Annotated in this window: 45 protein-coding genes, 2 tRNA genes and 2 pseudogenes; 37 read left to right on the forward strand and 12 right to left on the reverse strand. The window is 65.0% G+C overall.

Features of this window, described 5'->3' with window-relative positions; translation table 11 throughout:
* The coding region (locus tag GGR61_RS15945) for a DUF6538 domain-containing protein (protein ID WP_326520637.1) at window positions 1-1043 on the reverse strand (1043 nt) is incomplete at its 3' end.
* Window positions 1044-1129: 86 nt separating this feature from the next.
* Window positions 1130-1222: transfer RNA gene (locus GGR61_RS15950), tRNA-Ser, on the reverse strand.
* A 233-nt stretch (window positions 1223-1455) separates the two neighbouring features.
* Here GGR61_RS15950 and dnaX point away from each other — a divergent pair.
* From dnaX to GGR61_RS15970, 4 genes are all read left to right on the forward strand, one after another.
* Window positions 1456-3471, forward strand: a complete 2016-nt coding sequence (gene dnaX, locus GGR61_RS15955; RefSeq protein WP_184622606.1) for a DNA polymerase III subunit gamma/tau — start codon at window positions 1456-1458, stop codon at window positions 3469-3471.
* Between the two features lie 6 nt (window positions 3472-3477).
* Window positions 3478-3798 carry a YbaB/EbfC family nucleoid-associated protein gene (locus tag GGR61_RS15960; RefSeq protein WP_005913896.1) on the forward strand — a complete coding sequence of 107 codons (321 nt, stop codon included), beginning with the start codon at window positions 3478-3480 and terminating at the stop codon, window positions 3796-3798.
* Window positions 3799-3898: 100 nt separating this feature from the next.
* Window positions 3899-4492 (forward strand): recombination mediator RecR, encoded by a 594-nt coding sequence (recR, locus tag GGR61_RS15965; RefSeq protein ID WP_184622608.1) that lies wholly within the window; start codon window positions 3899-3901, stop codon window positions 4490-4492.
* Window positions 4493-4597: 105 nt separating this feature from the next.
* Window positions 4598-4948 carry a histidine triad nucleotide-binding protein gene (locus tag GGR61_RS15970; RefSeq protein WP_006448425.1) on the forward strand — a complete coding sequence of 117 codons (351 nt, stop codon included), beginning with the start codon at window positions 4598-4600 and terminating at the stop codon, window positions 4946-4948.
* Between the two features lie 119 nt (window positions 4949-5067).
* Here GGR61_RS15970 and GGR61_RS15975 read toward each other — a convergent pair whose 3' ends face one another.
* The 4 genes from GGR61_RS15975 to GGR61_RS15990 are packed head-to-tail and all read right to left on the reverse strand — an operon-like array spanning window position 5068 to window position 9460.
* Complete coding sequence (locus GGR61_RS15975) at window positions 5068-5604, reverse strand: Slp family lipoprotein (RefSeq protein WP_184406937.1); 537 nt, start codon at window positions 5602-5604, stop codon at window positions 5068-5070.
* A 13-nt stretch (window positions 5605-5617) separates the two neighbouring features.
* On the reverse strand, window positions 5618-7552 hold the full coding sequence (locus GGR61_RS15980; protein ID WP_184622610.1) for a DUF3488 and transglutaminase-like domain-containing protein: 1935 nt from the start codon (window positions 7550-7552) through the stop codon (window positions 5618-5620).
* Window positions 7545-8501 (reverse strand): DUF58 domain-containing protein, encoded by a 957-nt coding sequence (locus GGR61_RS15985; RefSeq protein ID WP_184406939.1) that lies wholly within the window; start codon window positions 8499-8501, stop codon window positions 7545-7547. The genes GGR61_RS15980 and GGR61_RS15985 overlap by 8 nt, the downstream gene beginning before the upstream one ends.
* A gap of 5 nt (window positions 8502-8506) precedes the next feature.
* Window positions 8507-9460, reverse strand: a complete 954-nt coding sequence (locus GGR61_RS15990; RefSeq protein WP_184406940.1) for a MoxR family ATPase — start codon at window positions 9458-9460, stop codon at window positions 8507-8509.
* A 37-nt stretch (window positions 9461-9497) separates the two neighbouring features.
* On the opposite strand from GGR61_RS15990, the gene GGR61_RS15995 reads away from it, so the two are divergent.
* From GGR61_RS15995 to GGR61_RS16005, 3 genes and pseudogenes are all read left to right on the forward strand, one after another.
* A complete protein-coding gene (locus GGR61_RS15995; RefSeq protein WP_184622612.1) occupies window positions 9498-11333 on the forward strand; it encodes a glycosyltransferase family 39 protein in 1836 nt (611 codons plus the stop codon).
* 61 nt (window positions 11334-11394) lie between these two features.
* A pseudogene (locus GGR61_RS16000) lies at window positions 11395-11523 on the forward strand (glycosyltransferase); the annotation flags it as partial.
* A gap of 92 nt (window positions 11524-11615) precedes the next feature.
* Window positions 11616-13358, forward strand: coding sequence for a hypothetical protein (locus GGR61_RS16005; RefSeq protein ID WP_260288107.1), 1743 nt, complete (start codon window positions 11616-11618; stop codon window positions 13356-13358).
* A gap of 103 nt (window positions 13359-13461) precedes the next feature.
* Here GGR61_RS16005 and GGR61_RS16010 read toward each other — a convergent pair whose 3' ends face one another.
* The gene (locus GGR61_RS16010; protein ID WP_184622615.1) at window positions 13462-14037 is read right to left on the reverse strand and encodes a nucleoside triphosphate pyrophosphatase; all 576 of its coding nucleotides are present in this window, start codon (window positions 14035-14037) and stop codon (window positions 13462-13464) included.
* Between the two features lie 109 nt (window positions 14038-14146).
* On the opposite strand from GGR61_RS16010, the gene GGR61_RS16015 reads away from it, so the two are divergent.
* From GGR61_RS16015 to GGR61_RS16085, 15 genes are all read left to right on the forward strand, one after another.
* Complete coding sequence (locus tag GGR61_RS16015; protein ID WP_184407032.1) at window positions 14147-14656, forward strand: YceD family protein; 510 nt, start codon at window positions 14147-14149, stop codon at window positions 14654-14656.
* Window positions 14657-14743: 87 nt separating this feature from the next.
* Entirely contained in the window at window positions 14744-14938 is a 195-nt protein-coding gene (gene rpmF / locus GGR61_RS16020) for a 50S ribosomal protein L32 (protein ID WP_003483870.1), read from the forward strand.
* A gap of 90 nt (window positions 14939-15028) precedes the next feature.
* On the forward strand, window positions 15029-16006 hold the full coding sequence (locus GGR61_RS16025; RefSeq protein WP_005995227.1) for a beta-ketoacyl-ACP synthase III: 978 nt from the start codon (window positions 15029-15031) through the stop codon (window positions 16004-16006).
* Between the two features lie 256 nt (window positions 16007-16262).
* Entirely contained in the window at window positions 16263-16721 is a 459-nt protein-coding gene (locus tag GGR61_RS16030) for an MEKHLA domain-containing protein (protein ID WP_184622617.1), read from the forward strand.
* Window positions 16722-16980: 259 nt separating this feature from the next.
* Entirely contained in the window at window positions 16981-17925 is a 945-nt protein-coding gene (gene fabD / locus GGR61_RS16035; protein WP_184406945.1) for an ACP S-malonyltransferase, read from the forward strand.
* Between the two features lie 80 nt (window positions 17926-18005).
* A complete protein-coding gene (fabG, locus tag GGR61_RS16040; RefSeq protein WP_184406946.1) occupies window positions 18006-18749 on the forward strand; it encodes a 3-oxoacyl-ACP reductase FabG in 744 nt (247 codons plus the stop codon).
* Between the two features lie 155 nt (window positions 18750-18904).
* Window positions 18905-19144, forward strand: coding sequence for an acyl carrier protein (gene acpP, locus GGR61_RS16045; RefSeq protein ID WP_010368407.1), 240 nt, complete (start codon window positions 18905-18907; stop codon window positions 19142-19144).
* A 139-nt stretch (window positions 19145-19283) separates the two neighbouring features.
* Window positions 19284-20519 carry a beta-ketoacyl-ACP synthase II gene (gene fabF / locus GGR61_RS16050; RefSeq protein ID WP_184406947.1) on the forward strand — a complete coding sequence of 412 codons (1236 nt, stop codon included), beginning with the start codon at window positions 19284-19286 and terminating at the stop codon, window positions 20517-20519.
* A 191-nt stretch (window positions 20520-20710) separates the two neighbouring features.
* Window positions 20711-22066, forward strand: a complete 1356-nt coding sequence (locus GGR61_RS16055) for an aminodeoxychorismate synthase component I (RefSeq protein WP_184622619.1) — start codon at window positions 20711-20713, stop codon at window positions 22064-22066.
* Window positions 22067-22126: 60 nt separating this feature from the next.
* The gene (mltG, locus tag GGR61_RS16060; RefSeq protein WP_184622621.1) at window positions 22127-23191 is read left to right on the forward strand and encodes an endolytic transglycosylase MltG; all 1065 of its coding nucleotides are present in this window, start codon (window positions 22127-22129) and stop codon (window positions 23189-23191) included.
* Window positions 23188-24147 (forward strand): DNA polymerase III subunit delta', encoded by a 960-nt coding sequence (locus GGR61_RS16065; protein WP_184406950.1) that lies wholly within the window; start codon window positions 23188-23190, stop codon window positions 24145-24147. The genes mltG and GGR61_RS16065 overlap by 4 nt, the downstream gene beginning before the upstream one ends.
* Entirely contained in the window at window positions 24144-24497 is a 354-nt protein-coding gene (locus tag GGR61_RS16070) for a PilZ domain-containing protein (RefSeq protein WP_039523910.1), read from the forward strand. Before GGR61_RS16065 ends, GGR61_RS16070 begins: the two co-directional genes overlap by 4 nt.
* Window positions 24498-24732: 235 nt before the next feature.
* Window positions 24733-24807 (forward strand) — tRNA-Val (locus GGR61_RS16075).
* A gap of 98 nt (window positions 24808-24905) precedes the next feature.
* A complete protein-coding gene (locus tag GGR61_RS16080) occupies window positions 24906-25118 on the forward strand; it encodes a DUF4224 domain-containing protein (protein ID WP_184622623.1) in 213 nt (70 codons plus the stop codon).
* Between the two features lie 586 nt (window positions 25119-25704).
* On the forward strand, window positions 25705-25917 hold the full coding sequence (locus tag GGR61_RS16085) for a hypothetical protein (RefSeq protein ID WP_184622625.1): 213 nt from the start codon (window positions 25705-25707) through the stop codon (window positions 25915-25917).
* Between the two features lie 491 nt (window positions 25918-26408).
* Here GGR61_RS16085 and GGR61_RS16095 read toward each other — a convergent pair whose 3' ends face one another.
* The gene (locus tag GGR61_RS16095) at window positions 26409-26948 is read right to left on the reverse strand and encodes a Rha family transcriptional regulator (RefSeq protein ID WP_184622628.1); all 540 of its coding nucleotides are present in this window, start codon (window positions 26946-26948) and stop codon (window positions 26409-26411) included.
* Window positions 26945-27314, reverse strand: a pseudogene (locus tag GGR61_RS16100) (hypothetical protein). Before GGR61_RS16100 ends, GGR61_RS16095 begins: the two are co-directional and overlap by 4 nt.
* Before the next feature lie 77 nt (window positions 27315-27391).
* Here GGR61_RS16100 and GGR61_RS16105 point away from each other — a divergent pair.
* Together GGR61_RS16105 and GGR61_RS16110 are read left to right on the forward strand one after the other, a co-directional pair.
* On the forward strand, window positions 27392-27802 hold the full coding sequence (locus tag GGR61_RS16105) for a hypothetical protein (RefSeq protein WP_184622629.1): 411 nt from the start codon (window positions 27392-27394) through the stop codon (window positions 27800-27802).
* 507 nt (window positions 27803-28309) lie between these two features.
* Entirely contained in the window at window positions 28310-28636 is a 327-nt protein-coding gene (locus GGR61_RS16110; RefSeq protein WP_184622631.1) for a hypothetical protein, read from the forward strand.
* Window positions 28637-28766: 130 nt separating this feature from the next.
* On the opposite strand, the gene prpR is transcribed toward GGR61_RS16110, so the two are convergent.
* Window positions 28767-30401 (reverse strand): propionate catabolism operon regulatory protein PrpR, encoded by a 1635-nt coding sequence (gene prpR / locus GGR61_RS16115; protein WP_184622633.1) that lies wholly within the window; start codon window positions 30399-30401, stop codon window positions 28767-28769.
* Window positions 30402-30529: 128 nt separating this feature from the next.
* Between prpR and prpB the strand changes: the two genes are divergently transcribed.
* The 11 genes from prpB (at window position 30530) to pbpC (ending at window position 53790) form a co-directional block, all read left to right on the forward strand.
* The gene (prpB, locus tag GGR61_RS16120; RefSeq protein WP_184622635.1) at window positions 30530-31426 is read left to right on the forward strand and encodes a methylisocitrate lyase; all 897 of its coding nucleotides are present in this window, start codon (window positions 30530-30532) and stop codon (window positions 31424-31426) included.
* A 72-nt stretch (window positions 31427-31498) separates the two neighbouring features.
* Window positions 31499-32653: a 2-methylcitrate synthase gene (gene prpC, locus GGR61_RS16125; protein ID WP_184406956.1), complete on the forward strand. Its 1155-nt coding sequence runs from the start codon at window positions 31499-31501 to the stop codon at window positions 32651-32653.
* Between the two features lie 180 nt (window positions 32654-32833).
* Window positions 32834-35476, forward strand: coding sequence for a Fe/S-dependent 2-methylisocitrate dehydratase AcnD (gene acnD / locus GGR61_RS16130; RefSeq protein WP_184622636.1), 2643 nt, complete (start codon window positions 32834-32836; stop codon window positions 35474-35476).
* Window positions 35477-35541: 65 nt separating this feature from the next.
* Complete coding sequence (gene prpF, locus GGR61_RS16135; RefSeq protein WP_184622638.1) at window positions 35542-36741, forward strand: 2-methylaconitate cis-trans isomerase PrpF; 1200 nt, start codon at window positions 35542-35544, stop codon at window positions 36739-36741.
* A gap of 416 nt (window positions 36742-37157) precedes the next feature.
* The gene (locus tag GGR61_RS16140) at window positions 37158-39374 is read left to right on the forward strand and encodes a TonB-dependent receptor (RefSeq protein WP_184406959.1); all 2217 of its coding nucleotides are present in this window, start codon (window positions 37158-37160) and stop codon (window positions 39372-39374) included.
* A gap of 76 nt (window positions 39375-39450) precedes the next feature.
* Window positions 39451-40443, forward strand: a complete 993-nt coding sequence (locus tag GGR61_RS16145; protein WP_184622640.1) for a nucleoside hydrolase — start codon at window positions 39451-39453, stop codon at window positions 40441-40443.
* A gap of 586 nt (window positions 40444-41029) precedes the next feature.
* The gene (locus GGR61_RS16150; RefSeq protein ID WP_184622642.1) at window positions 41030-45931 is read left to right on the forward strand and encodes an alpha-2-macroglobulin; all 4902 of its coding nucleotides are present in this window, start codon (window positions 41030-41032) and stop codon (window positions 45929-45931) included.
* A 397-nt stretch (window positions 45932-46328) separates the two neighbouring features.
* Complete coding sequence (locus GGR61_RS16155) at window positions 46329-49250, forward strand: TonB-dependent receptor (RefSeq protein WP_184622644.1); 2922 nt, start codon at window positions 46329-46331, stop codon at window positions 49248-49250.
* 150 nt (window positions 49251-49400) lie between these two features.
* Window positions 49401-50348 (forward strand): glycerophosphodiester phosphodiesterase family protein, encoded by a 948-nt coding sequence (locus GGR61_RS16160; RefSeq protein WP_184622646.1) that lies wholly within the window; start codon window positions 49401-49403, stop codon window positions 50346-50348.
* 134 nt (window positions 50349-50482) lie between these two features.
* The gene (locus GGR61_RS16165; RefSeq protein ID WP_184622648.1) at window positions 50483-51259 is read left to right on the forward strand and encodes a CPBP family glutamic-type intramembrane protease; all 777 of its coding nucleotides are present in this window, start codon (window positions 50483-50485) and stop codon (window positions 51257-51259) included.
* Between the two features lie 152 nt (window positions 51260-51411).
* On the forward strand, window positions 51412-53790 hold the full coding sequence (gene pbpC, locus GGR61_RS16170; protein WP_184622650.1) for a penicillin-binding protein 1C: 2379 nt from the start codon (window positions 51412-51414) through the stop codon (window positions 53788-53790).
* Between the two features lie 587 nt (window positions 53791-54377).
* Here pbpC and GGR61_RS16175 read toward each other — a convergent pair.
* Together GGR61_RS16175 and GGR61_RS16180 are read right to left on the reverse strand one after the other, a co-directional pair.
* A complete protein-coding gene (locus tag GGR61_RS16175) occupies window positions 54378-54938 on the reverse strand; it encodes a ferritin-like domain-containing protein (protein WP_184622652.1) in 561 nt (186 codons plus the stop codon).
* A 43-nt stretch (window positions 54939-54981) separates the two neighbouring features.
* The gene (locus GGR61_RS16180; RefSeq protein ID WP_184622654.1) at window positions 54982-55464 is read right to left on the reverse strand and encodes a peroxiredoxin; all 483 of its coding nucleotides are present in this window, start codon (window positions 55462-55464) and stop codon (window positions 54982-54984) included.
* A 163-nt stretch (window positions 55465-55627) separates the two neighbouring features.
* On the opposite strand from GGR61_RS16180, the gene GGR61_RS16185 reads away from it, so the two are divergent.
* Together GGR61_RS16185 and GGR61_RS16190 are read left to right on the forward strand one after the other, a co-directional pair.
* The gene (locus tag GGR61_RS16185; RefSeq protein ID WP_184622656.1) at window positions 55628-56104 is read left to right on the forward strand and encodes an Hsp20/alpha crystallin family protein; all 477 of its coding nucleotides are present in this window, start codon (window positions 55628-55630) and stop codon (window positions 56102-56104) included.
* Window positions 56105-56520: 416 nt separating this feature from the next.
* Entirely contained in the window at window positions 56521-57423 is a 903-nt protein-coding gene (locus GGR61_RS16190) for a DnaJ C-terminal domain-containing protein (RefSeq protein ID WP_184406969.1), read from the forward strand.
* Window positions 57424-57671 lie beyond the last annotated feature (248 nt).

Raw genomic sequence — 57671 nt, forward strand, 5'->3', positions numbered from 1 at the left:
CCGAACATGGCGCTCGGCGGCATTACCCCAATGCAAAAGTTGGCACTTGCGGCATAACTCCACTTTTGGCGACTGCTACAAATGGGGGGATTACCGCCGACCTCCGAAGCACGGGCGCCGGTATACAGACCAATGAGGGAGGCCCATCGCGCGGCCAGGGGCAGGGACTCAAAGGCCGCAGGCGCAAACAAGGCCTGGACCTGGTGGGCGTCGTAAGCCTTGAAGCCAAACTTCCGCCTGGCTCGCTTCTCCCTGGTGGAGTAGCTCACGTGCCCGGACGCAGGATTGTCGCCCCGAGGGTAGTGGCCGGAGGCTTGGGCCCATTCGAAGAACCCGCCCTTGCCGCCGATGTAGGACTGCTTGTTGGTGAGCGTGGGTGTAGAGGCTCCCTTCTCGCGCATGTCCTGATACCAACGCGCCAGGTCCGAGCGGGTGACCGTCTGCAGCTTGGTCTTTTCGCCCAGGAAGCTGGTCAGCAGTTCAATGGCAGTGCGCTTGATGGTCCAGGTCTTGGGCAAGGTGCTGCTCTTGAGGCTGTTCAGCCAAGCGTCTCGGGCCTTGCCGAGCGTGATCGTTTCGATGGCGGATTTGGTCGTCCGCCGTGGCGTTGGGAGGGGCGGCACGTGCTGATGAATCAGCTCTCCCAGCGCGCTGGGCTGTGGGGCCGTGAGCGCCATGAGTTGCTGGTAAAGCGTGACGTCCTCTGGGCTGTCGATCTGCCATTGCTCGATGATCGACCCATCCGCCGAGCGCGTCCGATTCAGCGTCAACTCCTGCGGACGTTCGGTGCCGGTCAGGCGCGCCAGGAGCGCGTCCAAGTCGTCGTCCCGGGTTTGCATGCGTCGTTCCTTCAACACGGTGAAGACCTGAGCATAGCGGGCGGCCATCGTCAGCGCGCGCAACCTTGCCTCGCGCATGTCGTAGGTGTGCAGGGTGCGTTTGAAGGTCTGCCGACCCACGATGGGCTGCAAATCGACCGGGACACGCTGGCGATAGGACCAAAGTCCGGAGGGGGCTCGAACGAGATGATGAGGAATGCGCATGGGCGTCGTGTGTTCCGACTTGCGCAGCTGCAGCCAGTTTTTTACGCTAACAAAAAACCCCTGATTTCTCAGGGGTTTGCGTATTCTGGCGGAGAGAGGGGGATTCGAACCCCCGAAGCGCGGTTTAGACGCTTACACACTTTCCAGGCGTGCTCCTTCAACCACTCGGACACCTCTCCGTGCCTGCCGTCCGACTGGGTCGGCGGCAGGAGCGGGATTCTAGCCGCCGCGGGCGCGGTTAACAAGGCGAACGATCTCTGCGGTCGGGAGCCTGCCGCCGATGCAGGTCCTCAGGTTAAGCAAATGCGCTTGCCGGACGACCTCGGTCAGCGGGGACGGCCGGGCACCACTGCTGAACGATCAAGCTGGCGCGCCATGGCACAATATCGGTTCAGAGGAAGCTGGTTGCCCGATGTCTTATCTTGTTCTCGCCCGCAAGTGGCGCCCGAAGCGTTTTGCCGAACTCGTGGGCCAGGAACACGTGGTCCGCGCGCTCAGTAATGCGCTCGACAGTGGGCGCGTGCATCACGCGTTTCTGTTCACCGGCACCCGCGGCGTGGGCAAGACCACCATTGCGCGCATCTTCGCCAAGTCGCTGAACTGCGAGACCGGCACCAGTGCCGATCCGTGCGGCACCTGTCCGGCCTGTCTGGACATCGATGCCGGCCGCTATATCGACCTGCTGGAGATCGACGCCGCGTCCAATACCGGCGTGGACGACGTGCGCGAGGTGATCGAAAACGCGCAGTACATGCCCTCGCGCGGCAAGTTCAAGGTGTACCTGATCGACGAAGTGCACATGCTGTCCAAGGCCGCGTTCAATGCGCTGCTGAAGACGCTGGAAGAACCGCCCGAGCACGTGAAGTTCCTGCTGGCCACCACCGACCCGCAGAAGTTGCCGGTGACGGTGCTGTCGCGCTGCCTGCAGTTCAACCTCAAGCGACTGGACGAGGACCAGATCCAGGGCCAGATGACCCGGATCCTGGCCGCCGAGCAGATCGAATCGGATCCATCGGCGATCGTGCAGCTGTCCAAGGCCGCCGACGGCTCGCTGCGCGATGGCCTGTCGCTGCTCGACCAGGCCATTGCCTATGCCGGCGGCGCGCTGCGCGAGGACGTGGTGCGCACCATGCTCGGCACGGTCGATCGCACGCAGGTCGGGGCGATGCTGCAGTCATTGGCCGATGGCGATGGCGCGCGCCTGATGCAGGTGGTCGCTGCCCTGGCCGAATTTTCGCCCGACTGGAGCGGCGTGCTGGAGGCCCTGGCCGAGGCCTTGCACCGCATCCAGGTACAGCAGTTGGTGCCGTCGGTGGCGTTTGTCGGCGATGGCATCGACCCGACCGCCTATGCCGCGCAGCTGCGGCCGGAAGTGGTGCAACTGTGGTACCAGATGGCGCTCAACGGGCGTCGTGATCTGTATCTGGCGCCCAGCCCGCGCGCCGGTTTCGAGATGGCGGTGCTGCGCATGCTGGCCTTCCGTCCTGCGGCGACGGTGCCTGCCGGCGGTAGTGACGATGGACGCGGCGCCAGCACCGGCGGCGGTGCGCGATCTGCGGCAGCTGGCATGCAGGCGGCTGCGTCGGTGACCGCCGCGCCTGCGCCCACAGCGGTGGCGAAGCCGGCCGAGGTCATGGAAGCGACGCCTGCTGCCGGTGCGGCAGTCCCGGTGCCGGCGCCATCGCCTGTCGTTGTGCTTCCCAGCTCGGACGCAGCGTCAGATCGCCGCGCGTCGTCAGCATCTGCGCGCAACGACGAGACGCCGCCGTGGGCAATGGATGACGCGCCGGTGCGTGCGCAAGCTGCGCCCATCTCCGAACAGGCCGCTGTTCTCGCGCCGGAGGCGGCAATGGCACCGCCCGCCGCCGCAAGCGACTCTGCAGCCCTGGTCGAGGCTGCACCCGACGCAGCGCTGGCCCCTCCCGCAGCTGTCATGGCTCCCGCACCTGCGGAACCGGCAGTGGAGCCCCCCGCTGCGGCCGTGCCGTCCACATCTGCATCGACAACCGATTCGTCGGTTGCGCGCGATGACGGCCATATCGCCGATGCCGAGCACTGGTTGGATCTGGTCACGCGTAGCGGCTTGAACGGCCCGTCGCGACAGCTCGCTGCCAATGCCGCCTTTATCGGCCATCGCGACGGCGTGCTGCGCCTGGCGCTGGCGCCAGGCTTCGAATATCTGAATTCCGAGCGCTCCATCGCCAATCTCGCGCAGGCGCTCGCGCCGGTGTTGGGTGAAACGCCGCGCATCGTCATCGAAACCGGCAGTGCCGATGTCGAAACCTTGCACGAGCGGGCCAACCGGCAGAAAGGTGAGCGCCAGAGCGCGGCCGAAACCGCATTTATGAACGACCCGAATGTGCAGCAGCTGATTCAGCAGCAGGGCGCGCGGGTCGTCCCCGATTCCATCCGCCCTTACGACGAGTAACGACACATGCGTGGGAACATTGCCCAATTGATGCAGCAGGCGCAGAAGATGCAGGAAAACCTGCAGCGCGCCCAGGAAGAACTGGCCAAGCTGGAAGTCACCGGCACCGCCGGCGGCGGCATGGTCAGCGTGACGCTGACTGGCGCCAAGGAGTGCCGCAAGGTGCGGATCGACCCAAGCATCCTCTCCGACCAGGAGATGGCCGAGGACCTGATCGCCGCCGCCTTCAACGATGCGTCCAACAAGATCGACGCCGAATCCAAGGACCGCATGGGCTCGGCCACCGCCGGCATGCAGTTGCCGCCGGGCATGAAGCTGCCGTTCTGAGCGAGGGGATTCGGGAGTCGGGATTGGAGATTCGCTAGAAGCGAAATTTGCTTCTGCATTTGCGAATCCCGAATCTCCAATTCCGAATCCCGGCCACCCAATGTCCTCTCTTCTCGAACAACTGATCGAGGCCTTCCGGGTATTGCCGGGCGTGGGCCAGAAATCGGCGCAGCGCATGGCCTACCACGTGCTCGAACGCGAGCGCGAGGGTGGGCGTCGCCTGGCCGCGACGTTGGCCGATGCAGTGGAGAAGGTTGGCCATTGCGCGCAATGCCGCGACTTCACCGAGTCGGACATCTGTGCGATCTGCGCCAACGCCAGTCGCGACCGGCAGCAGCTGTGCGTGGTGGAATCGCCGGCCGACCGTCTGGCGATCGAACACGCCACCGGGTATCGCGGGCTGTATTTCATTCTGCAGGGACGGCTGTCGCCGCTGGACGGCATCGGTCCGCGCGAGCTGGGGTTGGACCGGCTCAGCGAGCGTCTGGCCGCCGGTGAAGTCACCGAAATGATCATCGCCACCAATGCCACCGTGGAGGGCGAGGCGACCGCGCATTATCTGGCACAGCTTGCCCGCCAGCACGCGGTACGCCCGAGCCGGCTCGCGCAAGGCATGCCGCTGGGCGGCGAGCTGGAGTACGTGGATCGCGGCACCTTGTCGCATGCCTTTGGCACCCGCAGCGAGCTGCTTTAGAGCGGGGATTGGGGCGTCGGGATTTGGGATTCGTAGAAGCGAAAAGCGGAGGCATGCGCGGTAAGCTCTTGCCAATCCCTAATGACCAATCCCTAATCCCCAGCCATGACCGACACCATCTTCGGCAAGATCATTCGTCGCGAAATCCCGGCCAACATCGTCTACGAAGACGACGAGGTACTGGGTTTTCAGGACATCGCACCGCAGGCGCCGGTGCATGTGCTGTTTATTCCCAAGCAGCACGCCATTCCCACCTTGGACGATGTGCCGCCGGAGCAGGCGCTGCTGGTCGGCAAACTTGCACTGGCCGCAGCGTCTTATGCACGCGAGCAGGGCCTGGCCCAGGACGGCTATCGCATCGTGATGAATTGCCGCGAGCATGCGGGCCAGACGGTGTTTCATATCCATCTGCACCTGCTGGCCGGCGCGCCGCTGGGACGTTTCGGGACGCCGTGAGCGTTGCTCGGCCAGGTGCCTGAGTGCATGACGCGGCTGACCCAGTCGTCGAATCGCAGATACAAAAACGCCGCTCTCTGCGAGCGGCGTTTTTGCGTGTCACTGACGCAGGTGCCGAGTTACCACCAGCCGCCGCGACCCCAGCCCCAGCCGCCGCCCCAGCGCGGACCCCACGGGTCGCCCCACGGACCGTACGGGTAGGCCGGTACCACATCCACTTCGCGCACGACCGGCCACAGGTAGACCACGTCGGCCGCCACCTTGGGCAGCTTGTAGTCGTACTCGCCGATCTTGGTGGTTTCATAGCCTTCGATCTTGCCGATGAAGGTTACTTCGCGGCCCGGCTCGAACACCGCCGGATCGTAAAAGCCCGAACGGCAGGCCAGGAAGCGGCCATCGCTGGCATCGACAGCACTGCGGTCGGGGCGGCCACTGGCATTGAGCGGGCGCGAGATCAATTCAAAGCAGGTCTGGCCCTGGCCGGGTTTGGTCTGAATGATCTTGCCGCCCCAGCGCACGGATGTGCCGATCTGGGCGCTGGCGGTGGAATCGCTCGGACTGACCGTAGGGAACTGGCCCTGCAGCGGCTTGGGCGCCGTGGCGCAGGCTGCGAGCCCGAGCACGGCAACGATGGGAACAAGAAAACGGGTACTCATAAGAAGCTCCGGTTCACGGGCGATGCTGCAGCAAGTCTTTCAAGAGAGGGGCGCTGTCCGAATCCGCGCCAGCGTAGCGCGCGTCAGCGAAACGTTGGCTGAGTGCCAACAATGCCGTATTGGGGTGTGAACGGGCGACACGTTGCGCCCAGGCAATGGCAGGTTCGTGCGGCTCGCGAGCGAGGCCAAGCTTGCCGTAGCGACGGCCGAGCCGATGCCAGGCACGCAGCAGCGGATCGCGCTCGCGTTCGCCGCGCGCCAGCAGCCAGCCCATCCATGCCAGGGCGCTGACCGCGAAAATGCCGAAGATGGCGGCCAGTTGCGAGGTGTCCAGGCGATCGATGCCGAACGGTTGCAACAGCCGTTGCTGGCGCTCGGCATCGAAGGACAGCACCAGATCGTTCCAGCCGCGTCGCAGCAGGTCGCTGACCTGGCCCAGGCTGGCCCACATGCCGAGTTGGGCGAAGTTGGTGCCGCCACCGGTCTGCAGCCGATCTTCCAGGGTGTCGTAGATGCGTTCCGGTGCCACGGCGGCGGTGGGGTCCACGCGTACCCAGCCGCGCCCGGCTAGCCAGACTTCGGTCCAGGCGTGCGCGTCCATGCGCCGCACCACCCAGTAATTGCCCAGCCCGTTGTAGGTGCCGCCGGCATAGCCGGTGACCACGCGTGCCGGGATGCCGGCCGCGCGCATCAGCACCACGAACGAAGAGCTGAAATGCTCACAGAAACCGGCCTTCTGCTGGAACAGGAATTCGTCGACGCTGTTGCGGCCGAGCAGTGGCGTATCCAGGGTGTAGGCGAATTCGCGGGTGATCCACTGCAGCGCGCGCTGCACCACGGCGTCGTCGTTGCTGCCGGCCTCGCTGCGCCATTGCCGTGCCAGCGTGAGCGTGCGTGGATTGAAGCCCGGCGGCAGGGCGAGGGCGCGCTTGCGCAGCTGGTCGGGGAGGTCGGTGTCGAAGCGTGCCGGCGGTGCCGATTGCAGCTCCCAGCGGGTCAGCGCACTCAACGGCCGCTGCGCGAACAGTTCGTAGTCGGGCGATAGCTCTGCGTTTGCCACGGCTTGCGTGGGGAGATCCAGCGACACCAGTAGGCGACGATCGGTGGGCTCGTAATCCAGGCGGTAGCGATAGCTCTGCGGCCCGGCAGTGACCGATGCGGGTTGGCCGCGACCGGTCCAGCGCGCGCGCTGCCAGGTGCGGCCGTCGAAGTCCCACATCACCGGCCCGCGCCAGTAGCGTTGCTGCGGCGGTGGCGCCTTGCCGGTGAACTGCACGCGCAGGGCCGGGCTGTCGTCGGCCATCAGGTCGATCCATTCGCCCGGCGCCATGTTGTCCGACAAGCCAGGCCGCGACAGCGCGCGTTCGGGCACGCCCCATAGCGGAGCGCTCAGGCGCGGCAGTAACCAGAACGTGGCCAGGGCCAACGGCACGCCGATGGCGACCAGCTTGCCGATGCCGCGTAATTGCAGGCGCAGTGCCGGCGTGGCGGTGCGATGCTCCTCGTCGGCCAGCCGCTGCATGGCAAGCAAGGCGCTGAGTACGGCCAGCAGCGCCAGGCCCATCGTTGCCGGACCTTGATCGAGCAGAAACGCGGCAAACGGGGCGAACAACGCGAAACCCAGCAGGCTGCGCGCATCGCGCAAGGTGCGCAGTTCAGAGGCCTTGATCGCCAGCATTGCCGCCAGCACCGCGCAGCCGGTGTCGCGGCCGAAGCGCATGCCGATCTGCCAGTACACCGCCGCCAGCATCGCCACCACCAGCAATAGCCGCACCGGCACCATCAGTGTGCCGCGCCAGCTCAGCACGACCACCAGCACCGCAGCGAAGGCGACAGTTGCGGCAAGCAGGCCCGGCAGTTGCAGCAGCAACGGCGCCAGCGCCAGCCAGCTGGTGGCCAGCACCCAGCCGCGGCTGGCCTGGCTGATCGGGAGGGACGGCTCAGTCATGGGCAAGCAGGGCCAGGGCGCGCAGACACAGGTGATGGTGCGAGGGGCCTTGTGCTGGTCCCAACGGTGGCTGGCCCGGCAGCAGTAGCCGGTAGCGGCGCCCCTCGCGCTCGGCCAACGCGACCCAGCGCGCCAGCCGCGCGATGCGGCGTTCGTAGGGCAGCGCGTTGAGCGCGCGCCAGTCCAGCGTGACGTCGACGCCCAGCGGCTGCTCGTATTCGCGTACCAGCAAGCTGTCGCGGCGGGCGGAGTGTTTCCAGGAAATGGTGCGTGGCGCATCGCCGGCGCGATATGGACGCAGCTGATGCAGCTCTTCGCCTTGCGCGTGCAGACGGGTCTGGTTGGGTGAGCCGGCGCCTTCCGGCAGCGGTGGGCCGTGTTCTTCGGGCTTGGGATAGGCCAGCAGCGGTGTCTCCGGCCACACCCAGGACCAGGCGCGGACCAGGCCGAGCGGCTGGGTGCTGGACAGGCGGATGCGCTCGATGTCCTGCCAGCCGCGCTGTTGGGTGGGTACCCATAGATCGACGTCGGCATTGTCGTGCGCGATCAACGAGCAGAAGCTGCGGCTGTCCAGGTGATCCAGGCGCAACCCGCGCCGCAGGCGGGCATCGCGACGTGCCAACGACACCCGCATGCGCAGGGGCTCGCCGGCGACCACCGGCTCGGCCGACACCGCCTCGATGCGCAGCGCCGACAACTGCAGGTGCGCCACGATGCTGCTGGCAATTGCGGCGGTGGCCAGCAGCAGCGCCAGCAGGAGCGCCGGATTATTGTTGTAGTTCAGCGCGCCCAGCAGCATCGCCAGCAGCAAGGCGGCGACGAATAGCCCGAAACGGGTTGGCAGCACGTAGATGCGGCGGCGGTCCAGCACGATCGGCAAAGCCTCCGGCCCACGCGGACGCGCCAGCAGGCTGAGCCGGTGACCGATGCTGCGCAACGGCGCCCGCATCGGCCTCAGTCCACCGGCACGCTGTGCAAAAGCGCCTTGGCCAGCGCCGGCCCGGACGAGGATTCGGCTTCCGGCACCAGGCGATGACCAGCCACCGCCACGAACAGTGCCTGCACGTCTTCGGGTAGCACGTGCTCGCGCCCAAGCAGCAGCGCGTAGGCCTTGGCGGCGCGCAGCAACGCGATGCCGGCGCGCGGCGACAGGCCGACGCGCACCCCGGCATGTTGGCGGCTGCGCAGCAGCAAGGCCTGCACATAGCCGATCAATGCGTCGCTGGTATGGATCTGGCTGACCCCTGCGCGCAACGCGACCACATCGGCATCGCTGAGTTGCGGTGCGGCCTGGGCGATCAATTCGCGGCGGTCCACGCCGGAGAGCAACGCGCGCTCGGCATCGGCGCTGGGATAGCCCAGGCTGAGCCTTAGCAGGAAGCGGTCCAGTTGCGAATCCGGCAACGGAAAGGTGCCGGACAGATCGACCGGATTCTGCGTGGCGATCACGAAGAACGGCTCCGGCAACGCATGGGTGACGCCATCGAGCGTGACCTGCTGTTCGGCCATGGCTTCGAGCAGCGAGCTTTGGGTCCGTGGCGGCGCGCGATTGATTTCGTCGGCCAGCAGTACGTTGGTGAAGACCGGGCCGGGATGGAACTGAAATTGACGCGAGGCGGCGTCGTACACCGACACGCCCAACACATCGGCCGGCAGCAGGTCGGACGTGAACTGCACGCGTTGAAAGCCAAGCCCCAGGCTGGACGCCATCGCGTGGGCGAGGGTGGTCTTGCCCAGGCCCGGCAGATCCTCGATCAACAAATGTCCGCCGGACAGCAGGGCCACGAACGCCAGCCGCACCTCCTGCGCCTTGCCCAGCAGCAGCGAGTTGACCTGGTCTTGTGCGCGCCGCAGCGATTGGCGCAGCGCATCGGTTAGCATTTCCGTGGAACGCAGCGGTGTCGACATCACAATTCCGTAGGTGAAGAGAAAAGTGCACAGGGCAATGCAAGCGGACCAACGGGCACATCGCACCTTCGTGATCCTGTGGACACTGGCGACGGCCGTCAAGCTGTTGATTGCGGCGCGGCTGCCGCTGTTCGTGGACGAGGCGTTTTATTGGCAGGAAGGTCAGCACCTGGCTGCGGCGTACTCGGATCTGCCGGGCATGACTGCCTGGCTGGCGCGGCTGGGCGTGGAAGCCGGCGGGCATCATCTGCTGGCCTTGCGCCTGCCGTTCTTGGCCATTTCTGCGCTGATTCCGTGGTTGATCGCGCATATCGCCACGCGCTGGTTCGGCTCCACGCTGGGCTGGCAGGCGGGCAGTCTGACGCTGTTGATGCCGTTGTCGGCCACGCTCGGCATCCTGGCGGTGCCGGATGTGCCGATGGCACTGGCGGCGGTGTTGTGCATGGATGCCGGCGCGCGGCTGCTGCGCGAGGTCGATGCCACCAGCGCGCTTGAGCTCGCCATCGGGTTGGTGATCGGTGCGCTCAGCCACTACCGCTTCGTCGGGGTGATCGGCATGGGCTGCATTGCGCTGCTGTGCATCCCGCAAGGGCGCGCGGTGCTGCGCGACCCGAGGATCTGGATGGCGCTGACGGTGGGCGCGGTGAGCTGGCTACCGCTGCTGTTCTGGAATACCGACCATGATGATGCGGGGCTGCGCTTCCAGTTGGTGGATCGGCACCCGTGGCGCTTTCAGGTCACAGGGCTGTGGTTCCTGCTGATCCAGACGGTGCTGGTGACGCCTTTACTGGCCTGGGCGATGGTCAAGGTCGGTCTGGCCGGCATGCGTGCCGGCGGCGGATCGCGTGTGCAATGGCGATATTTCGGATTGCTGGGTGGCATTTCGACCGTGGTGATCTTCGTGCTCGGCTTCTACAGCGACGCCGAGCGGATCAGCTTCCACTGGCCGTTGCCCGGCTATCTGGCCTTGCTGGTCGCGGTGCCGGTGATCCTGATGCGTTGGCCGCATGGCCTGCGTCGTGCCGCCTGGGTGATGGCGTTGCTCGGCACGTTGGGCGCATACGGCTATTACCTGGCGGTGTCGGCGCCGTCGATTCGCGCGCATGCGGCCGGCGAAAAATACTATCCGCGCAACTTCGCCGGTTGGAACGATCTGGCGCGCGCGGTCAAGATCAAGCTGGCGCAAATGCCGCCGGGCACGCGCGTGCTGGCAGAAAATTTCAAGGTCGGCGCAGAGCTCGGCTTCCAGTTGCGCGACGCCAATATCCAGGTGCTGCGGGCCGACTTGAACGACAAGCACGGGCGTAGCGCGCAGCTGCTGCAGTGGGGGTTGCTCAGTGATGGCACGCGTACCGGTCCGCAGTTGTTGGTGCTCTCGCCCAGCGATCAGCGCTATCGCGATCTATTGAAGCGTTACCACGAAATCTGCGACATCGTCGGGCCGCTGCCGCCACCGACCGTGGTCTCGACCGATCATGGCTCTCAGCGCTTCCTGTTGTTTGCGTTGCCTGCGCAGCGCCAGCCTGGCCCGTGCGTCGCGCCGGCGATGGCGTGGATCGATACACCGCTGCCGAAAGTAAGCGTGTCCGGACAGGTGCAGTTACGCGGCTGGGCGTTCAAGGACGGGGTCGGCTTGTCGAACGTAGAACTGCTGCTAGACGGTCGTCCGGTCGCGCAGGCCGATTACGGCACGCCGCTCGATGTGCGTCCCTACTGGAAAATATCCACCGATCCGCAGCATCCGCGCGTCGGCTTCACCGCCACCCTCGACACCCACGCATTGCCACCGGGCACGCATTGGTTGGGGCTACGCCTGCACGGCCACGACGGCAGCGTCGAAGATTGGTCGGAGCAGCCGCTTACTGTCCAATGATGTCGGGCAGTGGCGTTCGAGTGCCGAGTGGAGTGGTTTGTTCGGGTCATTGCATCGATCAGCCGGCTGGCCAACGATGATGGTGGTGATCCTGTTTTTGGGTGGAATTCAGCTGACCGCGTTAGGCATGATTGGAGAGTATCTCGGTCGTCTGTATGACGAAGCCAAGCAAAGGCCGTTGTATCTGGTCCAGGACGTCCTTGACCAGCGACGCGATCAGTGGATTGAGAGGCAATGATCGGACCATGTCTGCCTGCTTCCGCCGCCGTGGCGCGACCGGTCATGCTCGACAGAAAAAAGGACAAGCAATTGCAACAGACGCATAAGCATTTAGCGCGCGATACCTGTAACGGCCCTCGGGAAAGCCAAGCCCGGTATACGCTGCCGGCGGTGCTGCTGGTCGGTGCCAAGTGGATCTACCTTGTCATCGGCGTGTTGGCGATGGTGGTGCTGTCGCCGAAGGTGCTTTATGCCGATCCATGGCGCTATGCGAAAAACCTCCTGAGCCAGCCTTGGCCCTGGAATGTATTGACGGTGGATAACGGACATCGCGAGGTCCTGCCAAACCTGCTGCGTCTGGCCGAACTCAGATGGTTCGATGGCAATCAATGGTTGCAGATATCGGCAGGTGTGGCGCTGGCGTTGCTGACCGTGTGGATGTTGCATCGTCTCGTGCGTGCAGAGCGGTTGAGTGTCTCGGCGCAGGCTGCCGCTGGCCTGGTTTGTACGATGGGCATTTTCTGGCTGGGAAGCGAGCGGGCATTGGCACATGCGAATGAGTCGGTGCACGTCTATCTGATCACCATGTTTCTGGTCGCCGGTTGTTGGTTGCTCGGTCATGGCAGCAGTGTGTGGCGTGCCGTGCTGGCAACACTCTGTGGGTTTGCGGCCACCTTCTGTTTCGGTGCCGGTATTGCCACTTTCGTCGCGTTGCTGGCGATGTTGCTGCTACGCAGGGCGTCGTGGGCCTGGTGGTGCATTGTGCTATCGGGCTTTGCGGTGTCGTTGCTGCTGGTCATTGGTTTTGGCGATACGCACATACAGGGGGCGCGCATCATCGCGCCCGTTGCGCAGCTGGATCTTGTGTTGCGTTGGCTGTCTGCGCCGTTTATCTATGCCTGTCTGCCGCTGGTCGACGTGCATGTCGCAGCGCAATTGCCAATCGAATCGTTGAGGACGGTTGCGGTTGCGATTTCCGGTGCCTACACATCGGTGTTCGGCCCGGTCATGGTCTCGGCTTGGCCGCACAGGCTGATAGGGTTCCTGGGGGTGGGGTGTCTGATGGGCATCACCTACGCATCCTGGCGTCGGCGCGCGGAATCGGTGGCGGAGCGGGTCGCGATCTCGATTGCCTGGTTCGCCCTTGCTGTCGGAGGGGTGATCGCCTTGGCGCGCCTTGTCTATTTCCAGTCTTTTCCCGAGCAATTGTTTGCCGGGCGCTATCAGCCGTGGCCGGTCCTGTTCTGGAGTGGTCTGTTGTTGTGGGTGTTCGTTCGGTACGGCAGGCTGCGCCCGCGTCGCGTCGCAGTGGCTGGTATGGCGCTGGCGTGTTGCCTGTTGCCAAGTACGGTCTGGATGGCATTGCTTGCCCAGCGCATGCAGACCGCTGCCAACATGACGGCAACCGCCGCAGCGGCAGGAGTGATCGATGCCGACGCCGTGCATGGAGAAACCGTTCTTGCGGAAGTCGCGGACGCACTGCCTGTGTTGAAAACCGCACAGACGTCCATCTTTACGTGGCCGGAAACGCGTTATCTGGAGGGCGCGCGGATGGCTGCCGACCCCGTTGCGATCGCCAATGTCGCTGCAACACCGGTGCGGAATCTGTTGCATGATGGCTCGGCGATGCGATTCGATTTCAACGCACAGACACCGGCGTCGCGCATGGTGCTGATGTGCGATAACGCCCCTGTGGGAGTGGCGACTCGTCTGGGATGGGGGGCGCAGTGGGTGGGGTGGTCGCCACGAACTGTTGCGTCGTCCTGTTTGCGCGCTTTCAGGGTAAGCGGCAGTGCCCGGTTTTAGCTTGGTCGTCGTGCTCGGCGTGGCTGGTAACCGGCGCGCGTCTCGGCACCTGGCTGCATCGCGGATGAGGTCTTGCTGGCTCCTCGATCACTGGCAATCGCGCTCAAGGCAGTTCAAACCCCGCCTGCCGCAATAGCCGCGCGAGCGCGATCAGTGGCAGGCCGACCAGTGCGGTGGGATCTTCCGAGCGAATGCTATCGAACAAGGCGATCCCCAGGCCTTCGCACTTGAAGCTGCCGGCGCAGTCCAGCGCTGGCTCGGCGGCCAGATAACGCTCGATGTCGGTCGGCGTCAGCGCTCGCAACTGCACTTCGGTCAGGTCCAGCGCATGCAGTGAATGCCCCGGGCCGACCAGGGTCACCGCCGTATGGAAACGCACCCTGCGGCCGGACATCGCGGTCAGCTGCGCATGCGCGTGCTCCAGCGTTCCGGGCTTGCCCAAGGCCTGTCCGTCCAGGTCGGCCACCTGGTCCGAGCCGATCACCCAGGTGTCCGGCATCCGAGCGGCCACCGCCGCTGCTTTTTCGGCGGCAAGTCGGCTGGCCAAGGCTGCTGGCATCTCGCCAGGGTGGGCTTGCTCATCGACCTGTGGCCGGGCGGTGGTGAAGTCCAATTGCAGGCGGCCGAGCAGCTCGCGTCGGTAGCCGGAGGTGGAGGCAAGAATCAGGCGTGGCATCATGGGCGCTGCGTAAGGCGGGCAGGGGAGTCTGCCAGCCTTGCCGCGGCGCGGGGTATGTGAATGCGGGGATTTGACAGGGCGTCGGCGGGTCTTTAACATTCTGCGGCTTATGTCCGCGAACGTACCCGAAATGCTGGATGCTTGGCGGATGGTCGCAGCGCGCAGGCGCTTCGATGGCCGCATCCCGCTATCTGCGATGACCCGTCTGCAAGGGAGCTTGGTCGATACCGAGGGCGAGTGTGTCTATTCGCTCCAATTCGATCAGGACGATCTGCTGAAGGTCGCTTATGTCGAACTCAGTATCGATGTGGAGCTTCCGCTGGCCTGCCAGCGCAGCCTGCAACGTTTCCTGTATCCGGTGCAAATCAGACAGCGTCTTGGTTTGATCCGTGACGAAGCCGACGAAGCTGCATTGCCAGCCGAGTACGAAGCGTTGTTGGTGCCGGAAGATGGCATGCTGCGGGCCGTGGATATGGTCGAGGACGAACTGGTGTTGTCGGTACCGGTGGTGCCGATGGCCCCGGGCAGCGAGGCCGTCGAGGCCGAGTGGGTTCCGACCCAGGAAGAGCAAGACAAGGCCAGTCCGTTCGCGGCGCTGGCAGCGTTGAAGAAACAGTAACCGCCGCTGTTAAGGGCGGAAAGACAGGTCGACGCGGGCGTAGAGCGTGCTGTTCGACTCAACAGACAATAAAGTTGGAGCAATCCCATGGCTGTGCAGAAATCCCGAGTCACCCCGTCCCGTCGCGGCCAGCGTCGTTCGCACGATGCCCTCACCGCCAAGCAGCTGTCGACCGACCCGACCAGCGGCGAGATCCATCTGCGCCACCACATCACCGCTGACGGTTACTACCGCGGCAAGAAGGTGATTGCGACCAAGTCGTCGGCCGTCCAAGAAGATTGATTCGCGGTGCCCGCCGCGCGTCGCGCGGCCGGGTGACCCTCGCTTCTTCCGGAGCCGCCGGTCACTGCGGCTCTTGCAACAGGAAACAGTATGAGCAAGCGGATCTATTCCAGAATCGCGGGCACGGGTAGCTATTTGCCCGAAAAGGTGTTGACCAATGACGATATGTCCAAGATCGTCGACACCAGCGATGAATGGATCTTCTCGCGCACTGGCATCCGTGAGCGTCACATCGTCGCCGACGACCAGACCACCAGCGATCTGGCGTATTTCGCCTCGCTGAAGGCGATGGAAGCGGCCGGTGTCACCGCCGACGAGATCGACCTGATCGTCATCGGCACCACCACCCCCGACCTGATCTTCCCGTCCACGGCCTGCCTGCTGCAGGCGAGGCTGGGCAATGTCGGTTGCGGTGCGATGGACGTCAACGCCGCCTGCTCGGGTTTTGTCTACGCGCTGAGCGTGGCCGACAAGTTCGTGCGCAGCGGCGATGCCAAGACCGTGCTGGTGGTAGGGGCGGAAACGCTGACCCGTATCGTCGACTGGACCGATCGCACCACCTGCGTGCTGTTCGGCGACGGTGCCGGCGCGGTGATCCTCAAGGCCGACGAAGAGACCGGCATCCTCAGCACCCATCTGCATGCCGACGGCAGCAAGAAAGAGCTGCTGTGGGACCCGGTGGGCGTGTCGGTCGGCTTCGGCGAAGGCAAGAATGGCGGCGGTGCGTTGCTGATGAAGGGCAACGACGTCTTCAAATATGCAGTCAAGGCGCTGGATTCGGTAGTCGATGAGACCCTGGCGGCCAACGGCTATGACAAGCACGATCTGGATTGGCTGATCCCGCATCAGGCAAATCTGCGCATCATCGAAGCCACCGCCAAGCGGCTGGATTTGCCGATGGAGCAGGTGGTGGTCACCGTGGATCGCCACGGCAACACCTCCTCGGCCTCGGTGCCGCTCGCGCTGGACGAAGCGGTCCGCTCGGGGCGCGTGCAGCGCGGCCAGTTGCTGCTGCTGGAAGCGTTCGGCGGTGGATTTACCTGGGGCTCGGCGCTGCTGCGTTACTGACGTTTGCCTGCCTCGCACTGCAGTCCGTGCGCAGACGTTTGCGTACAAGGCCGGTGCGTGCAAGCCAGGGTCGCATCGTTGCTCGGTGCGCATGGTGCAGGGATGCGGCACCCTGTTATTTGCCGCAGCATCGCCATTGATGCCCTTCAGCGCGCGGTGATGTCGCCGGCGGTCGAATGATCGCCTGGTTCGTTTGCTGCGCCCGGCCTACGCACTGATTCGCGACGCCATGCCGCCGGGCAGATAAGGTCACCGCATGCGCTACAAGGATGATCCAGCATTCTTCGCCTTGCTGACCGGAAGTTTCTTTCGTGTGGTCGGCCGCCCGCTCGTTGCCGACCCCGGTATTGGAGCGGATTGGCTCTATACGCAGGCGCCGTTTGCGCTGCTCGCCCACGATACGCGCCCGGATCCGGTGTTCGTCTACGCCAATCGGGCGGCCCAGCGGGCTTTCGGTTACGGCTGGGAGGAGTTCATCGGCATGCCCTCGCGTCTGTCGGCGGAATTGCTCGATCGACCGGAGCGTCAGCGACTGCTCGATGCGGTTGCCCGCAACGGTTTCGTGACGGACTACGCAGGCATCCGTATCGCCAAGGATGGGGCGCGTTTCCCGATCGCCGACGGGGTGGTCTGGCAACTCATCGACGCCGCCGGGGAGCTGCGCGGGCAGGCGGCCGCCTTCCCGCTGTCCGCTGATGGCACTTATGCCGTTTGAGGCCCGGATCAGCACCTCATCGATGCGCGGCAGTCGCACCCTGGCCGCGACTGCCGCAGCTGTCAGGCCATTCGGGGCGACTGTCTCCGGAGTCCAGACGCGGCCCGTCGCTGCGGCTGACATGCCGGCATTGCGAATGCTTCCGTAGGGTGCGCTGGAAATCCGGGCGTTGTCAGGCAGTCCTTGCATACGCGGCAGTACAGACGGCAGGGCGATTTCGCACGTATCATCCCGGCTCGATTTTTGCTGGCAGCAACGCGTGACCGAATCCACTCTCGCCTTCGTCTTCCCCGGCCAGGGCTCGCAGTCCCTGGGCATGCTGGCTGAACTGGCCGAGCTGCATCCGCAGATCCGCGACACATTCGCCGAAGCCTCCGAAGGCGCGGGCGTCGACCTGTGGGCGCTGTCCCAGGGCGGCCCGGAGGAGATGCTCAACCGCACCGAGTACACCCAGCCGGCCTTGCTGGCTGCGGGCGTGGCGGTGTGGCGGCTGTGGACTGCGCAGCGCGGGCAGCGTCCGGCCCTGCTGGCCGGGCACAGCCTGGGCGAATACACCGCGCTGGTCGCTGCCGGCGCCTTGTCGCTGCACGACGGTGCGCACCTGGTGCGGCTGCGCGGCCAGTTCATGCAGGCCGCTGCGCCGGCCGGAGTCGGGGCGATGGCGGCGGTGCTGGGCGCCGAAGATGCGTTGGTGCTGGAGGTCTGCGCCGAGGCGGCAGGCAGCCAGGTGGTGGTGCCGGCCAATTTCAATTCGCCCGGCCAGATCGTGATTGGCGGCGACGCGGCCGCCGTGGATCGTGCGCTGGCCTTGCTGGCCGAGCGCGGCGTGCGCAAGGCGGTCAAGCTGGCGGTGAGCGTGCCTTCGCACACCCCGCTGATGCGCGATGCGGCCAACCAGCTCGCCGAAGCGATGGCAGGGCTGAGCTGGCAGACCCCGCAGATCCCGGTGGTGCAGAACGTCGATGCGTCCGTGCACACCGGCAGCGAAGCGATTCGTCAGGCGCTGGCCGAGCAGCTGTACCTGCCGGTGCAGTGGACCGGTTGCGTGCAGGCGCTGGCCGCCCAGGGCATTACCCGGATCGCCGAGTGCGGCCCCGGCAAGGTGCTCAGTGGGCTGGCCAAGCGCATCGACAAGCGTCTGGACGCGCGTCCGCTGGCCACGCCTGCCGATTACGCTGGCGCGCTCGAGGCCTGGACGCACTGATTCCGACGCACCCCGGTCATCCCGATTCCCTCACTGTCCGCGGCTGCGGTCACGACGTCCCCCTTCGAGGAACAGCATCCATGAGCAAATCTTTGCAGGGCGAGATCGCCCTCGTCACCGGTGCCAGCCGCGGGATCGGCGCGTCCATTGCCGACACGCTGGCCGCCCAGGGCGCCACCGTGATCGGTACCGCCACGTCGGCGTCCGGCGCTGCAGCGATCGGCGAGCGTCTGGCCGCCCACGGCGGTCACGGCCGTGAGCTCAACGTCACCGACGCTGCGGCGGTCGAGGGCCTGATCGATGCGATCGGCAAGGAGTTCGGCGCGATCTCGATCCTGGTCAACAATGCCGGCATCACCCGCGACAACCTGTTGATGCGGATGAAGGAAGAGGACTGGCAGGCGATCATCGACACCAATCTGACCAGTGTGTTCCGCACCTCCAAGGCGGTGATGCGCGGCATGATGAAGGCGCGCAAGGGCCGCATCATCAACATCGCCTCGGTGGTGGGCGTGACCGGCAACCCCGGCCAGACCAACTACGCTGCGGCCAAGGCCGGCATCATCGCGTTCTCCAAGTCGCTGGCCAAGGAAATCGGCTCGCGCGGGGTCACCGTGAATGTGGTGGCGCCCGGTTTCATCGATACCGACATGACCAAGGCGCTGCCGGACGAGGCCAGGACCGGCTTGTTGCAGCAGATCGCGCTGGGCCACCTGGGCCAGCCGGAAGACATCGCCAACGCGGTGGCGTTCCTGGCCGGCCCGACCGCCCGTTACATCACCGGTGAGACCCTGCACGTCAACGGCGGCATGTACATGCCGTGAGCGTGCGGCGCCGGGAGGCGCTAAGTGGCTGATCGGCGGGGAGTTGTGATGCAATGCAACGCCCGGTCGCTTCCACTACACTATCCAACGCGGCCATCGCATCCTGATGGCGTTTTTTTCGTACCACCACTACTCCATCTGGAGCGATATCCCAAATGAGCACCATCGAAGAACGCGTCAAGAAAATCGTCGTCGAACAACTCGGCGTCAAGGAAGAGGAAGTCACCACCAGCGCATCGTTTGTCGATGACCTGGGTGCCGACTCGCTGGACACCGTCGAGCTGGTGATGGCGCTGGAAGAAGAGTTCGAGTGCGAGATCCCGGACGAAGAGGCCGAGAAGATCACCTCGGTCCAGCAGGCGATCGATTACGTCAAGTCTCACGTCAAGAGCTGATGCGTTTTCCTGACGGCGGCGGCGTGACTTAAGCCTCTGCTGTGTCAGACATTCCATGGGGCCGCTGATGCGGCCCTGTGTTTTTCAGCGTCAATCGCAAACCGCAAGCACCGTCCGTCGCGCGGTGAGGAGATCTGCAATGAGTCGTCGTGTTGTCGTTACCGGCATGGGCATGGTGTCGCCGCTGGGCAATGATCTGGCTACCAGCTGGGATGGAATCATCCACGGGCGCTCAGGCATCGGCCCGATCACGCAGATCGATTCCTCGCAGTTCACCACCAAGATCGCCGGTGAGATCAAGAATTTCGACCCCACGCTTTTTGTGTCCGCCAAGGACGTCAAGAAGATGGATTCGTTCATCCACTACGGTGTCGGCGCCTCGTTCATGGCGCTGGACGATTCCGGGCTGGAGATCGACGACAGCAATGCCGAACGCGTGGGCGCCATTCTCGGCTCCGGCATCGGCGGGCTGCTCGGTATCGAAGAGCAGACCATCAAATTCCATGAGGGCGGCGCGCGCAAGATTTCGCCGTTCTATGTGCCCAGCACCATCATCAACATGTTGCCGGGCCAGGTAAGCCTGATCAAAGGCCTCAAAGGCCCGACCTTCTCTGCGGTGTCGGCCTGCGCCACCTCCAACCATTCGATCGGCACCGCGATGCGCATGATCCAGCACGGCGACGCCGACGTGATGCTGGCTGGCGGCGCCGAGCGCGGCTCCTCGCCGAGTTCGGTGGGCGGCTTCTGCGCGATGAAGGCGATGTCCACCCGCAACGACGACCCGACCGGCGCTTCGCGTCCGTGGGACAAGCAGCGCGACGGCTTCGTGCTGGGCGACGGTGCCGGCGTGCTGGTGCTGGAAGAATACGAACACGCCAAGGCGCGTGGCGCGCGCATCTATGCGGAATTGGTCGGCTTCGGCGCCAGCTCCGATGCCTTCCACATGACCGCCCCCAGCGAAGACGGCGAAGGCGCGGCGCGCAGCATGGCCGCGGCGATGCGCGATGCCAAGCTCAATCCCGAGCAGATCGGCTACCTCAACGCGCACGGCACCTCCACGCCGCTGGGCGATCTGGCCGAGACGATGGCGATGAAGCGTGCGCTGGGCGACCACGCCTACAAGACCATGGTCAGCTCGACCAAGTCGATGACCGGTCACCTGCTCGGCGCGGCCGGCGGCGTGGAAGCGATCTTCTCGGTGATGGCGCTGCACACCGGCATCATTCCGCCGACCATCAATCTGGAAGAGCCCAGCGATGGCTGCGACCTGGATTACGTGCCCAACGTGGCGCGCGAAGTGCAGGTGGACGCGGTGATGTCCAACGGCTTCGGCTTCGGTGGCACCAACGGCACGCTGGTGTTCAAGCGCATCTGAGGTCGATGCGCGGGTATTGCCGGTGGCCGCGAAGAATGTCTCGCGATCATCACTGCGCGCCAGTCGCTGGCCGCCGCGCGGGACACGTGCGCACGGCCACACCTCAAGCCGCGCCCTGATCCACCTCATCACGCGTGCCCTGCATCCACCGCAGGGCGACGCGCTTCAGCACCCCACGCCAAACCGGGCCGATGACGCTTACCAGACCCCTGCACGCGAACATCGACCTGCTGGCGCTGCATCGGCTGGCGCCGCAGCGCTATCCGGCACTGCTCGAATCCACTGCCTCGGGCACCGAGCACGGACGCTGGGACGTGCTGTTGCTGGCCGAAGGCGCCAGCCTGCGGCTTGATCCGGATGGGCGCACACGCGACGGCAATGGATGCCTGCTGGACGGCGGATTTCTGCAGGCACTGGATGCCGCCTGGCGGGCCGCGCGCGTGCCGCACGATGCGACCAGTCCGTGGCCGTTTCGCGGTGGCTGGGCAGTGTTGCTGGATTACGAACTGGCCGCGCAGGTCGAACCGATTCTGCAGCTCCCCACGCGTACCGATGGCTTGCCGAGCGCGCTGGCCTTGCGCGCACCCGCCGCCGTGCTGCGCGATCGGGTGCAAGGCCGCTGCCTCGCGCTGGCCGAGCCGGGCCGCGAGGATTTGCTGGCCCGCATCGTCGAGGACATCGCCGCCTGCGGCGCATTGCCGCCGTTGCCTGAGTGGGTTGCGCCGGTAGCCATCGACGAAGACGCACCGGAGCGCTTCACCGATGCGGTCGAGCGCGTGCTCGATTATCTGCGCGCCGGCGATGTGTTCCAGGCCAATATCTCGCGCGCCTGGCAGGCCGCGTTTGCCGCTGCGGTCGATCCGGCTGCGCTGCATGCGCGCCTGCGCGCGGCCAATCCTGCCCCGTTTGCCGGCCTGTTCGTCGCGGCCGGGCGCGCGGTGGTGAGTTCCTCGCCGGAGCGGCTGGTATCGGTGCAGGGCGAGGTGGTGCAGACGCGCCCGATCGCCGGCACCCGCGCGCGCTTTGCCGGCGACGACGATGCCGCACGTATCCGCGAGCTGGTCGGGCATCCGAAGGAGCGCGCCGAGCACGTGATGCTGATCGACCTGGAACGCAACGACCTGGGCCGGATCTGCGCGCCTGGGACGGTGGAGGTGGACGAACTGATGGGCGTGGAAAGCTACGCGCACGTGCATCACATCGTCAGCAATGTGCGTGGTCGCCTGCGCGAAGGCGTCACCCCGGGCGAGGTGATCGCGGCGGTGTTTCCCGGCGGCACCATCACCGGCTGCCCGAAGGTGCGTTGCATGCAGATCATCGCCGAACTCGAGCGCACCGCGCGTGGCGCCTACACCGGGGCCTTCGGCTGGCTCAATCGCGACGGCGACATGGATCTGAACATCCTGATTCGCACCGCCGAGGTGGCGGGCGAGCAGGTGCGCTTCCGCACCGGCGCCGGCATCGTGGTGGATTCGGACCCGCAGTGCGAACTGGACGAAACCCGCGCCAAGGCGCGCGGCGTGCTGCGCGCTTTCGACCGGACATGAGCGCTTCAACGGGACATCACCGGCGCGCGGTATCCTGCGCGGCGCTGGGGCAATGACGAGGTGCGTGTGGCGGTGACTGGCAAACGTGGATGTCTGGCCGTGCTGGGCACGGCGCTGTTGCTCGTAGCGCTATTGGCGATTACGGGGCTGGTGGCGTGGCGGCATTACTTGCACTTCGCCGATACGCCGGTGACTGCGAGCGCGCCCAGCGTGGTCATCGCGCCCGGCGATTCGCTCAGGGCCACGCTGCGCAAATTGCGCGCCGCCGGCGTGGCGCAGGGCACCGATCTGGAATGGCAGCTGCTCGCGCGCCAGGTCGGTGCGGCCGGCAAACTCAAGGTGGGCGAATATGCGTTGGCGCCGGCCCTTTCGCCGCGCGAACTGCTCGCGCGCATGCGTCAGGGTCGGGTGATCCAGTACCGCTTCACCATCGTGGAGGGCTGGAACTTCCGCCAGCTACGCGCCGCGATCGCCACTGCCACGCCGCTGCAGCATTCCATCAGCGTCCTGGACGATGCGGCATTGATGGCGCGGCTGGGATTCGCCAACCAGCACCCGGAAGGGCGCTTCCTGCCGGAAACCTATGTCTATCAACGCGGCGACAGCGATCTGGATGTGCTCAAGCGCGCGCACGTCGCCATGGACAAAGCGTTGGCGCAGGCCTGGGAGCAGCGCGCCCCCGATCTGCCGCTCGGCTCGCCGGAGCAGGCATTGATCCTGGCCTCGATCATCGAGAAGGAAACTGCGCTGGGGTCCGAGCGCCCGCTGATTGCCGGCGTGTTCCTGCGCCGTCTGCAGCTGGGGATGAAGCTGCAGACCGACCCCACCGTGATCTACGGCATCGGCAGCAGCTACGACGGCAACATCCGCCGCCGCGACCTGACCACCGACACGCCCTACAACACCTACACGCGCACCGGCCTGACCCCGACCCCGATCGCCATGCCGGGCCGTGAGGCCTTGCTGGCGGCGGTACGTCCCGCGCCGGGGGATGCCTTGTACTTCGTCGCGGTGGGTGATGGCACCGGCGCGCATGTGTTCTCGGCCACGCTGGCCGAGCACAATGCGGCGGTGGCGCGTTATCTGCAGCGTCGCCGCCAGTCGCAATCGGAACCTGCCCCATGACCCCTGCATTTTCGCCCTGGCAGCAGCGCGGCTACGACCAGACCCTGGCCGCACTGGATGCCGGCCGGCTCGGGCATGGCTTGCTGATCTGCGGGCCGGATGGCCTGGGCAAGCGTGCGGTGGCGTTGGCGCTGGCCGAGCACGTGCTGGCCAGCTCGCCAGACCCGGCACTGGCGCAGCGCAGCCGGCAACTGATCGCGGCCGGGACCCACCCGGATCTGCAGCTGATCTCGTTTATTCCCAATCGCACAGGCGACAAGTTGCGCACCGAGATCGTGATCGAGCAGGTGCGCGAGATTTCGCAAAAGCTCTCGTTGACCCCGCAATACGGCATCGCCCAGGTGGTGATCGTCGACCCGGCCGATGCGATCAATCGCGCTGCCTGCAACGCCTTGCTCAAGACCCTGGAAGAACCCTCGCCAGGCCGCTATCTGTGGCTGATCAGCGCGCAGCCGGCACGCCTGCCGGCAACCATCCGCAGCCGCTGCCAGCGCCTGGAATTCAAGCTGCCGCCCGCGCACGAAGCGCTGGCCTGGCTGCTGTCGCAAGGTGTCAACGAGCGGGCTGCGCAGGAAGCGCTGGACGCCGCACGCGGCCATCCCGGGCTCGCCGCGCAGTGGCTGCGCGAAGATGGCCTGGCGGTGCGTCGCGCGGTGGCGCAGGACCTGGAACAGATCGCCAGCGGACGTGCCGGTGCGGTGGAGGTCGCGCAGCGCTGGACCAACGATGGCCAGGCCGACCAACGGCTGCGCCACGCCGCCGACCTGGCGTTGGCGCAGGCCTCGGCCGGCTTGACCGATCCCTCGCGGTTGCACAAGCTGGCGACCTGGTTCGACGCCGCCAATCGCACCCGCGATCTGCTGCGCACCACCGTCCGCGCCGATCTGGCGGTGACGGAATTGTTGCTGTCCTGGCGCGAGGGAGAGCGTCCGGCACGTTCTAGGGGAACTCGATGAGTGCAATGAATGCACGCCAAGGCATTTTGTCGCTGGCGTTGAAGGACAAGCCGGCGCTCTACAGCGCGTACATGCCGTTCGTGAAAGGTGGCGGCATCTTCGTGCCCACGCCCAAACGCTACATGCTGGGCGACGAAGTGTTCCTGCTGCTGACCCTGCCGGACTCCAGCGAGCGCCTGCCGGTGGCCGGCAAGGTCGTCTGGACCACCCCGGCCGGCGCGCAGGGCAACCGCGCCGCCGGCATCGGCGTGCAGTTCCCCGATGGCCCGGAGGGCGAGGGCGTGCGCAACAAGATCGAGACGCTGCTGGCGGGCTTGACCACGTCGGATAAGCCGACGCATACGATGTGAAGCGCTCCAGTGCGCTGCGGTCGCGCGTCTGATTGCAGTCGTGTTGAAAGCGGCTGATCGAGGCGCGAATCGGATATTTGAACGGTGCGGGATTGATCGCCACGCCCTGGGTGCCAGGGCGGCAACGCCCCGTCCAGGCGCCGGAACGGGGGCGCTTTCGTCCGCGTCGTCGCCGTGCTGGATGAACCTGTTGACGATCGCCACAGCTGCCCTATAATGTGCGGCTCGCGTCATCGGGCGGTTAGCTCAGCGGTAGAGCATTGCCTTCACACGGCAAGGGTCACAAGTTCGAACCTTGTACCGCCCACCATCGAAACCCAGCAGCATCGAGGGTTCAGCGCGAGAAGAAAAGCCGGCCATGCGCCGGCTTTTTTGTTGTCCTGCAGTCGTCCTGCAAGAGGATCGAGAATGTCAGCTGGACTTTGCCTATTCCGAGATGAAGTGACAGAGCTGTGTCGCACGCCGCAGCGCGCGCGCCAAGTGGCATTCCTGCGGTCGAACGGCATCAGGCATTACCTGGATAATTACGGCCGGCCCGTGATCCTGCGCTCTGCAGTAGAGGGCGCTGCTGCGCCACGTCCTGCCGCAACCGTTGAGTGGCGTTCCAACAAAGTCGTTTGATGAGTGCTTAACACGCCGGTGTATTTAGCCGCGCTGAATTCAGCGGGTGGTGACAGATCCAGCGGCTGTCTTGACCGTCATGGGACGTGTAGCTCGCCAGCAAGCTGCGTGGCTCTGCCGGGTCGGAGAGGTTGACTATTGACGGCGCCGGCGCGGCCACATGGCGTTCCAGCTCCTGCCAATGATCGACCAGGTGCCCCGCCGGCGACCACCAGTGGCGCAAGCCCAAGCCCATGGTCTCCAAGAAGCACCCGATCACCATCATCGGCCGAGTCCACTGGGTGGGCGGCTGGCGCGATTAGCTAGCGGCAGGCTGAACTGGGCGCTTACCACAGCAGCTAGCGGTTGCTAAAGCTGGGAGGAACTTTGCCGATGATGGATGGGTCTGACCGCAGACGACCCGACGTTCGAGACTAATTTGCTGCACTACTCCGTGCTAACGGTGAAGTCAACAGAATGTAGTCAATTGACTAGACAGATCTGTATACTCCGCGGCTACACGCAGTAGCGTTTCGATGCATTCATTAGCATTCACCGACGTTCAGTGTGCCCCACCAAGGAGACCAGCGAAGTTGCTGGAAAGCCCATGAACAAAATAAATGCTACGTTAAACGCGTTTTTAGCCGGCATAGGTGGCGCTTTTTCACTCTTCCCGTCAGGCCAAGTCGAGTCGTTCATGAAGCGACCCACGGTTGAAGCCCGGATGCAGGCGAGCTTTGCACGAGTAGGCCGCAATATGGACACTGCGATGAAGAGGGCCAAGGATGAGCAGAAGAAAGCCGCAGAAAAAGCCTACTGAGTCAAGGCCTAACAGCTTAGCAAGCTCAGCCAAGCCCGCAACGGTTCGTACGGCTGAGCTTCGTGTTGGGCAGCAACAAACAACGCAGCAGATAACTCAGCAGTACGCCATGAGATCAAGCTGGGAGGGCCCCATACCTCCGCCTAAGCTCCTCGCAGACTTTAACGAGATACAGCCTGGGCTGGCAGGGCGAATTGTTCAGTGGGCCGAAGAGGAAGGCGCACACAACCGGACAATTGAGACCAAGGCTCTCAACTGGTCGATTGCCACAAGAATCATCGGGCAGATCTTTGCTGCGGTGCTTGCAGTCGGATGCTTGTATGCAAGCTATCACTTGGCAATGGCCGGTCATGACGTTGTCGCGACCACATTGGGGGGTGGCACCCTGACTACGATCGTCTTTGCATTTCTTTCAAGTAAAAGAGCGGCAAACTCTACCAACTGACCCCGCTCCGGCGGGGTTTTTGCTTTGTGGGGGCTGGTGCTGGCGGCTACAGCATCGGCTCGATCGTGGACTCACCCTCGGTCCTGGTGTGGATTCGGTAGGAGCGCACCTGGCCCGGCTCGACGAAGATCTCCGCGCTGTGGCTGCGCGCTACGTGCCGCTCCTCACTGTTGGCCCCGCAAAGACCTCTGCCGCCGACGTACCGCGAGGTGATGACGTGCCGGCCGCCGCGCAGCGCGGTCGGATCCGAGAGCAGCACAAGCTGATCGGCCGGCGCGGCGATGCGGCGCTCAAGCTCCTGCCAGCGGTCAACCAGGCGCGCGGTGAACTCCGGCGACAGCTGCGCCACCACCACAATGCTGTCGCGCTTGCCCTGCTCGCCAGCAAACACGAACACGCGGGTGGCCTGGCTTAGACCTAAGCCATTGATTTTTTCAGTATCCTCAATTTGAGGAAGCTGGATGACACGCTCCTGTGCAAGCGCTTCGATTGTTCGCTTGACGTTGTCGTGGCGCTTTTCGACCAGCTCCGAGATATCACGGCTAGTGATTGCCGGCGCGCCGCCCGCAATGGTGAGTTGGCTCATGGATGCACGTTCTGGCTCGCGCCGGTGATGATGAAAACCACTTGCCCGCCCTTGCGCGGCTCAGCGCGCACCAGCGGGTGGGAGATGAATCGCTGATCGTCGATCCCCAACCTGGGCCAGGCCGTCGCGGTATGCCTTGCAGCGGCCGAGCATGTTGTCGTCGTCCGGCATCTGCTTCGTCGGTGGGTAGAAGTCGATCCACAGGTGTAGCAGGCCTGCCGGCAGCTGCATGCCCTTCCAGCCGGCCTGGAACGCGGTGAGCGCACGCTGGCGCGCGCTCTTGATGGCCCTTGCCTTGCGCGACCAATGCACACGCGCGTTCGGCGACCAGTTCTTTCTAGGCCAGAAGAAGGTCAGGCGGGTCAAGAGGCCACGACTCAAGGCGATTGCGCGCCCCGCCGATAACCATTTGTCGAGGCCTTTCCAAACCACAGAGAGCAAACATGCAAGAGCAAATTATCGATCAAGACAAAGCAACTGCGCGCCAAGCCAGGGACGACGTGTTCTTCGGCAACCTGAAAGACTTCGTTGAAATGATGAAGTGCTGGGGCCTCGGAACTGCCTTCATCGCAGCGGGCTTTTCGGTAATTACGTCTGGTCTGCCGATCGGTTTCCGCCTGCTCGGAGCCATGGCCAGCTTGGTAGTGGGCCTGATGATTGTTATTGCCTCCGTCGTGATTCATTCGCGCCACCGGATGGCGGCGCACGGCCAAACGCGAGGCCAGCAGCTGGAGCGGATGGCTAGGTTCAGCTTTCTTATGGTGTCTGGGCTGCTCGTCTGCGGCGTCACCGCGGAAGTGATCAAGCACAAGATGGCTCTAAGCGCAGCCTCTGTGGCTGCTGGAATTAAATGAGGCGACGCTGACCATGCTGGAAGGCGTCGCAGGTGATCATCAATGCAGCGCCCGACAACGAGTGGTGCACAAACGGCCGCTAAGTCTGATCCTCGGCGAAGATGCCGCCGCCAATCACCGCCGAGCCGACGAACATGCCCTTCGTATCGTGGCCACCACCCTCTTGGGTATGACTGTTCCGTCCATGGAGTAGCTGTGCGCGTTCTCCGGCCTTTCCTTCGCTGATAGCCCTCGCGGTTGAGGCGAAAGCATCTGCGCAACGCCACCGACGACCGTTGCAGCACCTGCTTTCGGTAGGTCTGGCTTTTCAACTTTCGCAGTGTGTTGTCTTGAACAGGCATGGTCTGATAGATCTACGCCGAAGAGCGTCAATCATTTGGCGTCCACAGGGTCAATATTCCGCTGCCGGGGCGATATGCTTCGCATCGTCTCGGTTGCGCCTGCCTTCTTGCGAGTGGCGTCTGGAGTTGCCATCCTGCAATCCCCCGCGTTGAAGAAGGAGTGGCGATGAAAACGCTGCTTGGTGGTGCCCTGGTTGCGATATTGATGCTGGCTGGCTGTGCCCGCGATGTAGGTGAGCAGTACGTGGGCAAGTGGGTCAACGTGAAGTCGCAGAAGAACGTGCTGAGCATCGAGCACAATGGGGAAAGCTTCATCATCCGCGATACGACGCCCGAGCTGTTGGGTAATGGCGTCAAGACCAGGAATCATCCTGCCATCTTGAACAAAGGTGTGCTGCAGGTGTCCAACGCCGACGGTACGGTCAATTACGCGATCGACGAGGCGACCGGGCGGCTGAGCACTGGCGATGCCGAGTACACGCGGGTCAAGTGAGCGCTGGTGTGGGCCGGCAGAACAATGCGCCATGAGTGCGACCCGCCGGTGGTGGGGCGTGATTGCTTGATTCGGCCATCGGGCCAATGGCCGGCTGCCGCACGGTGTTGCACGAGGGGTGGCTGGATGCTCAGGGGGGCGGTATCACAGCATGCGCCTGCATCCATCGCCACAAGGTGGTGCGTGAGACGCCCAGTGCCTGTGCAGCGCGTGCGCGGTTGCCGTTGGCGCGCGCCAACGCGGCGCGCACGACTGCTGCGGTGAGGTGCAGGCGTGAGGTTGCCAGATCGGTGTGCGTGGGCGTGGCTGCGCGATCATGCGCTGGTGCGTCGAGCGGTGGTGCGTCGAACAGCTCCGGCGCCCAGCTTTCCAATTGATCCAGGCTCAGGCTGTCGTGCGGGTGTGCCTTCCAATGGATGCACAGGCGTTCGACCAGATTGCGTAGCTCGCGCACGTTGCCTGGCCACGCGTGCTGTTGCAGCCGCTGCAATGCTGCCGGTGTCAGTGGCGAAGGGATACTGCCGAGTTGCTGGAAGTAATGCGTTAGCAACAAGGCGATTTCGTTGGGTCGATTGCGCAACGGTGGCAGCGCGATGCGCAGCGCGGCCAGTCGATAGAACAGATCGCGCCGGAAGCGCCCTTGCTCGACCAGCGCCTGCAGCTGCTGCAGGCTTGCGGCGACGACGCGCACATCGACAGCGACCGGCAGCGTGGCGCCAACACGCAGCACTTCGCGCTCTTCCAGTACGCGCAGTAAGCGTGTCTGCAGCGGCATCGGCAGTTCGCCGATTTCGTCGAGAAACAAGGTGCCGTGCTGCGCGGCTTCGATCAGGCCGGTATGGCCGCCACGGCGTGCGCCGGTGAATGCGCCGTCGCTATAGCCGAACAATTCAGCTTCCAGCAGCGATTCGCTGATGGCGCCACAGTTGATCGCAACGAAGCGGCCGCGCCGACGGCTGCCGGAATGCAGTTGGCGCGCGACCAATTCCTTGCCGGTGCCGGTTTCGCCGCTGATCAGGACCGTGCCGGGATGCGGCGCGTACAGCTGCACCAGCTCGCGCACGTGCCGCAGTGCGGCGTCTTGGCCCAGCAGCATGTCGCTGCGGCGCGCGCGACGTGGGGGCGTGCGACCGGTCGCCATGTCGGTGCGTGGCGCGCTGCCCAGCGTGATGGCCTGGTCCAGTGCGCGACGCACCGAGTCGGCCGAGTACAGCAGCACGCCGGGCAGGCCCGCCTGCTCGGCGAAATCGATCGCCATGCCGGTGCCGACGATGACCTGGATGCCGCTGGCGCGCAGGTCGGCGATGCAGTCGCGTGCGTCTTCGGCGGTGACGAAGCGGCGGTGTGTGATGTCCAGGTCGAAACTGTGCTGAAAGGCGCTGAACGAGGGCACGTCGGTGGCATGGGTGACCACGCCGATGCGCGGCGCGATGCGGCGTGCGCGCGCCAGCGCTTCCATCAGGTCGAATCCGGTGGCCTGGATCGGCGCCAGCGGCAGCGCGAGCCGGCTGCGTAGATACGCGGCGTTGGAGCCGCCAGCGACCAGGACGTCGCAACGCTCGCGGCGCAGGCGTTGGCCGATGACCTCCACCGCGTCCGCAAAGCCGAGGTTGATCTGCTCGATGCGCGCGCGCTGGTCGAACTCGGGGATGACATCGGCAAGCAGCACGGTCAGGCGAGACACGCTGACGGTCCAGATCACCGGCGGGGACGTGTCTGTCGGCTCGGATAACGAAGGGCTGCGCATCTGCGTGCTACGTTGCAACGGTGTTGCATAGTGATCCAAATGTTGCACATTTGCAACGTGATGGCGTAAGTAGGTGCAATAAAATCAGTGGGTTGCCGTTGGCATGCCATTTGCGCTTACTCGGTTATCCCAACGCAGGAATCGCCATGACGTCTTCGTCCACCTCTTCTGCCGGCACGCGCTTCCGCACGGCGCTGGCTGCCGAATCGCCGCTGCAGGTGATCGGCGCGATCAACGCCAATCATGCGCTGCTGGCCCAGCGCGCCGGCTATCAGGCGATCTACCTGTCTGGTGGTGGCGTGGCGGCTGGCTCATTGGGCTTGCCGGACCTGGGGATCAATACGCTGGAAGACGTGCTGATCGATGTGCGCCGCATCACCGATGTCTGCGCGCTGCCGCTGCTGGTGGACGTGGACACCGGCTTCGGGCCGAGCGCGTTCAACATCGAGCGCACCATCAAATCGTTGATCAAGGCGGGCGCGGCCGGCTGCCATATCGAAGATCAGGTCGGCGCCAAGCGCTGCGGGCATCGGCCGGGCAAGGAGATCGTCAGTCAGGGCGAGATGGTGGACCGGGTCAAGGCGGCCGCCGATGCCAAGACCGACCCGGCGTTCTTCTTGATCGCGCGGACCGATGCCATCCAGATGGAAGGCGTGGATGCGGCGATCGAGCGTGCCATCGCCTGCGTGGAAGCAGGCGCCGACGGCATCTTTGCCGAGGCCGCCTACGACCTGGACACCTACAAACGCTTCGTCGATGCGGTGGGCGTGCCGGTGCTGGCCAATATCACCGAGTTCGGCAAGACGCCGCTGTTTACGCGCGACCAGCTGGCCGCTGCGGGCGTGGCGATCCAGTTGTTTCCGCTGTCGGCGTTCCGTGCGGCGAACAAGGCGGCCGAAGCCGTCTACACGGCAATTCGCCGCGATGGCCACCAACAAGCGGTGCTGGAAACGATGCAGACGCGCGAAGAGCTGTACGAACGCATCGGCTACCACGACTACGAACAACGCCTGGATGCACTGTTTGCGCGCAAAGGCGCATGATCGCCGCTTGCTGCGTCCACCTGGTCAATCCTCAGTGACACCGCAACACGCCACAGCTTGGGAGCTCATCGCATGAACGACACCACCATTCCCGGTTTCAAGCCGAAAAAATCCGTTGCCTTGTCCGGCACTGCTGCAGGCAACACTGCGCTGTGCACCGTGGGGCGCAGCGGCAACGACCTGCATTATCGCGGTTACGACATTCTGGATCTGGCCACCACCAGCGAGTTCGAGGAAATTGCGTATCTGCTGGTGCACGGCAAACTGCCCAATAGCGGCGAATTGCGTGGTTACAAGGCCAAGTTGCGCTCGTTGCGTGGGGTGCCGGCCGCAGTGAAAGCGGCGCTGGAGCAACTGCCGCCGTCGGCCCATCCGATGGATGTGATGCGCACCGGCGTGTCGGTGCTCGGCTGCCTACAGCCGGAAAAGGACGACCACAATCACCCAGGTGCGCGCGATATCGCCGACAAGCTGATGGCCTCGTTGGGCTCGATGCTGCTGTACTGGTATCACTACAGCCACAACGGCAAGCGCATCGAGGTGGAAACCGATGACGATTCGATCGGTGGGCACTTCCTGCATTTGCTGCACGGGTTTGCACCCAAGGATTCGTGGGTGCGTGCAATGCATACCAGTCTGATCCTGTACGCCGAACACGAGTTCAATGCCTCCACGTTTGCATGCCGTGTCATCGCCGGCACCGGCAGCGATATGTACAGTGCCATTGCCGGTGGCATCGGTGCGTTGCGCGGGCCCAAGCATGGTGGTGCCAACGAAGTGGCTTTCGAAGTGCAAAAGCGCTACGACACGCCGGACGAGGCCGAAGCCGACATCAAGGCGCGGGTGGAGCGCAAGGAAGTGGTGATCGGCTTCGGGCATCCGGTCTATACCGTGTCCGATCCGCGCAACAAGGTGATCAAGGAGGTGGCGCGCGACCTCTCCGACGAGCAGGGCAGCCGCAAGATGTACGACATTGCCGAGCGTCTGGAGACGGTGATGTGGGACATCAAGAAGATGTTCCCGAACCTGGATTGGTTCAGTGCGGTGAGCTACCACATGATGGGCGTGCCGACGGCGATGTTTACGCCACTGTTCGTGCTGGCGCGCACTGCCGGGTGGAGCGCGCACATCATCGAGCAACGTGTGGACGGCAAGATCATTCGTCCATCTGCCAATTACACCGGGCCGGAAGATCAGGTGTTTGTGCCGCTGGATCAGCGTCCCTGAGTTGGCGTGGGGCTGTGCTGGCCCTCATCCGCCCTTTGGGCACCTTCTCCCGCTTGCGGGAGAAGGGCAAAGCAACAGCAGAGCAACAGCAGAGCAACAGCAGAGCAACAGCAGAGCAAAGCAATAGCAGTAGTGCCGCAGTAGCAACAAAACCTCGCCCGCTTCGTGATATCGCCCGCCATGAACAGCCAGTACCGCAAGCCCTTGCCGGGCACCTCGTTGGAGTATTTCGATGCACGCGCCGCCGTCGATGCGCTGCAGCCCGGTGCCTATGCAACGCTGCCGTATACCGCGCGCGTGCATGCCGAAAACCTGGTGCGGCGTGCGCAGCCACAGATGCTGGAGGCGTACCTGCGCCAGCTGATCGAGCGCAAGCGCGACCTGGATTTCCCATGGTTTCCGGCGCGCGTGGTCTGCCACGACATTCTTGGACAGACCGCGTTGGTTGACTTGGCCGGCTTGCGTGATGCGATCGCTGAGCAAGGGGGCGATCCGGCGCAGGTCAACCCGGTGGTGCCGGTGCAATTGATCGTCGACCACTCGTTGGCGGTCGAATACGCCGGGTTCGACAAGCAGGCCTTTGCCAAGAACCGCAGCGTGGAAGATCGTCGCAATGCCGATCGCTTCCATTTCATCGAGTGGACCAAACGCGCATTCGAGAACATGGAAGTGATTCCGCCGGGCAACGGGATCATGCATCAGATCAATCTGGAGAAGATGTCGCCGGTGATCTACACGCTCGACGGCGTGGCGTTCCCGGATACCTGCGTGGGCACCGACAGCCACACCCCGCATGTGGACGCGCTGGGAGTGATCGCAGTGGGTGTTGGCGGTCTGGAAGCAGAGAACGTGATGCTGGGGCGCGCGTCGTGGATGCGTCTGCCCGACATCATCGGCGTGGAATTGCTCGGCCGGCCAGCACCCGGCATCACCGCCACCGACATCGTGTTGGCATTGACCGAGTTCCTGCGTCAGCAACGGGTGGTCGGTGCGTATCTTGAGTTCTATGGCGCCGGTGCCAGTGCGCTGACCATCGGCGACCGTGCGACCATTTCCAATATGACGCCGGAATTCGGTGCCACTGCGGCGATGTTCTATATCGACCAGCAGACGCTCGATTACCTGCGCCTGACCGGGCGCGAAGAGACGCAGATTGCGCTGGTGGACACCTACGCACGCCACACGGGCCTGTGGGCGGACGACCTTGTCACCGCACAGTACGAGCGCGTGCTGCAGTTCGATCTGTCGAGTGTGGTGCGCAACATGGCCGGCCCGTCCAACCCGCACAAGCGGGTGGCAACCACCGAGCTGGCAAACAGCGGCATCGCCGCTGCGTGGGAAGACGTACCGGGGCAGATGCCCGATGGTGCAGTAATCATCGCGGCGATCACCTCGTGCACCAATACCTCCAATCCACGCAACGTCATCGCGGCCGGGCTGTTGGCGCGCAATGCGAATGCACGCGGATTGACGCGCAAGCCGTGGGTGAAAAGTTCGCTGGCGCCCGGCTCCAAGGCGGTGCAGTTGTATCTGGAAGACGCCGGCTTGTTGAGCGAGCTGGAACAACTGGGCTTCGGCATCGTCGCGTTCGCGTGTACCACCTGCAATGGCATGAGCGGTGCGCTGGACCCAGTGATCCAGCAAGAGATCATCGACCGCGATCTGTATGCCACGGCGGTGTTGTCGGGCAATCGCAATTTCGACGGGCGTATCCATCCGTATGCCAAACAGGCGTTTCTGGCATCGCCGCCGCTGGTGATCGCTTATGCCATCGCCGGCACGGTGCGCTTCGATATCGAAAAAGACGTGCTGGGCATCGATGCCGATGGCGTGGCGGTGACGCTCAAGGATCTGTGGCCGACCGATGCGGAGATCGATGCGGTGGTGGCGCGCAGCGTCAAACCGGAACATTTCCGCAGCGTCTACGACCCGATGTTCAAGCGCAGCGTCGGCCAGGGCATCCGCGTCAGCCCGCTCTACGACTGGCGCCCGACCAGTACCTATATTCGCCGTCCGCCGTACTGGGAGGGTGCGCTTGCCGGCGTACGCAGTCTGCAGGGCATGCGGCCGTTGGCGGTGCTGGGCGACAACATCACCACCGATCATCTATCGCCGTCCAATGCGATCCAGGCCGGCAGCGCGGCCGGCGAATACCTGGCGCAGATGGGCGTGCCGGAAGAGGACTTCAATTCCTACGCCACCCATCGCGGCGATCACCTCACCGCGCAGCGTGCCACGTTCGCCAACCCCAAACTGGTCAACGAAATGGCCGTGGTCGATGGGCAGGTCAAAGCCGGCTCGCTGACGCGCCTGGAACCGGAAGGGCAGGTGCTGCGCATGTGGGAGGCGATCGAGACCTACATGACGCGCAAGCAGCCGCTGATCATCATTGCCGGTGCCGATTACGGGCAGGGGTCCTCGCGCGATTGGGCGGCCAAAGGCGTGCGCCTGGCGGGCGTGGAAGTGATCGTGGCCGAGGGTTTCGAGCGGATTCACCGCACCAATCTGATCGGCATGGGCGTGTTGCCGCTGGAGTTCAAGCCCGGCACCGATCGCAAGGCGCTGGGCATCGACGGCAGCGAAACCTTCGATGTGGTCGGCGAGCGCACCCCGGGTGCCACGCTGACGCTATCGATCCATCGCCGGAATGGCGAGCAGTTGCAGGTACCGGTGACCTGTCGTTTGGATACCGCCGAGGAAGTGTCCATCTACGCGGCGGGCGGCGTGCTGCAACGGTTTGCGCAGGATTTTCTTGAGAGCCGGGAATCGGGAGTCGGGAATCGAGATGCGTTAGAAGCAGTAGCGGCACCGCAAGCGCACTAACCTCAATGGCGCCTGCCGTCGTAACGCCGCCCCACTCTCTAATCCCCAATGCCGGCCTTTCACCCATGACCCATCTCCCCCAGCTCCGCATCCCCGCCACCTACATGCGCGGCGGCACCAGCAAGGGCGTGTTCTTTCGCCTGCAGGATCTGCCCGTTGCCGCGCAGCAGCCCGGGCCTGCGCGCGATGCGCTGCTGTTGCGGGTGATCGGGAGTCCCGATCCGTATGGCAAGCAGATCGATGGCATGGGCGGTGCGACCTCGAGCACCAGCAAGAGCGTGATCGTGTCTGCCAGCGCACGTGCCGGGCACGATGTGGACTATCTGTTCGGCCAGGTTTCCATCGACAGTGCGTTCGTGGACTGGAGCGGCAATTGCGGCAATCTGTCGGCGGCGGTAGGGCCGTTTGCGATCGCCAATGGCCTGGTCGATGCCGCCCGCGTGCCGCGCGATGGCGTGGCGACGGTGCGGATCTGGCAGGCCAACATCGGCAAGACCATCATCGCGCATGTGCCGATGTGCGATGGTCAGGTACAGGAAGCCGGCGACTTCGAACTGGATGGGGTGACGTTTCCGGCCGCCGAGGTGCAGCTGGAATTCCTCGATCCGGCCGATGACGCCGAAGGCGAGGGCGGGGCAATGTTCCCCACCGGCAATCTGATCGACCCGCTGGAGATTCCCGGCCTGGGCACGATCGCGGCGACGCTGATCAATGCCGGTATCCCGACCATCTTCGTCAATGCGCGCGATCTGGGTTACACCGGCACCGAACTGCAGGACGCGATCAATGGCGACCCGCGTGCGCTGACGATGTTCGAAACGCTGCGTGCGCACGGTGCGGTGCGGATGGGATTGATCGCACAGGTGGAAGACGCTGCCACGCGGCAGCACACGCCGAAGGTGGCCTTCGTCGCGCCGCCGGCCGATTACACCGCGTCCAGCGGCAAGCCGGTCCACGCGGTCGAGATCGACCTGCTGGTCCGTGCGATGTCGATGGGCAAATTGCACCACGCAATGATGGGCACTGCGGCAGTTGCGATCGGTACCGCCGCTGCCGTACCTGGAACATTGGTGAACCTGGCCGCTGGCGGCGCGGCGCGTTCGGCGGTGCGCTTCGGGCATCCGTCCGGCAGCTTGCGCGTCGGGGCGGAGGCGACACTGGTCGACGGGCAGTGGCAGGTGACCAAGGCGCTGATGAGCCGCAGTGCGCGCGTGCTGATGGACGGCTCGGTGCGGGTGCCGGCGCACGTCGTCGAGAGTGACTGACTGGCTCAGCCGGGGATGCGTGTGGGGTTTCCCGGATGGCTGACGAGTCGTCGCACGCAGTGCGCCGGCTCATGCACGACGCCGGAGGTTGGGCTCGGGTCGATCGACGTCGCGCGTTTGCGGGGGACGGCAGTGTGTGTCCCCATCGCTGCCATCAGCACTCGATGGAGGTGTCGCTGACCGCTGTGCGCCTGGTCGGTCCTGCTCACGACGCGAGGCCGCCGCGCGGCATCGGTCTCGGAGATCCCACCTGCAACGCGGATCGCGCTGTCGTGTTGCATTAATTAGAACGCCTTGGCGAATTTAGCTAACTTTTTCGTACGAGCTCTGCCATATTTGTGTAAATCGTGTTAATTCTGTTGCAACGCGGCATGCAGGCCTGGCCGCCCCGCCAACAGAATTCGGAGTCTTCCCCCATGTCCGCCAGCCGGTCGCTCAAGATCAGCGCGCTCGCCGTCGCCGTCGCTTCCCTTCTTCCGTTCCATGCCGCTGCCCAGCAAGCGCCCAGCGACGGCGGTGTGGTCCGTCTGGACGCGGTCAAGGTCACCGTCGAGCGCCGCTCGGAAGACTCCAAGGACGTGCCGGTGTCGGCCTCGGTGCTGCGCCCGGAGTATCTGGATGCGATCTCCACCAGCGGTTCGGATATCCGCGTGCTGGCCGGCAAGGCGCCCAGCCTCAACATCGAGTCGTCCAACGGCCGTGTGTTCCCGCGCGTCTATATCCGCGGCTACGGCAACACCGACTTCAACACCTACGCCTCGCAGCCGGTGTCGTTGATCTATGACGACGTGGTGCAGGAAAACGCGTTTCTGAAGGGCTTCCCGATCTTCGATCTGGAAGGTCTGGAAGTGCTGCGCGGCCCGCAGGGCACCCTGTTCGGGCGCAACACCCCGGCCGGCGTGGTCAAGTTCAACTCGGTCAAGCCGAGCATCGGCGCCAATGACGGCTATGCCAGCCTGTCTTACGGCACCTACGGCACGATGACGCTGGAAAGCGGCCTGAGCATCGCGATGGGCGACCATTGGGCGGCGCGTCTGTCCACGCTGGGCCAGCGCCGCGACGACTGGGTGGAAAACCGCGACGGTCGCGACCTGGAAGGCTATACCGACTCGGCCGTGCGTCTGCAGCTGCTGTATCAGGCCAGCGACGATTTCAGCGCGCTGTTCAACGCGCATGCGCGTCACCTGGACGGCACCGCGCGGTTGTTCCGCGCCAACATCATCCAGCCGGGCACCAACCAGTTGGTGGACGGTTTCGATGCGGAGAAGTCCTTCATCGACGGCGGAAACGCGCAGGAGCTGCAGACCTACGGCGGCAGCGCCAACCTGACCTGGGACCTGGGCGATATCGCGCTGCACTCGATCACCGCCTACGAAGGCATCGGCAAGTACTACAGCCGTGGCGACATCGACGGTGGCTTCGGCGCGGTGTTCGCACCGCCGTCCGGCCCGGGCGTGATTCCGTTCCCGGTGGAAACCGCCGGCGGCATCAAGAGCCTGGACCAGTACAGCCAGGAACTGCGTGCCGAATCGCAGTACGAAGGCCCGCTCAACTGGCAGGCCGGCCTGTATTACTTCCACGACGAAGTGCAGGGCGAGAACTACACCTACGACACGTTCGGCGGCGGCGATCTGAGCAGCTACCAGCTGACCCGTCAGCGCAACACCTCGTGGGCGGCGTTCGGGTCGTTGAACTACGCGGCCACCGATCGTTTGAACCTGCGCGCCGGCATCCGCTACACCTACGACAAGAAGACCTTCGACGTGCTGGCGCTGGACCGTGTCACGTTGATCGAGCCGTCCAGCGGCGAAACCGATAATTCCAAGGTCACCGGCGATGTGGCGGCGACGTTTGCCATCAACGACGACGTCAACGTCTACGCGCGTGCGGCACGCGGCTTCCGTGGCGCCAGCTTCGGCGTGCCATCGGGCACCGCGCCGCTGACCGTGGCCGAGCCGGAGACGGTGGATTCGTTCGAGATCGGCATCAAGTCCGACCTGTTCGACAACCGCGCACGTCTGAGCTTTGACATCTACGATTTCCAGGTGAAGAAGCAACAGCTCACTGCGGTCGGTGGCGCGTCCAACGATATCCGTCTGCTCAATGCCGACAGGACCAAGGCGCGTGGCGCCGAGTTCGACTTCGAAGCGCTGCTCACCCAGAACCTGCGGGTGACGGCCGGTGGTGCCTACAACTGGACCCGTATCGACGACCCCAGCCTGTCGGTGGGCGTGTGCCGCACCTGCACCGTGACCGATCCGCTCAATGCCGCCGGCAATGCCATCATCGACGGCAACGACCTGCCGCAGGCCGCCAAGTGGATGGCCAACGCCACCCTGCGTTACGGCATCCCGATGGGCGACGACGGCGAGCTGTTCTTCTACACCGACTGGTCCTACCGCAGCGAAGTGAACTTCTTCCTGTACGACTCCAAGGAGTTCACTGGCCAGCCGCTGGTCGAAGGCGGCGCGAAGATCGGCTACACCTGGGACGCGGGTGCCTACGAGGTGTCGGTGTTCTGCCGCAACTGCACCAATCAGGTCCGCGTGACCGGTGCGATCGACTTCAACAACCTCACCGGCTTCATCAACGATCCGCGCATCGTTGGCGCGCAGTTCCGCGCCAATTTCTGATCGGCGCTGTGGTGTAGCACTATCGAACCGCCGGCTATCATGCCGGCGGTTTTTTTATGGCAGCAGGAGTGGGTGCATGCAGCGGAGATGGACAAGTGCGTGGGGGGTGGCGGTGATGTGGTGGGTGTCTGCAGTAGCGTGGGCGCAGGCGCCGATGAGCGCAGCGCCGGCTGCGCAAACGGCCACGCCCACCGAGATGCTGGTGGTCTCCACCGATATCGGCGACGACATCGACGATGCGTTCGCACTCGGTCTGTTGCTGCGTAGCCCGCAGTTGCAGGTGCTGGGCATCGCATCGGCGTGGGGTGACACCACGCTGCGTGCGCAATTGTTGCAGCGCCTGGTGCAGCAGGCCGGTCGCAGCGAGATTCCGCTGGCGGTGGGCGCACCCACCACCAGCACGATCCCTTTCAGTCAGGCGCGTTGGGCCGCCAAGGGGCAACTGCCAGGCAGGCTGCCGGATGCGGCGCAGATGATCCTGCAGCAGGCACGTCGGCATCCGGGCGAAGTCACCTTGTTGGTGCTGGGGCCGATGACCGACGCTGCGCTTGCGCAACAGCGCGATCCGGCCGGCTTTGCCAAGCTCAAGCGCATCGTGGCGATGGGCGGTTCGGTACGGGTGGGCTATGGCAAGTCGGCTTACCGCCCCGCCAGCGCGCCAGTGCCGGAGTACAACATCCTTGCCGACGTGCCGGCGGCGCAGCGTGTGTTCGCGGCCGGCGTGCCGATCGTGTTGCTGCCGTTGGACGCGACCCGGATCACGCTGGAAGAACCCGAGCGGATTGCGTTGTTTGCGCACGGCGACGGGTTGACCGACGCGCTCACGCAACTGTATTACCAGTGGCGCAATACCGACCAGCCCTGGGCCAGCGCCACGCCGACGCTGTTCGACGCAGTGCCGGTGGCCTGGCTGCTGCAGCCTGCGTTGTGCCCGACCGCGCCGCTGCATCTGGAGGTCGATGCGCAGGGCTATACCCGTGAGCACCCGGGCACGCCGAACGTGCAGGCCTGCCTGGGTCTGGACAAAGCGGGGTTGATTGGGCTGTACATGCAGCAATTGCTGCGTTGAAGGCGCTTGGCGCGCGCATACGCAGGTGAATCTGTCTCGCTCAGGCGCGCTGCACAGGTAGTCCTTCTCCCGCCTGCGGGAGAAGGTAGCGCGCAGCGCCGGATGAGGGGGGAGCGGGGCGACAGGTTTGAGCCTGCCCCCATCCGCCCTTCGGGCACCTTCCCCCGCAGGCGGGGGAAGGGAGCTGTTTTCGCGTTGGTCGGGCTGTTGGCGTGCGCCGTGCTCATGTCCCTGCAACCCACCACCAATCCCTTCTCCCGCCTGCGGGAGAAGGTGGCGCGCAGCGCCGGATGAGGGTGAGTGGCGCGACAGGTTTGAGCCTGCCCACATCCGCCCTTCGGGCACCTTCCCCCGCAGGCGGGGGAAGGGAGCTGTTTTTGCGGTGGTCGGGCTGTTGGCGTGCGCCGCGCTCATGTCCCTGCAACCCACCACCAATCCCTTCTCCCGCCTGCGGGAGAAGGTGGCGCGCAGCGCCGGATGAGGGGGCGCGCATTTCTGGTGCCGCGCAGCGCGGATAGTAGGATCCGCCTAGCTATACTCGCCTCCTCAGTCATGGGGTAGCGCAATGGACAGTCAGGAATCAAGGATGACGTGGTGGGGCACACGGCGCATGTTGCTGTGGGTGCTGCTGCTGACCGTGGCGATCGGCGGGGTGGCGTGCAAGCGCAACGAAAGCGGCCAATTGCCCGCCGCCAGCGGTGAGGCGATCAATGCCGAAAAACAGGCCGTCACCGGCTTCGCGCTGGCGCGCGCCTATCCCGACCAGACCGGCGATGGGCTGTCGCTGGCGCTGGAATTCTCGCGGCCGCTGGTCGGCACGCAGGATTTCGATGCGCTGGTGCGTTTCGAGGAAAAGGTCGGCACCGGCGACAGCAGCTGGACGCTGTCAGACGACGGCAAGACGCTGCGCTACCCGTACGTGGAGGCGGCCAAGGACTACACCGTGCTGGTCGACGCCAATCTGCTGGCCGCCGATGGCAGCCGCCTGGGCAAGCCGCTCAAGCAGAAGGTCTATACCGGCGCGCTCAAGCCGGTGGTCGGGTTCGCCTCGCAGGGCAGCGTGCTGCCGGCGCGCGAGAGCCGTGGTCTGCCGGTGGTGTCGGTGAACGTGCCGGAGGTGGACGTCGAATTCCTGCGTGTGCGCGAAAAATCGCTGCCGGCATTCTTCCAGCAGTTCCAGCGCGGCGGTCGTCGCGGCAGCTGGGAGTTGGAGAGCGACTACCGCAACAAGACGCCGCTGTCCAAGCTGGCCGACCCGGTGTACGTCAATCGTTTCATTCTCGGCGGCAAGCAGAACGAGCGCGTGCTGACCTATCTCCCCACGCAGGACATCAAGGAACTGCAGGAGCCAGGTCTGTATTTCGCGGTGATGAAGCGCGCCGGCAGTTTTGAGAACGAGCACGAGACCGCGTTCTTCACCGTCAGCGATATCGGCCTGCATACGCGCGCCTACAAGGACAAGCTGTTCGTGCACACCGCTTCGCTGGAGAGCGGGGCGCCGATCAAGAACGTGGACGTGCGCATCCTCGATGCCAAGGGCGAGCTGTTTCTCAAGGGCGCCACCGACGGCAACGGCAATGCGTTGCTCAACTACACGCTCGACGCCGGCCATGTGCTGGTGGCGCGCAGCAAGACCGATATCTCGGTGCTGCCGTTCAACCAGCCGGCGCTGGATCTGAGCGAATTCGCGGTGGCCGGGCGCGAAAGCGCGTGGTTCGACGTGTTCGCCTGGGCCGGCCGCGATCTGTATCGCCCCGGCGAAACCATGCGCGTGTCGGCGATCCTGCGCGATAACGATGGCAAGCCGACCAAGCCGCAACCGGTGTTTCTGCGCCTGAAGCAGCCGGACGGCAAGACCTTCCGCGAAACCAAATTGCAGCCCGGCGAGCAGGGCTATTTCGAGTTCACCCAGCAGATTCCGGCCGATGCGCCGACCGGCCGCTGGCAGGTGGAATTCCGCACCGATCCGGCCAGCAAGGATGCCGTGCAGGGCATGACGGTGCGGGTGGAAGAATTCCTGCCCGAGCGCATGAAGCTGGACCTGGACAGCACGCAGAAAACCCTCAGCGCCGGCCAGCCGTTCAAGCTGGTCGCCAATGCCGCCTATCTGTATGGGGCGCCGGCGGACGGCAACCGCTTTACCGCCAAGCTCGCGGTCAGCGTCGAGCAGCACCCGCTTGAATCGTTGCCGGGCTGGTTCTTCGGCGACCCCACGTTGGAACTGCCGCGCGAAGCCAAGGACGTGATCGATACCGAGTTCGGCAGCGACGGCATCCTGCGCGAAGACATCGCGTTGCCCGCCGAAGCCAAGCCGGTCAGCACGATCGCCGCAGTGGTCTCCGGCAGCGTCTACGAGACCGGCGGGCGCACGGTCACGCGCACGGTCAAGCGCGTGCTGTGGCCGGCCAAGGCGCTGGTCGGCGTGCGTCCGCTGTTCGACGACACCGACGGCGCCGATGCCAATGGCAACGCACGCTTCGAACTCACCCGCGTAGATGCCGACGGCAAGCCGCAACCAGCCAAGGGGCTGAAGGCCACGCTGGTGCGCGAGCTTCGTGACTACCACTGGAACTACACCGACGACCATTGGGACTACGACTTCACCCGCCGCTTCGAGAACAAGGACACGCGCACGCTCGACGTGGCCGGCGGCAACGCCAAGCTCGATTTCCCGGTGGAGTGGGGCGAGTACCGCCTGGACGTGTTCGACCCGGCCACCGGGCTGACCACGCGCTACCCGTTCCGTGCCGGCTGGAGCTGGAACGACGAAAACCGCGGCCTGGACGCGCGCCCGGACAAGGTCAAGCTGGCGCTGGACAAGACCGGCTACCGTGCCGGCGACACGCTCACCGTCACGCTGACCCCGCCGCATGCCGGCAAGGGCGTGCTGCTGGTGGAAAGCGACAAGCTGCTCTACGTGCAGGACATCGACGTCAAGCCGGGCAGCACCTTCGAAATTCCGGTCACCGAAGACTGGGAGCGCCACGACGTCTACGTCACCGCACTGGTGTTCCGTGGCGGTACTGCGCCGAGCAAGATCACCCCCGCGCGTGCGGTGGGCGTGGCGCATGTGCCGATGGATCGCAAGGCGCGGCGTGTGGCGGTGGGCCTGTCCGCGCCCAAGCAGATGCGCCCGGAGCAATCGCTGCCGGTGACGGTGAGCGTGCCGGAACTGGCCGGCAAGGCGGCGCACGTCACCATCTCGGCGGTGGACGTGGGCATCCTCAACATCACCCGCTTCCCGGTGCCCGATGCCAACGCGCAATTCTTCGCGCAGCGGCGCCTGGGTACCGATGCCTATGACATTTATGGTCGCGTGATCGAAAGTTTCGAAGGCGCCAGCGGCAAGCTCAAGTTCGGCGGCGACATGGCGTTGGAAGCCTTGCCGCAGGCCAAGCGCCCGACCGCGCGCGTGCAGACCGTGGATCTGTTCTCCGGCTCGGTGAAACTCGATGCCAAGGGCAACGCACGCGTGCAGCTGCCGGTGCCCGATTTCAACGGAACCTTGCGGGTGTCGGCGTTGGTGTATTCGGACACGCGCTACGGCAACCGCGATATGGAAACGGTGGTGCGCGCGCCGATCCTGGCCGAGGCCAGCATGCCGCGCGTGATGGCGCCGGGCGACCGCAGCACGGTGACGCTGGACGTGCAGAATTTCACCGGCAAGCCGGGCGAGTTCAACGTGCGTGTGGACGGCATCGGCCCGCTGTCGATTGCCGAGGCGGCGCGCAGCATCAAGCTGGGCGTGGATGCCAAGCAGACGCTGAGCTTCCCGCTGACGGCCACCGAAGGCTATAGCGTGGCCAAGGTGCGCGTGCGCGTGGACGGCAACGGCTTCAAGGCCGATCGCAGCTACGACTTGCCGGTACGCGCCGGCTGGCCGCAGGTGTTGCGTGCGCAGACGCGTGTGCTCGATCCGCTGGCGCCGATCACCCTGGACAGCGGCTTTGCCGATGGCCTGATGGCCGACTCGGTGACCGCGCGCATGGTGGTCAGCCCGCTGCCGCCGATCCCGTTCGCCAGTGCCCTGCAGGGGGCGTTGGACTACCCGTACGGCTGCGCCGAGCAGACCACCAGCAAGGGCTATGCGGCGCTATTGCTCGACGATGCCACTGCCAAGGCGCTGGGGACCAAGGGCCTGGATGCGGCCACGCGGCGCGAGCGCATGGAAGGCGCGTTCGGTCGCCTGGCGTCGATGCAGATCGCCAGCGGGCACTTCTCGATGTGGGGCGACGATGGCTACGTCAATGCAGGCCTGACCCCGTACATCGCCGAGTTCCTGCTCGACGCCAAGGATGCCGGTTTTGCGGTGCCCGACAACGTGCTGCAGAAGGCGCTCAACCGCCTCAGCGAAGATCTGTTGTCCGGTGGCAGCGAGTTCTACGGGCAGGATCGCCGCGAAAACCTGAAGTTCGCCAATCAGGCCTGGTCCGGTTACGTGCTGGCTCGCGTCAACCGCGCGCCGCTGGGCACGTTGCGTGCGCTGTACGACAACCAGCGCAGCAAGGCGCTGACCGGGTTGTCGCTGGTGCATCTGGGTGCGGCGTTGTCGCTGCAGGGTGACACCAAGCGTGGCGAGGCGGCGATCAAGGCCGGCTTTGCCAAGGACAGCAGCGAGCGTCCACCGTATTTCGCCGATTACGGCAGTGCGATCCGCGACGACGCCTTGATGATGGCGCTGCTGCACGAACGTGGGCTGTCCAAGCCCGAGTACGACACGCGCGTGGTCGCGCTGGGGCAGGCACTGGATGCACGCCGTGCCGGTGGCCCGCTGTGGCTGAGCACGCAGGAGCAGGTGGCGCTTGCGCGCCTGGGCAAGGCGTTGATGGTCGCGCAGGGCAAGCAGGTGTCCGGCACCTTGACGGTGGGCGGCCAGGCACAGGAAATTGCACCGGCCCGTCTGTTCGGGCGCAGTTTCGACAGCGCGGCGTTGGCGCGCGGTGTGCAGTTCGACCCGCGGGGCGAGGCGCCGATGTATGCCAGCCTGGAAGTGGCCGGCATCCCGCGCAGCGCACCGGAGCCGGATACGCGTCACCTCAAGGTGGAGCGCAGTTGGTACACCACCGACGGCAAGCCGTGGACACCGCGTCCGTTGAAAGAGGGCGAAGCGCTGATCGTGCGGGTCACCATCGTGGCCGACGCCAAGATGCCGGACGCCTTGCTGACCGATCTGTTGCCGGCCGGTCTGGAGATCGAGAACTTCAATCTTGGCGATGCCAAGCAATGGGCCGATGTGGTGGTGGACGGCATCAGTCTCAGCGAGCGTTCCAGCGCCGCCGAGATCAAGCACGAAGAGTTCCGCGACGACCGTTACGTGGCCGCGCTTGCGCTGTCTTCGGGGAGCGTGGCGCAGGTGTATTACCTGGTGCGTGCGGTGACGCCGGGCACCTACACGGTGCCGCCGTCGATGGTGGAGGACATGTATCGCCCGGAGCTGCGCGGTGTGGGGCGCAGTACGCCGGCAACGATGACGGTGGTGCAGCCGTAGGATGGCGTTGGCGCTTCTCGCGTAGGGCATACGCCTGGGGGAGAAGAGGCCTCGCAGGGGTGGAGCGGGGCGTGTGCGAAGCCTCCCCTCACCCCAACCCCTCTCCCGCAAGCGGGAGAGGGGCTAACAGCGGCGATCAACATCCCCACTGCGACCCACTCTACCTTCCTTCTCCCGCGCGCGGGGGAAGGTGCTCGAAGGGCGGATGGGGGGGGGGCGTTTGAAGCCCCGCACGGAAGGTTTTTGCCAATCGCCGGCTGCCTGCTTCGCATGCCACGACATCGCTGCGCATTGTCTTTTCGATGCGATACGCACGACACGCAAAAGTCATTTTTACCCAATACGGTGGCGTGCTCTTACCAGCCGCGGCATCCTGCTGCGCGACCCACGGGATTCCATGCAGCGCTCCGATTCTTATCGTTTGCACGTGTCTGTTCTCGCCGCAGCCATTGCGGCATGTTCGCCAGCGCTACAGGCGCAGACCATCGATCCTGCCGCCGGCACAGAGCAACCCGCTCCAGCCTCGCCGGCCGTTGCTGTCGCTGCCACGGCAGCACCGGATGACGCACCCACCGGTGCCACACCGGCCACCCCTGCCAAGGCCGGCGTACAAACGCTCGATGCCATGCAGGTCACCGGCGTGCGGCGTGCCAACGCCGCCGCAGTGGAAAGCAAGCGCGCAGCGACCAATATCACCGATGTCATCAGTGCCACCGACGTGCGCGCCTTGCCCGACAGCACCATCGTCGAAGCCTTGCGCCGCGTGCCTGGCTTGTCGGTATTGCCGGCCACCGACAACGAACATCCGCGCGACGAAGCGGCTACGCCGGTACTGCGTGGCCTGGGTCCGTCCTACAACAACGTCACCATCGATGGGCTGACGATTGCCTCGCCCGGGACGCCGAATGGCACGCTCGGTTCGATCACGCGCGGCGTACGTCTGGACTTGCTGCCGGCGTCGATGGTCAGCGAACTGCAGGTCATCAAGACCTTTACGCCCGATCTGGATCCCAACGCCACTGGCGGTGCGATCAACCTCAAGACGCGCAGCGCGTTCGAAAACGGCGGCAAGCCGTTCTTCAGCGCCGAAGCCGCGCTCGGTCACGCCAACGATGTCGGCAAGCCGCGCGACCAGGACGACCCCGGTTATCGCTTGAATGCCACCGGTAGCCGCACCTTCGGTAGCGAGCAGCAATATGGATTCACGCTGTCGGCCAACTACCAGACACTGAGCAGTTACACCGAAACCCATATGACCACCGATACGGTGCATTACGGGTTCTACGACAACAACGGCGTGCTGCAGACCGGCGCCAATCTCGGCAATGGCTGGGCAGTGCCGCAGCAGGACAAGTACTGGTACGTGCAGAATCAGCGCGACCGCTATGGTGTCACCGGCAAGTTCGAAATGCGGCCCAGCGCCGCGCTCGAAGCCTATGCGATGGCCGGCTACTACTATTTCAAGGACAACATGGAGCGCAACGAGGTCATCATCGACCCGCGCAACCGCAACCAGGTGTTCAATCAGACCGCCACCTCCGGCAGTTATCCGGGAGGCGACATCGAGGTGGGATATTCCAACCAGATCGTCACCACGCGCACCAAGGTTGCGCAGCTGGGCACGATCTGGCGGCCGACCGATCGTCAGCAGTTTTCCGCGCGCGGTTCCTGGTCGGATGCGACCTACGACGAGCCGATCCGCATGGTCAAGTATGCCACCGGCATCACCCGCCCAGCGTCGGTGCCGGTGGGCCAGACCGGCAGTGGCGTCACCGTCAATGCCACGCCCAATTACGCGTTCAACTACGACACTTCGAATCTCGACCAGCGCTTCGGGGTGTCACCGCAGGCCTATAACAATCTCGACAACTACAGCCTGTCGTACTGGCGGCCGGACTACAAACGCACGGCGGCCGATCGCATTCTCACCGGGCGGCTCGATTACGGGTTCAACCAGGGCGAGAGCGACCAGGGCATCGGGTTTGCGGCGGGCGTGTCGTATACCACCGACAAGCCGTCCTACGATATCTATCGCGTCGAGTATCAGCCCAATTCCAGCGCGCCCGCCCTGGGCCTGGCCGATGTGGTGGGCAGCGGCAGTGCGCCGATGCGTTATGCCGGTTTGAACCTGCTCAGCATCGATCCGAACAAGGCCAACCGCGTGCTTGCGGCAACGCCGCTGAGTGCGTTCAACAGTACCGACCAGCAGGCCTTCAGCAACCAGGACAACTTCACCCATACCGAAAAGATCTTCGGCAGCTACGGGCTGGTCAGCTATCGCAGCGATCGCTTCAACGTACAGGCGGGTCTGCATTTCGACAGCACCAAGCTCGATACGGTGGGGCGCCAGCGTCAGCTGGATACCGCGACCAATCACTATGTGTACGTCGACAACCCGACCAATGCCAATTACGACTATCTGCTGCCGTCGGCGGTAATGACCTATCACCTGACCGACGCGCTGGACCTGCGCGCCGGGGCAAGCCGCACACTCGGCCGCCCGCCGTACGATGCATACGCAGCCCGCACCTCGATCGGCTTCGTCAACACCGCCGACGCCGGCAACCCGAACGCGCAAGGCGTCACCGTCACCGTCGGCAACCCGGACATCAAGCCGCGCGTGTCCAACAATCTGGATCTGTCGCTGGAGTGGCGTTTGCCCGGTGACTTCGATGCGTTCGCATCTGCGGCGGTGTTCGACAAGCGCATCCAGGACGAGATCTTTACGCTCTCGCGCACCGACAGCTTCACCTTCGACGGCACCACCTACGCCAATGCACTCATTAGCACGCCGGCCAACGCGGCCAATGCGCGCATCCGCGGCGTGGAATTCAACGGCATCGTCAACACCTTGGCGCCGATCGCGCCGTGGCTGAGCGGTGTCGGCTTCAGCGCGAATGTCGCGCTGCTGGATGGCAGCCTGGATGTTCCCTACAGCGTCGGCAGCGGCAGCAACGTGAGTCAGCGCGAGCGCAAGCTCGACAACCTGGTCGGCCAGCCGGACTACACCGCCAATGCCACACTGTTCTACAACACCGGCGGGTTGGAATTGCGTGCGGCCTACAACCGTCAGGGCAAGGCCTTGCGTTCCATCGTCAGCAACATCGACTGGCAGGATCTGTATTGGTCGCCGCGCTCGCAGCTGGATTTCACCGCGACGTATGCGATCAATAAACAACTCAGCCTGATCGGCCAGGTCAGCAACATCACCCATAGCCGCATCACCAGCGTGACTGGGCCAGGGCAGAACCTGCTCAAGGATAGTTACTCGGTGCCCACCACGTACTGGTTTGGTCTGCGCTTCACACCGACGTTCTGAGCGCAGCGCTTGAACTAACGCAGTCATCGGCCAGATACCGGTGCCGCGCTAGATCGGAAGTGCGAGCGGTGCTGACCGCATCCAGCTTGCATGTGCTTCGCCTGGCGCAGACGCCGCCAGGCGATCCGTCACCTACTTGAGAGTCGTTCAATGACACTACGTTCTGTTGCCACTGTCGCCGCCATGCTGTGCGCGACGCTCGCCAGCCCTGTGAATGCAGCGCCCACCGGGGTCGCGGCGATCCAGGCCCGCTTGACCAACCCGCAGGGCGGTATCGTGGTGGTCGCCCATCGCGGTTGCCACGCGGCCGCGCCGCAGCATGGCTTCACCGACACCGCGCCGGAGAACTCGCTGGCCGCCTTGGAGCGCTGCATCGCCATCGGCGCCGACGTGATGGAAACCGATGTGCGGCGTGCCGCCGACGGCACCCTGGTGATGCTGCACGACGTCACCGTGGACCGCACCACCGATGGCACCGGCAAGCTGTCCGAACTGACCTTGGCCGATCTGCAAAAGCTGCGGCTGCGCAGCGACGAAGGCGGCGCGCAGGCACCGCTGACCGACCAGCGCGTGGTCACGCTGGAGCAGATGCTGGCCAAGTCCAAGGGACGCATCCTGCTCAATCTTGATGTCAAGGATGCGATCTATGTGCAGGTGATCGATGCGGTCGCACGTGCCGGCATGCAGCACGAGGTGATCGTCAAGGCCGAAGCCGGCATCGCCACGCCGCCGCTGGCCGCGATGCTGCCGTTCGACAAGGTGTATTTCTTCCCGATCCTGATCAATGCGCATGGCGATGCCGATCTTGCAGCCATCGCCGCCGCGCAGACACGCAATGCGCATCCGGTTGCGTTCGAGTTGCCAAGGATGTCGCCGACGCAATTGCCCGCACTGGTGGCCGTGAGCAAAACGCACAAGGTGCGACTGATGGTCAACTCCTTGTGGGAAGGTTTTATCGCCGGCTACGGTGGCGACGCCGATGCCGAACGTGACCCGGACAAGGTCTGGGGGCGGATGTACCGCGATGGCGTGTCGATCATCCAGACCGATGCGCCGGAAGCCTTGCTGCGCTATCGCGCGAGTCTGGAGAAGCGCTGAGCGCGGCGTTGCATCGCTCCATGCAGCAGGCGCGCCACGGATGCGCACTGTCGCCGCACAGCATGGCCCATGGCACTGAGGGGACCCTGCCGCCTCCGCTATGGTCAGGCGCTATTGCACGCACGGACGTCTGCATGCCACTCCATACACGCCAGCGCAAATTCAGTCCGCATGTCGTCTGGTTGGTGGTGCTGCTGGTCGCGCTGCAGATCCGCGATCTCGCCAAGGCGGTTGGCCTGCCCATCCCGAGCATCCCGCTGCCCTACGGCGGCGGGATGCTCGACAATCTGCTCAGCGTAGTGGTCGTGTTCGTTGCCGCCGCATTGCTGCGTCCGGGCACGCCAGGCGAGCTCGCGGCGCGTCTGGGGCTGCGTTGGAACGGCTGGCGCGGCCCGGCGCTGACACTCGTGGCCACATTGCCGTGCTGGCTTGGGCTATGGACGCAGGCCACCTCGGTGGACACCGACGATCTGCTCGGACTGCTGTGGTTGGCGCTGCTGTTTCCGCTGGCCGAAGAAATCGTCTTTCGTGGTTTCGGCTTCGTTTTCGCCTGCCGCGCACTGGCCTGGCGTCCGGCGCTCGCCGCGCTGGTGCAGGCCATGGTGTTCGGCGGCGTGCATTGGCTCGGTGCAGGGGGCGGAGGCGGCGAGGCGTTACTGATCTTCGCCATCACCGGCATCGGTGCGCTGCTGTTTGCCATTGTGGACGCGCAGGATGGCTACACGATCTGGAGCGGCTGGGTGTTGCATGTCTCGCTCAACGCGGCCTGGACGGTGTTTGCGGTGTCCGATTCGGCCGCCAGTGGCTGGCTCGGCATGGCATTGCGCCTGTCTGCGGTGTTGCTGGCGATGGGGTTGCTGCGGCTGTTTGTAAGGCCGCGTCGCTCGGTGCGAGCAGACCTCGCAAGCTAGGGCGATCGTCGTCACGCAGTGCAGGAATGTGCAGGTGATCTGACCAGCCGAGGCGCGTCGCGTGCAGCGCGCCACAGTGGCCGAAAAGCGTTTTGCCCTGCATGCTTCACGGAATGGACAGGCAGCAGCACGCGCAATCAAAGACCGCCCGGATGCAGAAACGCGCTGCTGGCCAGTATGGTATGGCTCGCCGCCGCCGCTGGTTGACGTGGCTGCGTTGGAGCGCAGTAGCGCTGCTGTCTGCCATCCTGCTACTGGACCTGGCCTTTCCACTGCCGCTACCCAAATCGCGCGACACCTCCACGCTGGTGGTCGCACGCGACGGCACGCCATTGCGCGCGTTCGCCGACCGCAATGGCGTGTGGCGCTATCCGGCCGGCCCGGACACGGTGTCGCCGCTGTATCTGCAGGCGTTGCTGAATTACGAAGACCGCTGGTTCTGGCGGCATCCTGGCGTCAATCCGTGGGGCCTGCTGCGTGCCGGCGGGCAGTGGCTGGGGCAGGGACGCATCGTCTCCGGCGGTTCGACGCTGACCATGCAGGTGGCGCGCATCCTTGACCCGCATACGCGCACGCCCTGGGGCAAGGCCAAACAGGTGCTGCGCGCGCTGCAGCTGGAAGCGCACTTGAGCAAGCGCGAGATTCTTACCCTGTATCTGCAGCGCGCGCCCTACGGCGGCACCATCGAAGGTGTGGAAGCGGCCAGTTGGGCGTATCTGGGCAAGCCGGCCAGGGCCTTGTCGCAGGCAGAAGCTGCGTTGTTGGCCGTGCTGCCGCAGTCGCCAAGCCGCTTGCGCCCGGATCGCCATCCCGAGGCCGCGCAACGTGCGCGCGACAAGGTGCTCGATCGCATGGTGGAACTGGGCGTGTGGTCGCGCGCGCAGGTGGACGATGCGCGGATCGAACCGGTGGTGACGCGTTCGCTCAAGCCGCCGCTACATGCGGCCTTGCTTGCACAGCGGTTGCACAGCGCCCAACCGCGTGCCGCACGCATCGTGACCACGCTGGATGTGGAATTGCAGCGCACGCTGGAAGAACGCGTGGCCACGTACTTTTCGCAATTGCCCGAGCGTACTTCCGCAGCACTGCTGGTGGTGGACAACGCCACGATGGAGGCGCGTGCGTATGTGGGCTCGGCCAGCTTCGGCGATCGCAAGCGGTTGGGGCATGTGGACATGGTGCAGGCCTGGCGCTCGCCCGGTTCCACGCTCAAACCGTTCCTGTATGGCATGGCGCTGGACGATGGCCTGATCCATTCGGAAAGCCTGCTGGTGGATGCGCCGCAGAGTTTTGGCAGTTATCGGCCCGGTAATTTCGATGCGGCCTTCAATGGGCCGGTGAGCGCCGCGACCGCGTTGCGGTTGTCGTTGAACGTACCGGCAGTGGACCTGCTCGATCGTATCGGCCCGGCGCGGTTTGCCGCGCGGCTGTCCAATGCCGGCATCGATCTGCGTTTTGCGCGCGGCAGCGTGCCCAATCTGGCGCTGATACTGGGTGGTACCGGCGCGCAGTTGCAGGAGTTGGTCGGTGCATTTGCCGCGCTCAATCGCGGCGGCATCGCCGGGCGCGTGCGCTATACGTTGGACGATCCGCGCATCGAGCGGCGGTTGATGTCGCCGGGTGCGGCCTGGATCGTGCGCGAGATCTTGCAGAGCAATCCGCGTCCCGGCTATGGCAGCGGCAGCTTCGACACTGCCGCGCGCCCGGGCGTGGCCTGGAAGACCGGCACCAGCTACGGCTACCGCGATGCCTGGGCGATCGGCGGGACGCGCCGTTACACGGTGGGAGTGTGGGTGGGACGGCCGGATGGCACGCCACTACCGGGCCAGTACGGCGCCGTCACCGCGTTGCCGCTGATGTTCGAAGTCATCGATGCGTTGCCGCGCAGCGCCGGCGATAGCGCGCCGGTGCCGATGCCGGCCAACGTGCAGGCGTTGGACATCTGCTGGCCGCTCGGCGGCGCAGCCGAGCAAACGCCCGCCGACCAGTGCGCGCGACGTGCCGACGCCTATGTGCTCGATGGTGCAGTCCCGCCCACCTTCGCCGAACGCGATGCGCGGCTGTGGCAGAGTGGGCAGCTGCATTTCGAGGTGGATGCGCGCAGCGGTCAGCGGCTGTCGCAGGAGTGCACGCAGCCGCATCAGCGCGTGCCGCGCGCGGTGGCGCGCTGGCCGGCATTGGTCTCGCCCTGGCTCAGCACCGCCGAACGCACTGCCGCGCAGCTGCCGCCACTGGCACCGGACTGCCTGCCGGACGGGAGCATGACCGGCGGCGGCGTGCTGCGCATCGACGGGCTGAGCGACCGCGCCACATTGGCGCGCGCAAACGCCACCGCACGCCCGGTGCGCCTGCAGTTGCGCGCGCTGGGCAGCGAGGCGCGCATCGACTGGCTGCTGGACGGTCGCTGGATTGCGCAGACCGACGGACGCCAGGGATTTCAGCGCGACTTTGCCGAAGTGGGAACGCACACGCTCACTGCCATGGCCAGTGACGGTGCATGGACCCAGGTGCGGTTCCGCGTCTTGCGTTGAAGCAGAGATTCAAGAGCGGCTGATCTGCGGCTCGGCTGCAGGGCCCTTGCCCCCCACCATCGCAGGACACGCCGCAAGTACGTCCGTGATGGCCCTTACGCGGCATCGATGCCACGTAAGGTCCGGCGACAGTGGGCTGGCAAGGACCGGTCGAGACGGTAGGTGAGCGTTGTTGCAAGCGGTGCACGACGTGCTTTTAGAGCGGCTAACAAAACGACTTCGCGTCAGCCTGCTGCAGGTCGGCTGATCTGCGGCCTGGCTGCAGGGCCCTTGCCCGCCCAGCGTCGCGGGACACGCTGCAAGGACGTCCTTGTAGCTCTTACGCGGCATCCATGCCGCGTAAGGTCCCGCGACGCTGGGCGGGCAAGGACCAGTCGAGATGGTCGGCATGCATGGGTTTAAACAAAGCAACCAGCGGAGTCTCTGGTGCGGTGTCCTCGCCGCTTGCGGGACCGTGTGGCGGCATGGATGCCGCTACCGAGCCTTCGACCCACTAGACAGTCGACATGGCATTTGACTGCATCCAAACGGCGCAACGACGCGATATCAAGGCAGGTTCGGTGCACGACGCATCAACCACCATTAGCTCACTCGCCAATCCAGCCTTCCAGCAGGTCGGCGAATTCATCGGCATGCTCTTCTTCCTGCGCAAGGATGCCTTCCAGGATGCGCTTGGTGGTGGTGTCCTTGTCGCCGATGAAATCGATCATCTCGCGGTAGCTATCGATGGCGATGCGCTCGGCGATCAGGTTTTCCTTGACCATGTCGCGCAGGTCGGTGCCTTCCTTGTATTCGGCGTGCGAGCGCTCGGTCAGCGTGTCCGGGTTGAGGTCCGGTTCGCCGCCCAGCTGCACGATGCGCTCGGCCAGCTGGTGCGCGTGCGCCTGTTCCTGCTGCGCATGCTCCAGGAACTCGCCCTTGACCGCGTCGGCAAGCATGCCCTTGGCCATGAAGTAATGGCGGTAGTAACGCAGCGTGCACACGTACTCGGTGGCAAGCGCGGTGTTGAGCAGCGCGATCACCGCTTCGCGGTCGGCGTGGTAGCTCTCGGTGATGGCGCCGTCTTCGATGCGCTTGCGCGCGCGGGCGCGCAAGGTGGCGGTATCGGTGATACCTGCGGGGGTTTTGGTGGCTGGCTGATCAGACATGGCTGGCCGTTTTCCTTCTTCAGTGGGCGGGGGAATCAATGCATCAATCGGGCAGGTGCTGCAGCACGTAATCGGCCGCAGACACCTTGAACTCGCCGGGTTCTTCGACAAACAACGCCTTGACCACGGCGTCGTCGGCATACAGCGCGTAGCGACGCGAGCGCAGGCCCATGCCCGAGCCGCTGGCGTCGATCTGCAGGCCCAGCGCGCGGGCCAGCTCGGCGTTGCCGTCGGGCAGCAGGTGCAGGCCATCGGGAACCAGCTGGCTGCGGCCCCAGGCCTGCATCACGAACGGGTCGTTGACGGCCGTGCACAGCACTTCGATGCCGCGTTTGCGGAACTGGTCGAAGTGCTCCACATAGCCCGGCAGGTGCTTGGCCGAGCAGGTCGGGGTGAATGCGCCCGGTACCGCGAACAGCAGCACCTTGCGGCCTGCGAACAGGCTGTGGGTATCGACCGCTTCGATACCCTCGTGCAGGCGCTTGAGCACGACTTCGGGAATACGGTCACCAACGTGGATGGTCATGCGGGCGGGCTCCTGTGGCTGAACGAATTCTAGAAAGGGGCGCGGAAACAGCGCGTCAACGCGCTTGAAATCCACGGCGCAACGCCTATCTGACGCACATGGCCGGCGCGAGGGCGCAACGCCGCCGCAGCCGGCCCGTCACCCAACCTTCAGGAGGCTCGCAATGAACATCGTTCGTTATCCCCAGTGGCCCACCCACGCGCTGCAGAACGAAATCAAGCATGTGTTCGACCGCTTCTTCGAGCAGAACAGCGACACCGACGAATCGGCGGTGGTCACCGCGCAGTGGGTGCCACGCGTGGACATCAAGGAAGAACCCAACCACTTCGTGTTGTACGCCGACCTGCCGGGCATCGACCCCAGCCAGATCGAGGTGCAGATGGACAAGGGCATCCTGTCGATCAAGGGCGAGCGCAAGAGCGAGTCCAGCACCGAGACCGAGCGTTTCTCGCGGATCGAGCGCCGCTACGGCAGCTTCCATCGCCGCTTCGCGCTGCCCGACAGTGCCGACGCCGACGGCATCACTGCTGCCGGACACAACGGCGTGCTGGAAATCCGCATTCCCAAGCGCCCGGCAGCCACCCCGCGCCGCATTCAGGTCGGCAATGGCCAGGACGCCAGCGGTAGCACCGTGCAGTAAGCATGTTTGAAGTGCCGGCCGTGTGGTCGGCAGAGGGGCGGTGATGCGTGGAGTCGGCAGGCTGTCGCACCTGCTGCAGTTGCGCGTCTCGCCGCCCCCATGTGCGGCGGCGCACCGGCTGGTCTCCGCCGCTCAAGACAGGTGGATCTGGAGTAGCGTCATCGGCGCTTCGCTCCCCGGCGACGGCCGCACCGTAGAATAGGTGCGGTCGCCCGCCCGGCTGCGAATCGATCAGTTCTCACACTTCCTGTTCGGCCGTCAGGCCGGCGCGGCGGGTGCACGGATCGGCATGTACTCTTCGTACACTGCAGGTCCATTGCCCCATCTGCGCTTCCGGCGACCGCTGGTGTCTTGGGAGCTGCTCGAACTGGCTCGTGGCCTTGGCTGCGGGCCGTTTTTTTTCCAGAGGTGATTAGATGGAATTCAAGGATTACTACGCAACGCTGGGCGTCGAGCCCAGCGCAGGCGACGCGGAGATCAAGACCGCCTACCGCCGGCTCGCGCGCAAGTACCACCCCGACGTGAGCAAGGAAGCCGGCGCGGAAGACAAATTCAAGGCCATCAACGAGGCCTATGAGGCGCTGCGCGACCCTGCCAAGCGCAAGGCCTACGACCAGCTCAAGGCGCAGGGCTTCCGCCCGGGCGACGAGTTTCAGGCCCCGCCCAATTACAACGGCGGGCAGGGCTTCGACTACGAGGAAGTGTTCGGTAACGGCGGCGCAGGCGGCGGCTTCAGCGATTTCTTCGAAAGCCTGTTCGCCGGTCAGCGCGGCGGCCGGCCACGTGGGCCCGGTGCTGGCCCGGGCGTAGGCGCAGGTCCCGGCGCGCAGGCGCGCGGCGACACCCGCGCCAAACTGGCGGTGCCGCTGGAAGCGGTGCATGCCGGCGACAGCGTGCGCATCACCATCAATGGCAAGCAGCTGGATGTACGCGTGCCCAAGGGCGTGCAGCCCGGGCAGGTGATCCGCCTGAGCGGGCAGGGCAATGGTGGCGGCAACCTGCTGTTGGAAATCGAATACGCCGCGCATCCGCAGTTCGAGGTGGACGGGCGCAATATCCTGTACACCTTGCAGGTCATGCCCTGGCAAGCCGCGCTGGGCACCACCATCAGCGTGCCGACCCTGGGCGGCTCGGTGGAGCTGAAGGTGCCGGCCGACTCGGACGCCGGCCGCAAGCTGCGCCTGCGCGGCCGCGGCCTGCCGGGCGCCACGCCGGGCGACCAGATCGTGGAACTGGAAATCCTGGCCCCGGCCCCGACCGACGACGCGCAGAAGAAGGCCTATCGCAACCTGGCCAAGGCATTCGGCGAGACGGTGTGAGGGAGGTCGGGTCAGGGCAGGCGCGCGTTGGGCCGTCTTCCTGAGGGAAGGTGTGGATCGCCAGGCGCGATCGCTGCCCCCATCCGTCCTGCGGGCACCTTCCCCCGCTCGCGGGAGAAGGCCGGCGGTTGCACGCGCGCGACGGCGGGCGGTTGATGGTGCGGTCGAGCCCCACTGGCCTGCGGCAGACGAGCTTCTTGCTACGCCTGCGGGAGCCAAGCCCCCCCCTGTGTACGCCTGCCGGAGAC

Source organism: Xanthomonas sp. 3058, from assembly GCF_014199765.1.
Classification (GTDB): Bacteria; Pseudomonadota; Gammaproteobacteria; order Xanthomonadales; family Xanthomonadaceae; genus Xanthomonas; species Xanthomonas campestris_B.

Coding starts and splice junctions, on each gene's coding strand:
- GGR61_RS16150 (WP_184622642.1), top strand. CDS start 41,030: ATGACGTGGTGGGGCACACGGCGCATGTTGCTGTGGGTGCTGCTGCTG.
- GGR61_RS16140 (WP_184406959.1), top strand. CDS start 37,158: ATGTCCGCCAGCCGGTCGCTCAAGATCAGCGCGCTCGCCGTCGCCGTC.
- GGR61_RS16080 (WP_184622623.1), top strand. CDS start 24,906: ATGTCAGCTGGACTTTGCCTATTCCGAGATGAAGTGACAGAGCTGTGT.
- prpB (WP_184622635.1), top strand. CDS start 30,530: ATGACGTCTTCGTCCACCTCTTCTGCCGGCACGCGCTTCCGCACGGCG.
- GGR61_RS16190 (WP_184406969.1), top strand. CDS start 56,521: ATGGAATTCAAGGATTACTACGCAACGCTGGGCGTCGAGCCCAGCGCA.
- GGR61_RS16085 (WP_184622625.1), top strand. CDS start 25,705: ATGAACAAAATAAATGCTACGTTAAACGCGTTTTTAGCCGGCATAGGT.
- prpF (WP_184622638.1), top strand. CDS start 35,542: ATGACCCATCTCCCCCAGCTCCGCATCCCCGCCACCTACATGCGCGGC.
- GGR61_RS16055 (WP_184622619.1), top strand. CDS start 20,711: ATGACGCTTACCAGACCCCTGCACGCGAACATCGACCTGCTGGCGCTG.
- GGR61_RS16175 (WP_184622652.1), bottom strand. CDS start 54,938: ATGTCTGATCAGCCAGCCACCAAAACCCCCGCAGGTATCACCGATACC.
- GGR61_RS16110 (WP_184622631.1), top strand. CDS start 28,310: ATGAAAACGCTGCTTGGTGGTGCCCTGGTTGCGATATTGATGCTGGCT.
- GGR61_RS15970 (WP_006448425.1), top strand. CDS start 4,598: ATGACCGACACCATCTTCGGCAAGATCATTCGTCGCGAAATCCCGGCC.
- GGR61_RS16155 (WP_184622644.1), top strand. CDS start 46,329: ATGCAGCGCTCCGATTCTTATCGTTTGCACGTGTCTGTTCTCGCCGCA.
- GGR61_RS16105 (WP_184622629.1), top strand. CDS start 27,392: ATGCAAGAGCAAATTATCGATCAAGACAAAGCAACTGCGCGCCAAGCC.
- acnD (WP_184622636.1), top strand. CDS start 32,834: ATGAACAGCCAGTACCGCAAGCCCTTGCCGGGCACCTCGTTGGAGTAT.
- fabF (WP_184406947.1), top strand. CDS start 19,284: ATGAGTCGTCGTGTTGTCGTTACCGGCATGGGCATGGTGTCGCCGCTG.
- GGR61_RS16010 (WP_184622615.1), bottom strand. CDS start 14,037: ATGATGCCACGCCTGATTCTTGCCTCCACCTCCGGCTACCGACGCGAG.
- pbpC (WP_184622650.1), top strand. CDS start 51,412: ATGCAGAAACGCGCTGCTGGCCAGTATGGTATGGCTCGCCGCCGCCGC.
- GGR61_RS16030 (WP_184622617.1), top strand. CDS start 16,263: ATGCGCTACAAGGATGATCCAGCATTCTTCGCCTTGCTGACCGGAAGT.
- GGR61_RS16165 (WP_184622648.1), top strand. CDS start 50,483: ATGCCACTCCATACACGCCAGCGCAAATTCAGTCCGCATGTCGTCTGG.
- GGR61_RS16180 (WP_184622654.1), bottom strand. CDS start 55,464: ATGACCATCCACGTTGGTGACCGTATTCCCGAAGTCGTGCTCAAGCGC.
- recR (WP_184622608.1), top strand. CDS start 3,899: ATGTCCTCTCTTCTCGAACAACTGATCGAGGCCTTCCGGGTATTGCCG.
- GGR61_RS15960 (WP_005913896.1), top strand. CDS start 3,478: ATGCGTGGGAACATTGCCCAATTGATGCAGCAGGCGCAGAAGATGCAG.
- GGR61_RS16070 (WP_039523910.1), top strand. CDS start 24,144: ATGAGTGCAATGAATGCACGCCAAGGCATTTTGTCGCTGGCGTTGAAG.
- GGR61_RS16145 (WP_184622640.1), top strand. CDS start 39,451: ATGCAGCGGAGATGGACAAGTGCGTGGGGGGTGGCGGTGATGTGGTGG.
- fabG (WP_184406946.1), top strand. CDS start 18,006: ATGAGCAAATCTTTGCAGGGCGAGATCGCCCTCGTCACCGGTGCCAGC.
- GGR61_RS16025 (WP_005995227.1), top strand. CDS start 15,029: ATGAGCAAGCGGATCTATTCCAGAATCGCGGGCACGGGTAGCTATTTG.
- GGR61_RS15975 (WP_184406937.1), bottom strand. CDS start 5,604: ATGAGTACCCGTTTTCTTGTTCCCATCGTTGCCGTGCTCGGGCTCGCA.
- GGR61_RS15985 (WP_184406939.1), bottom strand. CDS start 8,501: ATGCGGGCGCCGTTGCGCAGCATCGGTCACCGGCTCAGCCTGCTGGCG.
- GGR61_RS16015 (WP_184407032.1), top strand. CDS start 14,147: ATGTCCGCGAACGTACCCGAAATGCTGGATGCTTGGCGGATGGTCGCA.
- GGR61_RS16095 (WP_184622628.1), bottom strand. CDS start 26,948: ATGAGCCAACTCACCATTGCGGGCGGCGCGCCGGCAATCACTAGCCGT.
- dnaX (WP_184622606.1), top strand. CDS start 1,456: ATGTCTTATCTTGTTCTCGCCCGCAAGTGGCGCCCGAAGCGTTTTGCC.
- GGR61_RS16185 (WP_184622656.1), top strand. CDS start 55,628: ATGAACATCGTTCGTTATCCCCAGTGGCCCACCCACGCGCTGCAGAAC.
- GGR61_RS16065 (WP_184406950.1), top strand. CDS start 23,188: ATGACCCCTGCATTTTCGCCCTGGCAGCAGCGCGGCTACGACCAGACC.
- rpmF (WP_003483870.1), top strand. CDS start 14,744: ATGGCTGTGCAGAAATCCCGAGTCACCCCGTCCCGTCGCGGCCAGCGT.
- GGR61_RS15980 (WP_184622610.1), bottom strand. CDS start 7,552: ATGACTGAGCCGTCCCTCCCGATCAGCCAGGCCAGCCGCGGCTGGGTG.
- acpP (WP_010368407.1), top strand. CDS start 18,905: ATGAGCACCATCGAAGAACGCGTCAAGAAAATCGTCGTCGAACAACTC.
- GGR61_RS16160 (WP_184622646.1), top strand. CDS start 49,401: ATGACACTACGTTCTGTTGCCACTGTCGCCGCCATGCTGTGCGCGACG.
- prpC (WP_184406956.1), top strand. CDS start 31,499: ATGAACGACACCACCATTCCCGGTTTCAAGCCGAAAAAATCCGTTGCC.
- GGR61_RS15990 (WP_184406940.1), bottom strand. CDS start 9,460: ATGTCGACACCGCTGCGTTCCACGGAAATGCTAACCGATGCGCTGCGC.
- GGR61_RS15995 (WP_184622612.1), top strand. CDS start 9,498: ATGCAAGCGGACCAACGGGCACATCGCACCTTCGTGATCCTGTGGACA.
- GGR61_RS16005 (WP_260288107.1), top strand. CDS start 11,616: ATGCTCGACAGAAAAAAGGACAAGCAATTGCAACAGACGCATAAGCAT.